Below are 55,859 nucleotides of genomic sequence, written 5' to 3' on the forward strand. Positions count from 1 at the left end.
ACGTGCCGGAAGCCTATTTGGTCATTGCCGGTGACGGCCCGGAAGAACAAGCCTTGATCACCTTGGCGACGGAGTTGGGCGTGCGTCCGCGCATTCGCTTTGTGGGGTGGCGTTCTGACGTGCCTGAATTGATGGCGGCAAGCAACCTCTACGTTTGTCCGTCCCGCCATGAGCCGCTGGGTAACGTTGTCATTGAAGGCTGGGCGCAAACCCGCCCGGTGGTGGCGGCGGCAAGCCAAGGGCCGTCTCAACTGATCCAAGACGGCGTGGACGGTCTGTTGTGCCCTGTTGACGACGCTGAGGCCATGGCGCAAGCCATCAACCGGGTCTTGAAAAACGAGACCTTGTCCGGCGATTTGGCCCAGGCCGGGCGCGGACGCTATGAGCGTGAATTCACCGAAGCCCAAGTGGTCAAGCAGTACCTCGACTTCTTCCAAAGGATTGCCAACTGATGTGCGGCATTGCGGGGATTGTCGGCAGCCCGAACGCGGGCATCATCGAACACTTCGCCGAATCTTTGGCGCACCGAGGGCCGGATGGGCAAGGGGCCTACAGCAAGGGTCCCTGTGCCTTAGTGCACACCCGCTTGGCCATCATCGATTTGCAAACGGGCGATCAGCCTTTTGTGAAGCGCTTTGACGATGGGGCCGAAGTGGCGCTCATCGCCAATGGGGAAATTTACAACAATCCCGAACTGCGCACGCACATGTCCGGTACGGACTTTCGTTCGTTGTCGGACTGCGAACCGCCGTTGCACCTGTACCTTCAACACGGTTTGGATTTTGTCGACCATCTGCGCGGTATGTACGCCATCGCCATTTGGGACAGCCGGGATGAAAGCTTGGTGCTGGCCCGCGATCCGTTTGGGATCAAGCAGCTTTATTACGCCAAAACCCCCAGCGGTTTTGCTTTAGCCTCCGAACCGCATGCGTTGATCGGTTCTGGCTTAATGGACGCGAACCTCAATCCCATGAAACGCGATGAGGTGTTGCAGCTTCAATTCACCACGGGTGACAATACGGTGTTTTTAGGCATCCAGCGTTTGGCACCAGGCGAAACCATCGTTGTCAAAGATGGCAAAGTGATTGAGCGCCGCGTGCGCACCGCTTTGCCCGAAGGCCGTATTCAGCCACGTTCCCGCCAAGCGGCACTGTCTGAGCTGGATACGGTGCTCAACGACACGGTGGGTGTTCATCAGCGCTCTGACGTGCCGTACGGCATGTTTTTGTCCGGTGGAATTGATTCGTCCGTCCTGCTGGCGATGATGAGCCGCCTCAACGCTGACCCCGTCACGGCGTTTACCGCAGGTTTTTCCGGCGCCCAAGTTCACGACGAACGCGAACACGCGCGTGAATTGGCGAAAGCAGAAAACGCCAACCACATCGAAGTGGAATTTGGCGCTGAGGACTTTTGGTCAGAGCTGCCCAAAATCGCTTTACACATGGACGACCCGGCTGCCGACTATGCCATCTTGCCCACCTGGAAGCTGGCTGAGCGGGCACGCCAAGAAGGCATCAAAGTCGTCTTGACGGGGGAGGGCGGGGATGAGCTGTTTGGCGGCTATGGACGCTATCGCACATACAGCCGTTGGTTCTTATCCAAAGACATGTACCGCAAAGGTATTTTGGACGGCACAGGCGTTTTAAGGACGGATGACTTTGCCCAATCCTGGCGCGCAGGTATGGCGCAGGCGGGTATTGAAGCGCGCAAACCCGGACGCACCAAGCTGCAAGTCGCACAGGCCCAAGACATCGCCACGTGGTTGCCCAATGATCTGTTGTTGAAAGCCGACCGCATGCTCATGGCCCATGGGGTCGAAGGGCGCGTGCCGTTTTTGGACCCCAAGATGGCGGAGTTTGCCTATCTGTTGGCCGATAAACACAAAGTCAAAGGCAACACGGGCAAACTGTTGGTGCGACACTGGTTGGAAACAGCCATGCCCGCCGCCAAGCCCTTTTCGAAAAAGCGTGGCTTCACGGTGCCCGTGGGTGAATGGATTGCAGAGCAAGGGGCACGCGCTGGTGAGCTGGTGGCGGCACAAGCCTGCATTCAAGCCCTGTGCAAGCCCGACGCTGTGAAAGCTTTGTTCAAAGACGGCTCTGGGCGCGCCGGAAAAGCAGCTTGGACCTTGTTGTTTTACGCCGTCTGGCACAAAATTCATATGGAGGGCGCAAAGCCCGAAGGCCATGTGTTCGATCTATTGTCGAGTTGAGAGAGTTTAGAGAATGACCGATACCCTCACCATCACCCGCCCCGATGATTGGCACGTGCATGTGCGCGATGGCGACATGATGAAGGCCGTGTTGCCGTATACCGCCGCCCAGTTTGGCCGCGCGATCATCATGCCGAACTTGGTTCCGCCGGTGCAGACGGCGAAAGACGGTGCGGCCTATCGCGACCGTATTCTAGCTGCGATGCCGGAAGGTTCGAACTTCCAACCCTTGATGACGGCGTATCTCAGCGACAAAACCGACCCAGCTGATTTGGAGGCTGGGTTTAAGGACGGGATCTTTACAGCGGCAAAATTATACCCGGCAGGCGCGACGACCAACTCCGACAGCGGCGTGACCGATGTGGCCAATATCGACGCGGTGTTGGACAAGATGGAAGAACTCGCCATGCCTTTGTTGGTGCACGGCGAAGTGACGGATCCGCAAATCGATATTTTTGATCGCGAACACGTTTTCATCAAACGCGTTATGGAGCCCACTTTGGTGAAGCACCAAGGGCTCAAGGTCGTGTTTGAACATATCACCACGTCTGCGGCCGTGGACTTTGTGCGGTCCCAAGGTCCGCGTATCGGCGCGACCATCACCGTCCATCACTTGATGATCAACCGCACAGACATCTTCAAAGGCGGCATTCGTCCGCACATGTATTGCCTGCCCATTGCCAAGCGCGAACAACACCGCTTGGCCTTGCGCGAAGCGGCAACGTCGGGGGAAAGTCAGTTCTTCCTCGGCACCGACACGGCACCCCATGCTATTTCTGCCAAAGAAGCCGCGTGCGGCTGTGCGGGTATTTTCAGCGCGTTGTCTGCGGTGGAATTGTATGCCCAAGTGTTCGACGAAGAAAAAGCCTTGGACAAGTTCGAAGCGTTTGCGAGCCTCAACGGTCCAGCCTTTTATGGCATGACGCCCAACGCCGAAAAAATCACCTTGAAACGCGAAGACTGGCAAGTGCCCGACAGCATTTCCGTCGAAGGCGGCATAACTGTTCAGCCGTTTTTGGCGGGTGAAACGCTGCACTGGAAAATGGCCTAATCAAAGCGGAGACCTCCCCACATGTCCGACACTGCATTCAAAGCCTTGATGTTGAACCGCGCCGACGACGGCAAAGTTTCCGGCGCGATTGAGACACTGTCCACTGATCAACTGCCCGACGCCGACACCACCATTGCCGTGAAATATTCGTCGCTGAACTACAAAGACGGCCTGATCATGAACGGGCGCACCAAATTGGTGAAGGACTACCCCCACATCCCCGGCGTGGATTACGTCGGCGTGGTCGAAGACTGCACGTCGGGACGTTTCCAACCGGGTGATGAAGTGATTTGCACGGGCTGGCGCGTCGGTGAAGTGTGGTGGGGGGGCTATGCCCAGCGCGCGCGGGCCAAGTCTGAATGGCTGGTGCCGCTGCCCAAGGGGCTCAACATGGTGCAGACCATGGGGTTGGGGACTGCTGGCTTGACGGCGATGATGGCCTTGATGGATTTGGAAGACCACGGTCTCACCCCCGACGTTGAGGGCGAAGTGTTGGTTACCGGGGCTGCTGGCGGCATGGGCACCATGTGCATCGCGTTGTTGTCGAACCTGGGCTACAAGGTTTGCGCAGAAACTGGGCGTGAAGAGACACATCAGTACCTAAAAGACTTAGGCGCACATTCCATCATTTCCCGTGAAGAGCTGGAAACCCCACCCAAGGGCCCGTTGGTGAGCGGGCGCTGGGAAGGGGCCATCGACAACGTCGGCGGTGTGATGTTGGGGAACTTGTTGTCGGCGCTGAAACCCAAAGCCAGCGTTGCGGCGGTGGGCAATGTGGCGGGCTGGACGTTTGAGGCCTCCATCATGCCGTTTTTGGTGCGTGGCGTGAACATCTTGGGCATCGACAGCGTCACCTGCCCGCCCGAGCGGCGCAAAACCGCCTGGGAGCGTTTGTCCCAGGAACTTCCCTTGGATCACTTCGACGATATGGTCGAAATCCACCCCATGGGCGATTTGTTGGAGTTGGGCGCAAAGATCCTCGACGGCAAGGTTCGTGGGCGTGCGGTGATCGACCTGAACGCTTAGTCGTCGTCGAAGTGGCCTTTGTCCGCGTCTTTGTGGCAGGCCTTGCAGTTGGCCCAGGTTTTGGCCTTTTTGAATTGGCTGGGGCTGACTTCGTCTTCTTCTTGGTGTTCGTGCACGAACCAGCGTTGCTCGGAAATGCGGATTGATCGGGCTTTGGAGCGGCGCGAGCTGTTTTCGACCAAATAGTTTTCGATGTGTGAGCGCGTGGCTTCATCCAAGCTGGCATCTTCGCCAAAGTGGTTGGGCAGATCCCCCATCAAGGTTTTCCAGGCTGTTGCGTCCAGTAGGCGTGCCGGGTAGGCGATATGGCATTCGGCGCATTCTTGCTGGGTGGTGGCGTCGGTGACGGCCATGGATTTATAGGCGCGCCAGTTGCCTTTGTCGCCATCGGCTTGCGCGGTCAAAATAGGGGCTGCAATGGCTAGGCCTAGGACTGATCCCAGAACGAGTACTGTTTTGTTCATCATATACCTCAACTCTCAAAGCCCAGAGTGGGGGGCCGTTTGTGTCTGTTGAGGCTCAAAGTAACGAAATTCTCCTGAACCGTTCCTGAACGAACAAAAAAAGGTGATTTTCTGGGCGTTTTGCTGAAATTGGGCGGATCGTTTCTTTATCCCTTGACGCGCCGTTCGTGATGAATTAATTACGGCGCACCCACTGTGGCTGGGTAGCTCAGCTGGTTAGAGCGCGGCACTCATAATGCCGAGGTCGGCAGTTCAAGTCTGCCTCCAGCTACCAATTGTAACAACGGCTTAGCGCTTATCGCGCTGGGCCGTTGTTTTAGGAAACACCATACGGATTGTTCTAAGGCATGTGCTTTATCTGGAACTGTGTTGGTGTGGTCACAAGATTATCGTTGGGTCGTCAATTGAAGAGAAGTAAGCTAAGTAGAGCTTCCTTAGGCCGTGCGCGTTTTTTTATACACACCGATTTGACAAGAGAATCGAGAGCGAGAATTTGAGACCAAGTTAAGTTGAATTGGGTGGCTTCACACCAAATATTGTGCAAATTCCATTTCTCTCGTCAAAACCCGCGATTGTTTCGAAGTTCTATGTACGGTGGAAACGTTCAAAAAACAGAGACTTGTCTGTGGTTTCACAATTAAACCAATATTTAATGCCCTGCTTTTATCGTTGCGTGGCACCAACAATTTGGTAGCATGCGTATTGACAAGTCACGAATGCTGATGATACAGGGAGGGCGTTCAGTGAACACAACCAATGAGGAGAACACCCAAATGTCGAAAACTCTCGCGGAATTACGCGACCCGACAAAGAGGGAAGAGGCTATCATTGAGGCACAAAATCAATATAAGGAAGATGGCGTCAAAACTGACGAAGGTTTGGGCCTTAATGGAGGGGTAACTAACGGTGGTGAGTGGATTGACAACGCCAACTGGTGACACCACCTCCACAAGCATACTTTTCTTTTCTGAAAACGCTCAACGTAAATTACTCGCTCAAATTATCGAATATGCCCTTGAAGCTGTCCATGTAGACGACTTCGAGGGCGTTTCGGTTGATTTTGGGCGGTTTTTTTCCGCTATGCGTGAAGCAAATTTTGATATCGAATTCGTACATCGCCGTCGCGGCCTCGAAAACGGTATTTCGGAAGGGAAGCTAGCGGGGATTGTCTTCTACAGGCTTACACGCGAACGCATTATTAACCTTAATCAATCTTTGTTGAAGCAGGGACACTTTCAGTTTCTGCAAGAAGAAGTGATGATTAAAATTATCGGCGCACTTTTACATGTTGACTTCTCAGATGAGTGGATTGCCCAAAAAATTGGCACCGAAAGAAGTGAAGGCATGCGTCAAAAGTTCCAAGATTTATACAATGAGCTGCGGTATATTTCTTGTCGTCGTCACTATAATCAAGAATCTCTTGCCCTCTTCTTTGACTCGATGGTCTATTTACAAACTGCAATTGATGAGATGCGGAGGATCAGCTCGGCACTCAAGGATGAATTGCCAGACTAATGGCACAGCTCAGCTACCATTCCAAACTCCCCGGTTTTCGCCTGAAAACCGGGGGTTTTTGTTGGAATTCATAAAAATTAATTAAAAAGTCTGATAAACCTACCGAAATATAGGTATAAATTGACTGTCTGTGGCGCTGAACTGTTGGGTTCAAATTAAGGTAGAGCTCCATGTCCGGGTTTGAAAACATCAATATTTTGCTGGCGGAACCGAATGTTCAAATTCGGCGTACCGTTTCCGATTCCTTGCGTCAACACGGCTATCACAGCATTCGTGATACGGGCCAGACCCGTGTGGTGCGCGAAGCGGTGAGCGAGGACCGGCTCGATGTCTTGATCACCGACGTGACGTTGGAAGGCGAAGACATGTGCGAGCTGCTTTACGGCATTCGTCACCACCGTGCCGGCACAAATCCGTTTTTGGTGACGATGGCCCTGACGGAAAATCCGTCGGTTGATGTTGTGCGCAAAGTCGTGAACTCCGGCGCGGACGATGTGTTGTTAAAGCCGGTTTCGGTGAAACAAATCTTGGATCGTCTGGGAGGTTTGTCGAAAAACCGCAAAGGCTTTGTGGTGACGACGGATTACATTGGGCCGGACCGGCGCAAAAATGGGGCGCGACCGGGTACGCAGGAAATCCCCGTTTTCAATGTGCCCAACCCTTTGCTCTACAAACGATCCGATAGCAAAGCTGATTTGGCCCAAGTCCAAGCCGCGATCAATGCCGCGGCGCGGATCATTAACGAGCAAAAAATGGAACGTCATGCCTTTCAAGTTCAGTACTTGGTCGACGAAATTGTGCCGCGCTATTCCATTGGGGATGTCGACGCCAATCTGAAGGGTATGGTTCGCCGTTTGGTGTTTGTGTCCGAAGACTTGGTCCGGCGCATGCGCGGAACAGATCGTGAGCATGTGCGCGAGTTGGGCGAGTCCATGATCAAGGTGGCGCAGGCCGTTCATCGCAATGTCGACGCACCGAACATACGTGACTTGCACTTGCTGCCGGAACTGAGTTCTGCGATTAAAAAGGCCTTCGACGCCGATGAAAAAACGGCGGCCTTGGCCCACGATATTTCAACGTCTGTAGGGCGTATCGCCTAAGTCGGGTGCGCGCGGCACATGTGAACAGCAGCGACACGGGGAAATGATGCCGTCCGAAACACAAACCATTTTGATTATCGAAGACGACCCCATGGTGCTCAGTGCGACGGCAAGCCTTGTGCGCGCGTGGGGCTATGATGTTTTGATGGCGGGCTCAGCCGACGAAGCTATTAAAAAAGCAACGGCGTTGGGCCAGGCGCCGGATTTGATCATCATCGATTACGGCTTAAGCGGTGAACAAACGGGTCTGGATGCATACAATGCCATTACGCAGCTCTACAGCGCATTTGTTCCCGGGATTGTCATCACCGGGGAAACCACGCCCGAACTTTTGGACAAGCTGGACAAAATCGGGCTGCCGCATTTGATGAAACCGATCAACCCCGAAGCGTTAGAGCAATCTTTGCCCATTCTGTTGACGTGAGTGTCGTGCTATGAATGGTGCGAACACCTTTCCGCTTCATGAGATGTCGATCTAAGCATGGCCGAGCAAGATCAAAATTTCCTTCCGCCCGAGCAAGAACAAGCCCAAAAGCTTGTTTTGCCCGATCATGAGGACAGCAATCCGCCTTTGGAAGAAGCCGGGCATCCGTCCCCTCAACAACGTGCCGATTTTGTCGTTAAACGCTTAGAACAATTCATTCGTGAAGGCCGCACATTGGCTGAAGGCATGTCCTTGCGCCAATGGCAAGACATGGCACGCATGGAAATTGCTTTGGCCGTTGCCGCTGCGGAAGATGCCGCCAAAGACGACGATCATGTGTCGCGCCGGGTCTTGTTCACTTTGGCTGCGGCTTTGGTCACGGTTGGCTTTTGGGGAACGGTGTTTGCGTTCGACAAAGCGCCTTATCTGGTGGTCGCATTTATCTTGACGATGACAGGTTTGATCACCCTCGCGATTGTTGGTGAATGGCGTTTGATGAAGTACTTTCGTCGCCATCAAGCTAAGAAGCGTGAAAAATCTTTGCGCCGCATCGAAGATTTGACGCGCCGGATTAAACGTATGGAAAAAGAGTTGGATAAAGAATCCGACGATTTGCGTGACAAATTGAAACAACAAATGAAAGCCAAGCGCGCAGAGTTAAACGCGTCGTTTGATACGTAACGAATAATGAACCCTTACGCCTTTTATGCAGCGCAATTGCGCTTTGCTGCATCCAAAACAGAACGTAGCGACGCAGACATTTCCCACATGATGGATCAGCTTCAAACCATCGCCGATCAAATCGACGAGGGTGCTTCGTTTAAAGTTAAGGCCGCAAGCTTGCGCGCCGCAGCCCGTGCTCTTGCTGGGGTTTCAGGGTTTTTGCAAAAACAAATCTTGCCTGAAGTTATTGCGGCTGGGAACGCCACCGGCGAAGCGCAAGTGCGTTGGACCATTGACACGTCCATGTCTTTGATGGCGACTATGATGACCCATGCGGAGATGACCAACGATCAAGAAGACCTTGAACTGACGTTGCCCGACGCACCCGACATAGAAACTGCAAAGCCCGTTCATTGATGGCACCGAATTTTGGTTTTGTACGAGATTAAACGCGCAAACTGAGTACAGTTTATCTTCACCAAACATAAATGTTTGAGGGTTACGGTAATTTTTTTACGCGTAACTGTTTCGTTGTTGGCAAGTATGTCTTAGTATGTGTCGTACACGAAATGCACTGCAAGCGTTACGTGGGGATCGATCGGAACTTAGGGGAGTACCTCGTACTATGGCTAATCCAGTTTTGACTGACGTTAAGGGCATCGGCCCTGCGGCAGCAGCAGCACTGAAGGAAAAACGTATTGGCGTTGCCCGTGTTGCAAAAATGACGGCGAAGCAGCTGGCTGAATACCCGGGCATCGGTGAAGCTTCTGCAAAGAAAATCATCGCATCTGCTAAAGCACTTTTGAAAGCAGCCGCTAAACCGGCAGCGAAGAAGAAAGCTGCTGCGAAGAAAAAAGCTCCGGCCAAGAAGAAGGCTGCTGCGAAGAAAAAAGCTGCACCTAAAAAGAAAGCCGCTGCAAAGAAAAAAGCCGCTGCAAAGAAGAAGGCTCCGGCTAAGAAAAAAGCGCCAGCTAAGAAGAAGGCCGCTGCGAAGAAGAAAGCTCCGGCTAAGAAAAAGGCTGCTGCGAAGAAAAAGGCTCCGGCTAAGAAGGCTGCTGCCAAGAAGAAGGCCGCCGTTAAAAAGAAAGCGCCTGCAAAGAAAAAAGCACCAGCTAAGAAGAAGGCTCCGGCCAAGAAAAAAGCTGCTGCAAAGAAAAAAGCCCCCGCACGTCGTAAGAAAAAATAACGTCGGGCAGACACCAAAAGGGCCGTTCAAGCGATTTGCTTGGGCGGCCTTTTTTGATGCCTATTGTTCCGTTTCAGAGACCGGTTCGCGGCTCGGTTTGGTGATGACGTATATGGCACCGAAGGTGATGAACGCGGTTGCAGCAAATTTGGCGACGGCGGGCGCTTCGCTAAACCCGATGACGTAAATCAAACTTAACGCCATACCGCCAATGGCTGCGATTTTTCCATGCAAGGGGATGACGCGGTGTTTGTCCCAGCGTTGTAGGGACGGACCGAAGCGAGGATGGTTGTAGAGCCAGTTGTGAAGCTCTTCAGATCCGTTGGCAAAGGCCCAGAGCGCCAAAATCATGAACAAGACGGTCGGCATCACCGGCAAAAATGCACCGATCACGCCCAAGGCAAAAAAAATCCAACCCAAAGCAATGAAGACATGCTTCTTGCAGGCAGCAGGGATGGATGTGTTTGTCTCTTTGGGTTCGTTCGTCATGTTTGCATGTCCACTGGCGTGAATGTGGGGGTGTCGTTTTCGAACGCCAACTCATTTTATCGAAACACGTCCCACTTCACCATTGATATTGCCCCCCGTTCGGGCCACATGGGGAGGGCATAAGTATGAAAGACCTCTTTGACGATGAAAAATTGTGACGATTGCCCTGGCTCCGTGAAATGCACAAGCACGCTGCTGCATCCCATATTGGTACAAGTGTACGATCTCTATGCAGGTGGGACACGCGATAAGTTCGACATTTTATTTTCCCTCAGTGATGACGACGAAGAAGCGTTGGAGCTCTGCGATGCCCAAGTTTCGCGCGCGTGTTGGACCAAGGCTGCTTTGCTGGCCATGGTCGATGTGGTGATGCGCCTGTCAAAGAACGATTTGTCAAACGATCCTGAACGGGCACTTTACGGTGTGATTGAAACCGCGCGCGATGCTTTTTCCAGTTTCCCGTGGCACATAGAAGAGTTGGTGGATCAAGCGCCAGAGCTGTATGCTTTGATCCTGGAGCGTTGCGAAACGCCTGAGCTCTGTAACACCATATCCAAGCGGGCCTTCATCAAAGCCTGTAAAGACATTGCCTACACGACTTGAACGACAGGACGGACCATGACCCTCAATCTTGCCCCTGGTATTGAAGCTTACGTGGACACCATGAAAGCGTGGCGGCGCGACATCCATGCGCATCCCGAAACCGCATTTGAAGAGGTTCGCACAGCTGCGCTGGTGGCTGAGCAGCTGAAAAGTTTCGGACTTGAGGTGCATACAGGCTTTGCCAAAACCGGGGTGGTTGGCGTCTTGGACCATGGTGACGGTCCGGCCATTGGTTTGCGCGCCGATATGGATGCACTGTTTATGGATGAGTTGACGGGCTTGGACTATGCCTCGATCCACGCCGGAAAAATGCATGCGTGCGGGCACGATGGACACACGGCCATGCTGTTGGGGGCGGCGAAGTATCTCAGCGAAACGAAATTCTTCAAAGGCCGTGTCGTGTTCATCTTCCAACCTGCCGAAGAAGGCGAGGGCGGGGCCAAAAATATGGTTGAAGAGGGTTTGTTCGAAAAGTTCCCCGTTGATGGCGTCTACGGCCTTCACAATTGGCCGGGGATGGACGTGGGGACATTTGCCGTGACGCCTGGCCCCATCATGGCGGCTTATACGTCGTTTGAAGCCCGCATTCAGGGACAAGGTGCACATGGTGGTATGCCGCACTTAGGCGTTGACCCGGTTGTTGTTGCGGCGCAAGTCATCACCGCATGGCAAGGCATCGTCAGCCGCACCATCGACCCGCAAGACGCCGGCGTTATTTCTGTGACGCAAATTCATGCCGGCGATGCGTATAACGTCATTCCCGACAGTGTGGAGCTCAAAGGCGCCATCCGGTCGTTCCGTGAAGCGGTGGGCGATCATCTGTGGACCCGAATGAAGGAATTGGCGTCGGGGATTTGCACAGGCTATGGCGCGGACTTTACGCTGGAACGCCACAGAAGCTATCCGGCCACCATCAATTCCGACACCGAATCCGGCCTGGCTGCCATGGCGGCGGCGGATGTGGTGGGGCACGAAAATGTTGATCACCACCCGGTGCCCAGCATGGGCGCGGAAGACTTCGCCTATATGCTTGAGGCCTGCCCCGGTAGCTACGTGTGGATGGGCAACGGCCCAGGCACAGGCGGTTGTTTGCTCCACAATCCCAAATACGACTTCAACGATGAAGCCTTGGCCGTGGGCGCGAGCTATTGGGTCAAGCTGGTGGGAAACGTCCTGGCTGATTAGGCGCGGCTTAAGCGTCCAAGCTGTTGATCACGTCGGTGACCAAAGCCAAGGTGTCGCCGTCCATATCAGCGTTGTTTGGGGCTTTGGCGATCACATCGTCCAAGTCGATGATATCTCCAACCATTGCGGGGTTGAAGGCTTGGGCCATGTCGATCATGTCTGCGGAAAAAATGGTGTTCATAATATGGTTCCTATTTTCTATAGGCTCACGTTATGTAAGCAACGTTCTGTTCGCTTTTACACAAGCAAAAGAAATGCCAACTGTGCCAAGCTGGAATTGGGCTGCATACATTTCTATTTTCTTATTTAAAATCAGTCCTGTTTATCCGGTTTTGGAAACTTCGCAAAGTTTTCCAAAATTGCGAAATTTTGAAAAATGCTGACTTTGTATTGCATTTTGCAATGCAGACTTGGGATCAACGGGACTTAGCGATAGGGCCGACGCCCAAAAATTGGGAAAGCCCCACTTCGTAGGAAGAGGGGCTTTCCGGTATGACCGGTGCAGGGGGGGACGTGAAGGCTGCTCCCGATCAATTAGGAGAAGGTGCTTTAAATTTGGCGTTTACACACAAAACCAACCAAATTACTCAAGTAATATTTCATCAAATATGGATGCAGTCAAGCCCTCTTTTGGAATAATTTCAAGTCAGTTTTGTGACGAGGCTATTCTTGCTTAATCCATTAAAATTGTTATAAAATATTTGGTTGGCGTGTGTGCTGGTGGCGGGCGTGTCAGGCCGCTTTTGCGGCGCATATGGTCAAGGCCATTACGAATCCTTTTGGTGAATAACCATAGAACTGAGTGCGATGCTAGTTGTGTGAGGGGGCACGCGGCTCAGCACCTGTACTTTAAGGGAGGGGAGACGTAGAAAGCGGGACATTGTTGGAATGGGCGCGGTGGGGCGTTGCCCATTGAAAGATGGCCTTGCTGGGGGGCGAAGAGGTTGCCATCAAAATATCCAAGCGAATGTCCCGCTTTCCCCCAAATAAAAGCAAGCAACGTGCCAAATCACAGGCCCTGTGTTAGGGGATTGAAATATATGCGAAACATACGCTTGTGTGATTCTTGCTGCATTGCGAAATGAGAATTCTTCCCGGTTTATGAAGGGGCAAAACGCGAAATGATTTGCATTTTGCTAATTTTCGGGCCGCATTCACCATGATCTGTGCATTGTGTCCGGTGCGGATTTCCCTTAGAAGGTGGCGATACGGATGTGAAAGGAACTCCCCCATGGCTGTTGCACGTACCGGTACTTACAAATTGATATGGCCTTTGGTGCGTTTGTTGGATCCTGAGCGCGCCCACGCACTGGCGCTGACGGCCTTGAAGCTTGGCATCATGCCTGCCCCCGCGCGGGTAGAAGACGACGTGCTTCAGGTGAAGCTTTGGGACTTGGTCTTTCCCAATCCGGTCGGTTTGGCGGCCGGTTTTGACAAAGACGCTGACGTGTATACCCAAATGCTGTCCCAAGGTTTCGGCTTTGTGGAAGTGGGTTCGATTACACCGCGCCCGCAACCGGGCAATCCGAAGCCGCGCTTATTCCGTCTTGAACAAGACGGCGCCGTCATCAATCGTATGGGGTTTAATTCCGCAGGTCACGACGTCTCTGTCCGTCGTTTGCAAAGCCGCGACCGGGCGCGCGGCATCGTCGGCGTAAACTTGGGCAAAAACAAAGAGACTGAAGACGCAGCTGCAGACTATGAAGTCGGTGCACAAAATTTTGGTGCGCTTGCAGACTACATGGTCATCAACGTTTCCAGCCCCAACACACCGGGCCTGCGTGCGCTTCAAGGACCCGAGCCCTTGCGCGAGCTTTTGACCCGCACCAAAACCGCGTTGGACGCCACCACCAAAGACACCCGCACGCCGCCGTTGCTGTTGAAAATTGCGCCGGACCTCACGGATGAAGACAAATCCGATATTGCCCAGGTCAGTCAAGAGGTCGGTATCGACGGTTTGATTGTCACCAACACCACCATCGAGCGCCCCGACACTTTACAAGGCCTGCACAAGGGCGAGACGGGCGGCTTGAGCGGTCGTCCGCTGTTTGAAGCCTCGACCCGCGTGTTGGGCGAGATGTATGAAGCCACCGGCGGCAAGATGGTGCTGGTCGGTGTGGGCGGGATCGAAGACGCCAAGACGGCTTATGACAAGATCCTCGCGGGGGCCTCGTTGGTGCAGCTGTATTCCGCCATGGTCTACCAAGGCCCAGCCATTGCCGCCGGCATCAACCGCGAGCTGGCCGAGATGCTCAAAGCCGACGGCTTTGCATCCGTGCTGCAGGCTGTGGGGCAGAAGGGTGCTTAAGCCCTAAACCTGGAACTGTTCGCGCAAAATGCGTTCTTCCAGATTGTGTTCCGGATCAAACAGCAACACCGGTGCGACGGAGCGGTCTTCGACCACTTCGACTTTGCGCACATTGCGCACGGCCAAGTCGTCGGCGACGGCGTTTACGGGGCGCAGCTTCGGATCGATCACTTCAAACGTCACCCGTGCATTGGCAGGCAACAACGCACCGCGCCATTGACGTGGGCGGTAGGCGCTGATGGGCGTCAAGGCCAAGATGTCGGAGCCCATGGGGATAATCGGCCCGTGGGCAGACAGGTTGTACGCTGTGCTGCCCGCAGCCGTAGACACCAAAGCCCCGTCGCAAATCATTTCGTCCAAGCGCACTTGGTCGTCGATTTTGATGCGCAGCTTTGCGGCCAGGCGGCGATAGCGCAGCAATGAAACTTCGTTGAAGGCCCAGGCTTCGTGCTTTTTGCCACGCGAATCAATGGCCGTCATGAGCAGCGGGTGAATGTTGATGGGTTCCGCCCGGCTCAAACGTTTGGTCAGGCCGGTTTCTTTGAATTCGTTCATCAAAAAGCCGATGGAGCCCCGGTTCATGCCATACAGCGGCACTTCGCGACGCAGGTATTTGTGCAGCGAGCGCAGCATATAGCCGTCACCGCCCAAAACGACGATCACGTCGGCCTTGGCGGGCTGGGTGGAGCCGTAGCGTTTTTTTAAAGCTTTCAGGGCTTCCTGAGCATGCTTTTGGCGCGCGGCAACAAAGGCGATTTTTTCAAACTTCATGGAAACGGCGGTCCTGTTTCACTCAAGGTTTGGCGGAGTATAAACCATTGGGCCCGGAAAGTTTAGCCGTGAGTTTTGAAGAGCTTATCAGCCACCCGTGACACTCATGTGGCGTTTGACGGCGGGCTCGCCGTGGCCCGGTTCGATAACGAACTCATGGCCTTTGGGCTTTAAGTGTAGCGCTTGGTCAATGGCACCGTTGAGTTTGCCCATGGGATCGCAAGACCGCATCGCTTCGCGCAAATCAACGGAACTGTCTTGGCCCAGGCACATATAGAGCGTGCCCGTGCAGGTCAGGCGCATGCGATTGCAGTTGTCGCAGAAGTGATCGGACAGCGGCGTGATGAAGCCGACCTTTTGCCCGGTTTCGCGCACGTCTAAATACTTCGACGGCCCGCCCGTCGAATGGGTGGAGGGAATGAGGCTCCAATCCGCTTCGAGCTTCTGACGCACGTCGGAAAGGGGAAGGTACTGTTGTGTTCGGTCCCCACCAATGTCGCCCAGTGGCATGGTTTCGATCAAGGTCATGTCGAAACCTTGTTCTCCACACCAGCCCACCATATCGCTCAATTCATCTTCATTGAAGTTTTTCAGCGCCACGGTGTTGATTTTGACTTTCAGATCCGCATCCTGAGCGGCTTTCAAACCGTCCAAGACCTGATTGATGTCACCGCGCCGCGTGATCTCGGCGAATTTGTCCGGATCCAACGAATCCATGGACACATTGATGCGTTTCATGCCCAGTCGTTTGAGGTCGTGCGCATACTTCGCCAACTGTGAACCATTGGTGGTCATCACCAGCTCTTCTAATAGCCCCGTGTCCAGGTGACGGCCAAGCTTTTCTATGAGGCCCAAAATGCCGCGGCGCACCAAAGGCTCACCACCCGTGAGACGCAGCTTCTTCACACCACGTTCAATAAAGGTGGAGCACACCGTGTCTAGTTCTTCCAAGCTCAACAAATCTTTGCGCGGCAAAAACGTCATGCTTTCCGCCATGCAATAAAAGCAGCGGAAATCACAACGGTCGGTGACCGAAACGCGCAGATAGGTGATGGGGCGGCCGAATGTGTCTTGCATGGTCCTCATATGCGTTGTGACTGGTCAAATACAACGCCTCAGTTTTCAAAATACCGTGTTTGCGGATACGTGTCGTCCATAAACTCACTGTGGGTTTTGGTACTTTAGTCGCAGATCAAATGCATTGACGGTGGTCAAATAGACTTCGGGCCCACACTCCCGGGAGGCTCAATTCCCAAAGTGCAGGCCCTTTGCCCGACAAAACTGTCAGCAGACTTATTGAGCGGTGGGGAAGAACAGCTGTTCGCCCTGCAGCTTGAAGGCGGCGATGGCGTGTTGACCGTCTTTGGAGACCAGCCAATCGATGAACGTTTGGCCCAATTCGGACTTCACGTGCGGGTGTTTGGCTTTGCTGACCAAGATCACGCCGTAAGGGTTGGCGAGGTTGGAACTGCCTTCGTGCACGATGTCCAATCCGTCTTTGTTTTTGAACGCGATCCAAGTGCCGCGATCCGACAGGGCGTAGGCGCCCATGCCTTGGGCCATGTTTAACGTAGCCCCCATGCCTGCACCGGCTTCGCGGTACCAGTTGCCGCCTGGGGTCAAGCCGGCGGATGTCCACAAACCGCGCTCCCGCTTGTGCGTGCCGCTATCGTCGCCGCGCGAAACGAAGTTGGCTTTTGCGGTGGAGATGACGGTCAATGCAGCGTTGACGTCTTTGGTGGATTTTACGCCTGCCGGATCGGCTTTCGGGCCGATGACGATGAAGTCGTTCATCATCACGTCATAGCGTTTTTCGCCAAAGCCTTCGGCAACAAAAGCTTCTTCGGATTTGCGGTGGTGCACGAACAAGACGTCCGCATCGCCCGCTTTGGCTTGGCGAATGGCTTGGCCCGTGCCGACGGCAATCACGCGCACTTCTATGCCGGTTTTTTTCGTGAACTGGGGCAAGATATCATCAAACAGGCCGGAGTTGGCCGTGGACGTGGTCGATGCCACAGTGATGAAGTCGCCCGCCATGGCGAGGCTGGAGCCCAGCAAAACGCTGGCGGCAATAGCGAGGGAAGCGAAAAAACGCATAAGGATGGTCCTTTTCGAATTCAAATGTCTGGCCAATAATCCCTCCAAAACAAGCGTTATGTCAATTTGGGAATAACGGGTAGATGACGCATACCGCTTTTCCATGCAATTGGGCATACGACTTTCGTCGTATATTTTTGTGCATAACGCTAAAAGGTCTGAGGATTGAGGGCTTATCGGGCGTGTTTGGGGTCGTGGCGGGGGCCTTCGCCGCGTTTCCACCACAACAGCTCGCCTTTGACAAAGGCCTGCGCCAAATCGTTGTCAGGCCGGTCAAAGAACTGTTCAGCGGGGGCTTGTTCCAACAGACGGCCGCGATGCAAAAACAGGACTTCGTCGCCCAAACGTCTGGCTTGACCCAAATCATGGGTGGTCATGACGATCTTGGTGCCCTGCGCGAAGATGGCCTGGATCAGCTCTTCGATTTGGTGGCTGGCGCTGGGGTCCAAGCTGGCGGTGGGCTCATCCAAAAACAGGATTTGCGGCTTCAAGGCCCAGGCGCGCGCAATGGCAAGACGTTGCTGTTCACCGAACGACAAGACGCGCGCAGGGGCGTCGGCTTGGCGGGTCATGCCGGTGCGTTTCAAAACGTCGTGAACGATGTCCGCGCGTTCACGCTGGGGCACATTGTGAAGGGCAAGTGCGTGTTCAATGTTGGCCCGCCCACTTCGGCGCAACATGACAGGGCGTTGGAAGACCATGGCTTGGGCGTACTTGGCGGTTTCAGGTGAAGCCCAGGTGACGGAGCCTTGGTTGGGCTGCAGCAATCCATGGCACAGGCGCAACAGCAAGCTTTTGCCGGCACCATTGGGGCCGACGATCATGGTGCGCGTTCCCGCGTCCAGTTCCAGGTTGAATTCTTTGATCAAGGGAATGTCGCCCCGCCCGTGATACCAAACGTTATCGAGCTTCAAGGGCAGAACAGGTGTGTCGTGGGCGCTCATGATCCGGCCCTTCGTTCTCGGCGGTCTTTGACCAGTTGCGCCGCGGCTCCTATGGCTAACGAAATGGACAGCAAGACGATGCCCAACGCCAACGCCAATGCCAGATCCCCTTTGCTGACTTCCAGGGCAATGGCTGTGGTCATGACGCGGGTGACGTGATCAATGTTGCCGCCCACCATCATCACCGCACCGACTTCTGCGGTGGCACGGCCAAACCCCGCTAACACCGCCGTCAGCAACGTAAAACGCCCATCCATGATGAGCGTCGGGATGGCGCGCATGCGGCTCGACCCTAAGCTGGTGAGTTGGTCTTCGTACTCAATCCACAAATCGGTGATCACTTGGCGCGACAGGGCGGCGATGATGGGCGTGACCAAAATAACTTGGGCGATGATCATGGCGGTGGGGGTATAGAGTAGCCCAAATACGCCAAACGGGCCGGAACGCGAAAGGCTGAGATAGACAATCAGGCCCACCACGACAGGCGGCAGACCCATTAAGGCATTGAGCACAATCAACACACCACGACGCCCGGGAAAACGCATCATGGACACAGCAGCGCCCAAAGGCACGCCGATGAGGGTTGAGACCAGCACAGCGGTGAGGCTGACATACAATGACAGGCTCACGATCTCGGCCAGATCGGGGTCGAGGGACACGATCAGCTGAACAGCCGTGCTCAACGCGTTGCCCATGTCATTCATCAATAACGCACCTGATTTGGAGGGTTGAAAGCGGAGCGAAAGCTTATCACGCCCGCCAAAATGCGAAACCCCTCAAGGCTCTCTCTACGACTTAAGTAGGAAATTTGATTAACCTTATCTGGCAAAAAAGCGCGGTTGAACTAGCCAGAACGGCCCTCAGATATAATAATCATAGGTGCAATTGAGCGATTCTAAGATTTTTCAGGATTTTGCAAACCTGGGTTTGCCGTTGAGCCCCATTTGGGCAAAGGAAAAGGACCATGCTAGCGATGTTTCCAACACTTACGCGGGCCCCTGCCGATATCGGCGGTGCGACACCCTCTGTGGAATTCATCCAGGCCACAGGAGGTGTGATTGAGCTGCCCAAGGGCTTCGATCCTGCCGACGGCCAGTTCGAACGCCAAGGTCCGGATTTGATGATTACCGACAGCGGCGGCAATCAGGTTTTGATCGCTGATTATTTCATGCAAGAAGACGCCCCAAACTTGGTCACCACGCGCGGCGCGATGTTGGAAGGCGACCTGGTCGAGCGCTTGGCGGGCATGGTGGCCCCGGGCCAAATCGCAGGTGAGGTCCCCGCCCCGGCAGAGCCCATTGGCAAGATTGTATCACTTGACGGTGAAGTGACCGTGATTCGCGCAGACGGTTCTCGTGTCACCTTGCAAATGGGCGATGACGTCTTGATGGGCGATATTTTGGAAACAGGCGACCCTGCCGGTGTCGGCGTGTTGTTGGCCGACGGTACGGCTTTGTCCATGGGCACGGATGCCAAGCTGGTCTTGGACGAAATGGTGTACGACCCCGGCACGCAAGAAGGCTCCATTGCGCTTTCGGTGATGAAGGGTGTGTTCACCATCGTCTCCGGTGAAGTCTCCAAAACCGATCCGGACGCCATGACGATTTCAACGCCCGTGGCGACCATCGGTATTCGCGGCACACAAATCGGCATCGACATCTCCAATGGCCGCGACATGACGTTGGTGTTGTTGGAAGAAGCCGACGGCTTTGTGGGTGAGGTCATCGTGACCAACCAAGGTGGCGTTTCCACCATCAATCAACCTTATCATGCGGTGACGGTGAGCGCCTATGACGCGCCGCCGTTTTCGACGGATGAGTTCCCCATGGATGCCGTTGTAGCCATGTTTGGTGGCGCGCTCAAGTTTCTGCCGTTGACGAACACCAACGCCAATGATTACGGCCTGCAGGCGGATGAGGGATTCAACAGTTTCGACACCTCAGCCGGAGGCGATAGCTCCGCGTCTGAAACCACAGTAGAAGATGGCCTGGCGCAATTCGAAGATGCGACAGACTTGGACAAGCCCACCATGGTGATGGATGAGCTTTCCTCCACCATTGACGTGCCCGACGCTGAAGAGCTTGGGCTGGTTTCAGAAGACGAAATACCATTAGACGGTTTAGCTGGTTTTGAAGAGGGTGCGTCTGAGACTGTGGCCTTTGCGTCAGGCGTGGTCGCGGATGACACCACCCCGCTTGACACCTTTGAAACGAATGCAGGCGAAGGCTTGAGCGCCGACGCTTTGGCCGCTGAAGCGGATGTAATCTTTGGCGATGAAGAAACGCCGATGGACACGGTTGAGATGGTTCCAGCTGGCGGGTCAGAAGAGCAAGACATTCCAACAGACACCAGCGCGACTGTATCTGAAGACACAACAGACGAAACCACAACAGAAACCACAACAGAGGCCCCGACTGAGGTTGTGTTCGAAGCAACGGAGCCGAAGCCCGAACCAGAGCCCGCCCCCACGCCGGAACCTGTGCCCACGCCAGAACCCGAGCCTGAGCCCGAGCCTGAGCCCGCGCCGGAACCCGAGCCAGAACCGGAGCCAGAGCCAGAACCGGAGCCAGAGCCAGAACCGGAGCCGGAGCCAGAGCCAGAACCCGAGCCAGAACCCGAGCCAGAACCAGAACCGGAACCGGAACCTGTGCCTGTGCCGGAACCCGAGCCCGCGCCGGAACCCGAGCCAGAACCGGAACCGGAGCCAGAACCCGAGCCTGAGCCAGAACCCGAGCCTGAGCCAGAACCGGAACCGGAGCCAGAACCGGAACCGGAGCCAGAACCGGAACCCGAACCAGAACCCGAACCCGAGCCCGAGCCCGAGCCCGAACCGGAGCCAGAACCGGAACCTGTCAACACAGCTCCGACGGCAGAAGCTGGGTCGGTCATGATAGCAGAAGACAACGTGTTCTCTGGCCAGTTGACGGCTTCTGACCTTGAAGGGGACACGTTAACATTTAGCTTGTCTGAGGATGCCGGACCCGAGCACGGCCACGTTTCCATCAGCGCTAATGGTTCGTTTATCTACACGCCGGACCCTGATTACGGCGGTGCCGACAGCTTCACCTATTTTGTCGAAGACGAAGCGGGTGCCATGGGCATCGCCACCGTGAACGTCAATGTTACACCTGTTGCTGATCTGCCGCAGCTGGCGTCGGCCAATGTCGAAGGCTATGAAGACAATGCCATTGCCTTGGCCGTCAATGCAGTTATGCCCTCAAGCACGACCGAAACCGTGCAATCGCTGGTGATCGCTGGGCTTGTTAGCGGGGCTGTGTTGTCTGCTGGCTCTGACAATGGCGACGGCACTTGGACGGTGAGCCCGCAAGAGCTGTCCGGCTTGACCGTCACGCCGCCGCAAGACTTCAGCGGCACCATGAACTTAAACGTCACAGCCACGTCCAGTGATGGCGGTACGGCGTCATCTCAATTTTCCTTGAACGTTTCGCCTGTGGGCGATGCGCCGCAAATTGCTGTATCCGATGTCATGGGGCAAGAAGACGCAAGTATTGCCCTTAACATTGCCGCAGCCATGGCGGGCGGGACTTCTGAAACCATTTCTGAGGTCGTGATTTCCGGTGTGCCCATCGATGTGGAGCTTTCTGCCGGGCTGGACAACGGCGACGGCACCTGGACGTTGACGCCGGGTCAATTGCCCGGTCTCACTTTGACCCCTGGGGCGGACTATAACGGCACGCTGCAATTGGGCGTCAGTGCCGTGTCTTCGGATGGCACGGTCAGTTCGAACAGTTTCGCGGTCTCCGTCGCACCCATTGCCGACACCCCTGTGATCGCAGCTGCGGACGTGACGGGTATGGAAGATAGCGCGGTCGTGTTGACACTGGGCACATCCATGCCGGCTGGAACGCTAGAAACCGTAGACCACATCGTGGTCACCAATGTGCCGAACGGTGCTGTGTTGTCGGCAGGGACCGATAACGGCGATGGCACCTGGACATTGGGCACGGATCAACTGGATTATCTGACCTTCACGCCCCCAACGGACTACTCCGGAACGTTGGCGTTAAGCGTTCAAGCGGTCTCAACAGACGGCGGTGTGGCGACGGCCGACTTTAATGTCACTGTTCAGCCTTTGGCCGACCAGCCGCAGTTGGCTGTTGCCGATGCGGTGGGGCATGAAGACGGCGCCATTGCTTTGGCTTTGGCCGCAAGCATGGCGGCAGAGACCACCGAAGCCCTTTATACCATCACCGTTGAAAACGTGCCTCAGGGCGCGCTTTTGAACGCCGGGATCGACAATGGTGACGGCTCTTGGACTTTGACGCCGGATCAGTTGGACGGCCTGACACTGACGCCGCCGCACGATTATAACGGTGCGTTTGATTTGAGCGTCACGGCGACGTCGACCGATGGCGGGGTGGCGACGGATATGCTGTCCGTCACGGTCAATCCGGTTGCTGATGCACCGGTTGTAGCTGTGGCCGATGCTGTTGGACACGAAGACGGCGCGATTGAACTGGCCGTTGCAGCCAGCATGCCTGCAAACACGACAGAGAGCGTCGAACGTGTGATTGTCACAGGTGTGCCCGAAGGCGCAACCTTGAGCGCCGGTACGGACAATGGCAACACCACGTGGACCTTGACGGCCGATGAGTTGGCAGGTCTCACCATCACGCCACCCACAGATTTTAACGGCGCGTTTGAAATGGGCTTTAGCGCCATTTCCACCGATGGCACCGTGACGTCGGATGCCATGAGCGTGCATGTGGGTGCGGTTTCAGATAATCCCGTGATCGCAGCGGCCAACGTCAGCGGCACAGAAGACGACGGGGTGGCTTTGTCCATCGCGGCTTCCATGCCTGCGGGTACGGGAGAAACGCTGGACAGCGTTATCATCTCGGGCGTTCCGGATGGTGCAACCTTGTCTGCGGGCACAAACAATGGCGATGGGTCTTGGACAGTGTCGACGGACGAGCTGTCTCAATTGACGCTCAATCCGCCTGAAAACTATAGCGGCACCATAGACCTCAGCGTCACGGCTGTTTCCAGCGACGGCGGGAGTACGACGTCTCACTTCGCCGTTGGTGTGGCACCCGTCGCCGATGTGCCAGTGTTGCAAGTCTCGGATGTGGTTGTCACCATTGAGCCTGCTCCGGGCTTGGACATCGAAGGCGGTAAGGAGGATGACGCACTGTTCGGTTCGACAGGTTCCGACGAAATCGAAGGCGGCTCCGGCGACGATGTGATCTATGGCGACAGCGAAACGCCCACCTCATCTGAAGATGATGAAGACGACGACGATAATGAAGGCCGGGGACGAGGTCACGACGAAGATCATCAAGGACATCATGGACGGGGACATGATGAACATGGCCGGGGACATGGCTATGGTCACGATGATGGCAAAGATGACCATGACTTTGGCGGTGATGACGACCAGCCGCTTCAACCCATCGTGACAACTGAACCCATTGAAGTTGCCCTGGAAGTCGATACCGCTTTGGTGGACGTGGATGGGTCTGAGGCCTTGAGCGTTGGTATAGCAGGGGTTCCAGACGGTGCCAGCCTGAGCGTTGGCACAGACAATGGCGACGGCACCTGGACGTTGTTGGGTGCGGACTTGGAGCAGCTGGACAATCTCACTTTGACGCTTCCGGTGGGCAGCTCAACAGATAACTTCGATCTGGATGTGACGGCGTTCTCCAATGAAATTGAAACCGGCGAAGCGGCTGTCAACACGGCGACCATCAACGTGAACTTCGAAGCCGCGCCGGGCGGAGATGACATCATTGATGCAGGCCAAGGTAACGACGAAGTTTATGGCGGCTATGGCGCGGATCAAATCGACGGCGGAAAAGGTTCCGATGAGCTTTACGGCGAAGCGGGAGACGACGTCATTGATGGCGGCAAAGGAAATGATGTCATCGTTGGGGGTGAAGGTGACGATGTCTTGACAGGTGGCGAGGGGCGCGACGAATTCGTCTTCCGCGCAGGCGACGGCGACGACATCATCATGGACTTGGGCCACAAAGACGTTCTGCGCTTCGAAGGTCAAGAGTTCAATATGGATGACTTCATTTTGCAAAACGATGAAAGCAGCGACGGCACAACCATCACCTTTGGCGGGGATGCAGGTGTGTCCGTCACGCTCAACGATGTCCAGGCCGAACCGGGTGCCGGCTACACGGTTACCCAAGATGGCGACAGCGTGCTCGTGACGTTCGATAAGGATACGCTGACGTAAATCAATCTTTGGCGAACGGGTTATGGCCCTTGCGCACGACAATGCGCAGAGGAACGCCCCACAGGTCAAAATCTTCCCGCAATGCATTGGCCAAATAGCGTGAGTACGCTTCCGGCAAACCTTTGGCATGGCTGCAAAATAGGGCAAAGGTTGGCGGACGGGTCTTGGGCTGGGTCATATAGCGCACTTTGATGCGTCGCCCACCGACCAGAGGCGGTTGGTGATATTCCAAAATATCTTCGAGCCAGCGGTTCAGGCGTGCGGTGGAAACGCGGCGGTTCCAGACGTCAAACACGTCCAAGACGTTGTCCAAAATTTTCGACAAGCCTTTGCCGGTCTTGGCTGAGACCGTGACAATGGGAATGCCGCGCACTTGCGGCAGGGACGTTTGCATACGGTCGTGTAGACGCTGCAATGCTTCTTTGTTGTCTTTGATCAAATCCCACTTATTGACCACGACCACCAGCGCGCGGCCTTCTTCAATGACGTTGCGGGCAATGGTGAGGTCTTGCTTTTCCAGCATGTCGCGGGCATCCAAGACCAAGGCAACCACTTGAGCAAAATCGATGGCGCGACGCGTTTCGGCACCGGACAAAGCCTCGACCTTTTCAGTGACTTTGGCGCGACGGCGCAGGCCTGCCGTGTCCACCAGCTTGAATTCACGGCCTTGATAGGTCCACGGTACGGTGATGGAATCGCGTGTGATACCGGCTTCTGGGCCCGTGAGCAGGCGCTCTTCCCCCAGCAACTTGTTGATCAGTGTGGACTTGCCCACATTGGGGCGGCCCACCACCGCCAATTGCAGCGGGGTTTCCAGGATCTTGGCGTCATCTTTTTCGTCGCCGCTGTCTTGGAGAGGGGCGTCTTCTTCGGCCAAATACGCGCCGTCTTCGGCGGCTTCGGCGTAAGGGCGCAGTGCGTCGTACAGGTCGGCCAGCCCTTCACCATGTTCAGCGGACAGCGGCACCGGATCGCCCAAGCCCAACGCGTAGGCTTCCAACAATCCAGGCTGTCCCGCAGCCCCTTCGCATTTGTTGGCGACCAAAATGACCGGCGTGTCGTGGCGGCGCAGCCAATTGGCGAAGTGTTCGTCCAAGGGCGTGAGGCCCGTGCGGGCATCGATCATCATCAGCCCGACATCGGCTTCAAAAAACGCAGCTTCGGTCTGTTCGCGCATGCGTGATTCCAGGCTTTCGTCGTGGGCGTCTTCCAAACCCGCGGTGTCGATGATGCGGAACGTCATGTCGGAAATGCTTGCATCGCCTTCGCGCCGGTCACGGGTGACGCCGGGCATATCGTCGACAATGGCGACACGCTTGCCCACCAAACGGTTGAACAGCGTCGACTTGCCCACATTGGGGCGGCCGATGATAGCGACTGTGAAGCTCATGTTTTTTTCCGATTAACGGTATGCAGCCAAAGTGGCGTCGTCTGCTAAGAAATAGACCGTCTGTCCTGCGACGACAGGCGGGACAGAGACACCGTCGGGCATGTCTTCGCTGCCCAAGATATTGCCGGAGTAGGGCGAGATCGCCACGGCCACACCGTTGGAGCTGGCGACGATCAAGCGGTTGGAGACCAACAACGGTCCGGTCCATGTGATCACACCTTCGCGGTCTTCCGGGTCTTCCCAGCGCGGCAATGTGGTGACCCACATGATGCGTCCGGTTTTGCGTTCCAAGGCCACCAGTTCTTCGTTGCCCGTCAACGTGAACAGATAGTCGCCTGCGACCCAGAACGATTCATGTCCGCCGATGCCTTTTTCCCAAAGACGGCGCCCGCTGCGCAGATCGATGGCGACCATGAGGCCAGAGTGGCTCAGCGCAAAGACCATGCCCCGGTCAATCACCGGGTTGGCACGAATGTGCGCCAATGCAGCCGTCGCATCCGTGCGCCGACGCGCGGTCAAACTGTCCAACCACAGTTGGCGTCCGTTATCAACTTTCAGCGCAACCAATTCGCCGGAGGTATAGGGCACAATGACAACGCCTTGGTCCACAGCCGGGCTGGCCGATCCCAGCAGCATGGCTTGCTCGCTCGATCCCGTATGGGTCCACAGTTGCGTGCCGTCTTTTGCCGCCAAGGCGTGGACTTTGTTGTCGAGAGAAACGACAAAGACCCGTCCGCCACGCACGGTCGGGGCCGAGCGGATCGGACCGCTGACGTTTTCTTTCCAAATCACTTTCCCGGTTTGGGCGTCGAGAGCAAACACTTCGGCAAAGCCGGTGCCGATAAACACTAAGCCACTGTCGTAAGCAATGCCGCCTGTGATGTGGCCGTCGTCTTCGTCGTCCGGGGTCAGATAGTTCGACCAAAGCCGATCGCCGGAAGCCACGTCAAAGGCGCGAACTTCGGTATCGCTGTCGATGGTGAAGATGCGCCCGTCCGCAATGACCGGCGTTGCCGTCAAGCGTTCACCGGAGCTGCGCCCTGAACCAATGTCCGAGGACCAAGATTCGACCAAACGCGGGGCCGCTTCGATATGGTGCATGGCGTGATTGGCGTATCCGCCGTTTTGCGGCCAGTCGGGCGTGGGTGAGGGAGCGGGCAGGCGAATGCCTTCGTCTTCGATGCCCGTTTCCGGGATCAGCGCACTTTCGTGCTTCAAGATCGAGATACGCTCGCCGGGCAACGGCGGCGCTTCGCTACCGCCCATCCATGATTCGCAAGCCGTAAGGCTTACCGCCAATAGCGCGGCACTCATCAAACGGATCGGGTTGAATGTATCAGTCACGGAAGCGGTATCCTTCATCTTCGGGGGGCTTAAGAGCCCAGTCCTTGCAGCATGCTTTGTGCGCGCAGACGCAAATTTTGCGGCGTGGCTTGATCGTCAATCAAGGCGTTCAACACCGCCTTGGCTTTTTCGCTGTCGCCGTGTTCCATGGCGATGAGGGCCAAAAGCTCACGCGCACTGAAGCGGTAAGGGTGCGTGTTTTCGGACATGGCGCCCAGACGGAATTCCAAAGCCGCACGATCATAGCCGCCTGCGTTGACCTCAACCATGGCCGACATGACGTTGGCTAATCCCGACAGGGCGACATCGCCAAGCGTGTCGCGCGCGATGTGTTGGTACAGTTGCGATGCACCGCTATGGTCGCCGCTTTCAGCCATCAGTGCGGCTTCTTGGAATTGAGCCAGAACCCCATATCCGGTGGAGGCGGAGCCCGCCAGAGTCTGCATGGCTTTGAGAGCCTCTTGGGTGTTGCCAGACGCCGCCAGCAGTTGGGCGTCGAAGTATTTTGCGCTGTCTTCGGACCGGGCGGACAACTGCTGGCTTTGCCAGATCTGGTTGCCGGCCACAATGGCGACGATCAACACAGCGGTGCCCACGACAAATTTGCCGTAGCGCTGCCACAGTCGTTTCATTTGCTCCTCGCGAAGTTCTTCATCAACTTCGCGGATCAGTCCGTCATCGGTTTGGTCGGCCACAGGGGTCTCCAGTCACTAGGTTTTAGTCAGCACATTCACCCCATGGCGAGCCACCACAGGGGGTTTGCAAACATAGCTAAGCCAAGGCGCGAACGCAAACGTTTCGCGGATATGATTAGGTCTTTATTTTCAATAGACTAATTGGCAGTGGAGGTTCTCACTCAGACCCGCCACTTGATCGAACAGCCCATGGACGGGATTTGGTCGGCCGGCCCTTGACCGGTTTTTGCGACTTGGGCCATGGCGTCGAACAGTTCGCGTTTGGCGTCTGCGGGGGCGGTTTCTTTGCGCGAGGCGTCCAAACGGCCGCGGTATTGCAGGCCTAAGCCCTTGTCAAACCCAAAGAAATCCGGGGTGCAAACAGCGTCATAGCTGCGTGCGACTTCTTGGCTTTCGTCGAACAGATAGGGGAACGGGAAGCTGTTTTGCTCTGCCATTTTGACCATGTTGTCGAAAGAATCGTCGGCATATTGGCTGGGATCGTTGGAATTGATCGCAACCACGCCAATGCCCTTGGCCTGCAGATCACGCACATCACGGATCAGACGTTCCAATACGGCCAGGACGTAGGGGCAGTGGTTGCACATAAACACCACCAGCGTGCCGTTCTCGCCTTGTACGTCGGACAGGCGATAGGTCTTGCCGTCCACCCCCGGCAAGCTGAAATCCGGGGCTTTCCAGCCAAAATCGCAAATCGGCGTTTCCACGGCCATGGTCTCATCTCCTCCTGTTTTCATTGACTCTAGATAAGCGAGATATGCGGTGTGCGCAACGCCCAAAAAGTTAATGCCTGCTTAAACTTTTTGCTCCACAATAAAAATTGGACGTGTGTGCAATAGAGAGAAAGTCTGTTTCCAAGAATTGGAGCCCAAAACTATGCGTACGCTTCGAATTTCAACGCTTTTGGCTTGTGCGGCCTTGCTGTCAGCCTGTTCCGGCTTAGGCAACGGTTCATCTGACGTTTATGGTTACGCGTCACGTGATGCGATCAACCACATTGGCACGTACAATGTTCTTGCGACTGCGGTGACCGTGGGTACGGACAAGACCGTCCTTGACCACATTGTGTCGTATAGTTCAGGCAAGGATTGCTCGACCGTTCGATCTGAGCAAGGACGAACCTATTGCCGCGAAGACGAGCCCAATCCCACACCTCAGGTGCATTGCTATCGCTCCCTTGCCGATGTGACGTGTTACGCTGCGCCCAGCGAGACGCGGCCCATTGATGAACGTGTCGGCACTTCCAACTGACCAAGTCCTTCATAACGCAGCTGTATTGTCTGTTTCACCAAGCTCCGTGAGTTGACCAAACGCTCAAGTTGGCGTTTACTCGAACTCGCCAGACCTGTTGTTGTGCGAGAAACCCTGAATGAAGCGATTGCTGTTTGCCACTGTTGCCTTGATGATCCTTGCGGGCGTGACTTATGTCACGCTTGGCTCAAAGCCGGAAATGAGCCCTGAAGTCTTGAAAAAGATGAAGCTGGTTTCGCGCTTTAAAGATATTTTGCCCAAAGCCGAGGCCGGCAGCGCCGCCGACCAATACAAAATCGCGATTATGTATGAAACTGGGGACGGCACCAAAAAGGATCCGCGTGAAGCGGTCAAATGGCTGATGAAGGCGGCCGAACAAGGCTATCCCGACGCGCGCGTAAAACTGGGGATATCTTATGCCAACGGTGAAATGGTGCGCCAAGATTACTTCTTGGCGGCGAAGTACTACCGTTTGGCGGCAACGTTTAACAACAATCCAGAAGCCCAGTTCCGTTTAGGCGAATTGCATTTCAATGGGCGCGGTGTTGATCACGATTACAACAAAGCCACTAAATATTATGAACAGGCCGCTGCCCAAGGGCATGGGGCGGCGCAGTACATCCTCAGCTCCATGTATGAAGAAGGCTGGGGGCTCAAACGCGATTTGATCAAGGCCTACATCTGGATGAAGTTGGCGGTGAACAGACGCGATCAAGTGATTGCGGTGAACAAAAAGTACGACCCGGCCAAAAAGATCAAAATCTTGGTCAAAAAAATGAACCGTTTTCAAATTGAAACAGCGGAAAAACAGCTCAAGAAAATGGCTGCCAGCGCGAAGTGATCTTTAGGATTTTGGCAAGCGGATGCGCACGATCCCTTTGAAATCGTTGGGGTCGGCCACTTGGCCTTTGCGCACAATCTCGACCCGGCCTTGGCGCGCCAAAAATACGGCTTGTTGTTTCACAGCCTGAAGATATTTGCGCCACAGTTGCGGCCCGTCCTTGGGACGGCGACGCGCTTCGGCGATTTGCTTGGCGACTTTTTCAAAGCTCCACACCCCTCCATCGCTTAACGCGCTCAAAATAGCGGTGGCAACGGGATCGTCCTTGGCGGGCTTTTTGTCAGTATCGGTGTCTGTATCAGTCATGCGCGGGGGTTTAGCATGCTTTTGAGAGGCTGGAAACTCAAAACGCCGATTGCAACACGTGCAATCGGCGTTTGAAAAAGCGGCTGTGAGGCCGCAAGCGTCTATGCGGCGCGGTCGTGTCCGCGTGCGAGTGGATAAAGCTGCTCGCTTTCGGCTTGGATACGAGACCAAACCAGTTCAAACATTTCATCCGTCTCTTTGACAAATTCGGCGTGGTCACCGATGCGCAAGCCGTTCTTACACCACTTGTTGGCGTATTTTTTGAACAGGCGCTTGATTTCTTTTTCGCCTTCCATGAAACGCTCAACCGTGGAACGCACGGAGCCGTCATTGTTGCTCAACAACGAAGAATAGATTTCTTTGTTGTTGTTCATGTGCATATCGAATTTGTCGCGATAGCGTTCGAACAGTTCACAAGCAATGGCACCGTCACATAGTTCCCGGTCTTGGAACAGATAGGACAACGTTTTCGCCAATTCGGCGATTTGGTGGTTTTGCTCGTGAAGATCGTCAAATGAGACCATTTATGTTTTCTCCTCCCCCATCCACAAAGTCACGCGGTTGTTGTAGGCGAATCTACAGCTACTGGGTGACGTTCTTGTGAATTTCTCTATGGTTCTATTGTAAGCACTCTATAAATTAAATTGAATGAATAATGCATCTTATGAATCAAAGTGTTGCAGCATTAACTAATTAAGGAAAAAACGAATATCAGCTCAAAAGGGGGCTTGCGGCGAGGCCGTCGAACATAAATTGCACTGCCAAAGCGGCCAGAAGGACACCTGTTACCCGCGCAATCACATTCAGCCCCGTCACGCCGAGCACACGCTGGACTTGCCCGGCCATCATTAGCAGCACTAGGGTGAGGAGCAAGTTCGCCAACAATGCGCCCACGGCAAGGCCCCAATGGAGCCAATCACCACCACTTTCCGCCGTCAACAGGACCACCGCACCCATGGTGCCCGGCCCGGCAATCAAAGGCGTGGCGAGGGGGAAGACGGAAATGTCCTGTTTCGATTTGGCTTCGTTGTATTCGTCGTCGGTGGTGGAGCTGTCACCGGATGGGCGGGCAAAAACCATGTTGATGGCGATTAAAAGCAACAAGATACCACCCGCCATGCGCATGGCGCTCAAGGTAATGCCCAAGCGTGACAACACCGCATCGCCGAACAGGGCGAAGGCCAACAGGATGGCTGCTGCTATGGCAACGCCGCGAAAGGCAAGTTTTCGCCGTTCCGGTGCTGGGGTGCCCTTGGTCAGCACAGCAAACAACGCCGCCACATCCACAGGCCCCATGGTAGCGAAGATGGTGGTGAACGCCACCAAGCCGATTTCAATCATTTGTGCGTGGTCCATAGGTGAGCTTAACATGGATTGGAGACAGGGGAACATCGCCCTCGCATCCCGGCGCATGATCTGATAAGCAAGTGCTTATGAACGAATTGGACATCATCAAACTGGGCCAAAAGCCCGTCCTGCACGGTGGCGATCCCAAAGCCGCCGAGGCACGTTTTGGCGTTCCCAAACAGGGCTGGGTGGATTTATCGACAGGCATCAATCCCAAGCCTTATCCCCTTGGCGATATCCCCGCAGAAGTTTTCGCGCGGTTGCCGTTCAAATCTGAACTGGACGATTTGCTGGCGGCAGCGCGCAAGGCCTACGGCGTGCCGGATGAAGCCGGAATTGTGGCGTCTGCAGGCACCCAGGCGTTGATCCAGTTGGCACCGACGTTGTTTGATCCCGGTGACGTCACCATTATGGGGCCAACGTATGGTGAACACGCACCGGCTTGGCGTGGTGCAGGGCACAACGTGGTCGAAGTCGGTAGCATTTGTGCCCAAGCGGCGGAACCGTCACCTTTTGGTGTCTCCGTCCATCCCAACAATCCCACAGGCCGCTTGCAGGCCGTCGACGGCCTCGTCGCCATGGCGGGCGAGCTGTTTGATCGGGGTGGGGCGTTGGTGGTTGATGAAGCCTTCATCGACGTTGTGCCGGATTTATCCATCACACCGCATGCCGGGTGCGACGGCTTGATCGTTTTGCGCTCGTTTGGGAAGTTTTATGGTCTTGCAGGCCTGCGCCTGGGCTTCGCCATCACCACACCGGATTTGGCGGAACGATTAAACGAAAAGATCGGTCCTTGGGCGGTGTCGGGCCCGGCTTTATATGCTGGAACGAAAGCCTTGAGCGACCCGTCCTGGGCGGACCAAACGCGCAAAGATCTTTCGGTCGCGATGACGCAGTTGAACAAGATGCTGACCCACGCAGGCTTGCGATATGTGGGGGGCACCGATCTGTTCACCCTGGTCGAGCACGAAGATGCTCAAGCGATTTACGAAAAGCTGGGCCGTGCGGGCATTTTGGTGCGTCCGTTCGACTACAATACCCATTGGCTACGTTTCGGCTTGCCGGGGACGCAAGAGCATTGGCAGCGCCTAGAAGCTGCTCTCAAAAGCTAAACTTCATTTCAATGAATGAGATTAGAAACATACCCACTATTGTGTTGATTTATGAATCTGTATCATGAATGCTTGAACAGGTAGAGGGGCTGTATTTAGAGGCAGCAAGCTGGTGGTGACAGAACGTAGTTCATTTCGGTTAACGGTACCAAAGGGCAGAACGCTTGGTCGGGTTTTAAAACGGCCTGCGTTGGTTTTGGTTTTCTTCACATGCATTTTGGTGTGGCCTTTGTACGGAGGTGCTCAGACGGAGCGTACTTCTGCGAAGGCGAACGTTCTGTTTTTGGATTCCTTTCAGCCTAGCATGCCCTGGAACCGTATATTCCATAAGGCAATGAATGAGCATTTGGCGCAAGCCCCTCTACAGCCGGTAGTTTTCACGGAATATCTGGATGCGGTTCGGTTCCCCCACCAGTTGAAATCGGGGCTGTATGCGGCGAACTTGCAAGACAAGTACGCCACAAAAGAGCTGAAGTTGGTGGTCACGCAATCGGGGCCTGCGGCGAACTTTCTCAAACACAACCCGGACCTTTTTCCCGGTGTGCCCAGGTTGTTCGTTAACCCCCCTCCAGTTATTGCGGGGCAATCCCAAAATAATTCTGCAAACGCTGTCATTACCGCCAAAGCCGATATCGTTGCGGCATTTTCCGAGATGCTGAAACTGATGGAGCCTAAGCGCATCGTGGTGGTCGGCGATTCCGTAACCCCTCTGGTTCAGGGGTATGTGAAAGAATTAAAGGGTGCGTTTGGCACGAACACAGGCGGAACCACGGTGGATTACATTTTCGACACCCCTTTAGAGGATGTCTTGTCGCAAGTGGTTTCCTATAAATCTGGGACGGTCATTTTTTATGTTCTTGTCTTCAGTGACCGTGAGGGCAACGCCTATGTTCCTTTCCATGTGGTCAAGCGTCTTTCCGAAGTCGCTCCTGTACCCGTCTTCAGTCATTGGGACAGTTTGATGGGCAGTGGAATTGTCGGCGGGTATATGTTGAGCGCAGAGAGTGTTGGCACCCTTGCTGCAGAACACATTTTGTCCATCACTCAAAATGGAGCACCTCCTGCACGCACCAAAGATGGAAAGCTGGGGCTGAAGCACATCTATGATTGGCGCGCTTTGCAAAAGTTTGGTATCGCGGAAAAACGGTTGCCGGATGGCGCGAAAGTTGTTCAAAAGGCACCACCGTTTTGGGTGGAGTACCGCGTTCATCTGAGCTTAGCCGTGGTCGGTGTGTTTCTTTTGGCTTTAGCTGCGGCTGTTTGGATTCTAGCCCTCAGAAGGGCGGTCGCCAAGCGTCGCTCAGAGCTATTGATCAATGACGAAACATTGAAATTCATCTCTCAAAAAGGCTGGGAAGAGAGCGGTGAAAACTTTTTCGACAGCTTGGCGAAGTACCTTGGAAAAATCTTAAGCGTGGATTACGTCCTGATTGACAAGTTACTTCGCGATGGCGTTACGGCGGAAACAGTTTCGTTCTATGTGAAGGGGGAAATTGCACAAAGTGTCGATTATCCTTTAGGCGGGACACCTTGCGAAAACGTCATGGGTAAAAACTATTGTTGTTATCCCGATCGTATCCAAGAGCGTTTTCCCGATGATTATTTGTTAGGGGACATGGAGGCCGAAAGCTACGCCGGGATACCGCTTTGGGATTCGAAAAAGAACCCGATCGGACTTATTGCGGTCTTAGACACGGCTCCCTTGGACAATATTGAGCGCGTGAAGACGGTCTTGCGCTTGGTTGCGATGCGCGCTTCGCAGGAGCTGGAACACAGGGTTTATGAAGAACACTTGATTACGGCCCGCGCCGAAGCTGAAGCTGCGAACCAGGCCAAGTCGGAATTCTTGGCAGCTATGAGTCACGATTTGCGCACGCCGCTCAATGCGATTATGGGATTTTCGCAGATCATGGAAACCCAAACATTCGGCCCATTGGGGGATCCGCATTATGAAGATTATGCACAGTCCATCAATCAAAGCGGCGCGCTATTGGTGAGCTTGATCGACGATATTCTCGACATTTCCAAAGTCGAGGCTGGGAAGTATAAACTCGACCCCCAGACATTGGAGGTCGACAAGCTGATCTGTAATTCTGTGGATATGGTTACCTCCATTGCGACAAGTTCGAAAATTGAAATTATCACGGACTTCGATCACGGTGCGGTAAAACTCTCTGCGGATGAGCGCTCTCTGATTCAAATTTTCAACAACGTGTTGTCGAATGCCGTGAAGTTTTCCAAACCACACGACACAATTCTCATCAAGACAGGGTTGGATGACAACAATGGCCTTATCTTGACGGTTCAAGATAATGGCATCGGTATGTCGCAAGAAGATATCGAACGGGCTACACGTCCGTTTGAACAGGCCGATAGTGCCCGTGCACGCCGCCATAAGGGCACGGGGCTTGGTTTATATCTGTGTCAAAATTTGATGATCTTGCATGGCGGCAAACTTGAAATCAAAAGCCAAGTTGAACACGGCACGACGGTCAAGCTGACGTTCCCGCCTAACCGCACGATCATATTAAATCCGCTCTAGAGCTCGTATTCAGTATGTCCGGATTTGAGCTCGTCTTCCGCCGTCACCAATGTTCCGTTGGCGGTGCAGGCCGGTGAGGCCAGTTCCAAGAACAAATGATTGATGGCTTCAGGTGATTTAACCGTTTCGGGGTCTTCGCCCGGCATAGCTTCGGCGCGCATGGCGGTGCGGGTTCCGCCGGGGTTGATCATGTTGACGCGCACGTTGGTTTTTTCGCATTCTTCGGCATAAATGCCTGCGACCATTTCCACACCAGCTTTGGACACCGCATAGCTGCCCCAGAACGCACGCGGCTGGTGGCCGACGCTGGACGTGACCAAGATGGCGCGCCCCGCGTCCGATCCCTTCAACAGCGGATCCAAAGACCGGATCAAACGCCAGTTGGCGGTGAGGTTGATGTCTAAGACGTGTTGCCATTCTTTGGGATCAATGTGGGAAATCGGGGCCAAGGTGCCCAAAGTGCCCGCGTTACCGACAAACACATCGAGCTTGCCAAAGCGTTCGTAGATTGCGCCGCCGATTTTGTCGATCACGCCAAAATCCGTCAGGTCGCACGGCACCAGAGTGGGGGCTTCATAGCCAGCGGAGCGCAGTTCGTCGTCCAGCTCTTCCAGAGCGCCTTGGGTGCGTGCGGTCAAGATCAGGTGTGCACCTTGCTCGGCAAAACACTTGGCGAGGGATCGGCCAATGCCGCGAGACGCTCCGGTGATCAGGGCTACGCGGCCTTCGAGGATTTTATCTGGCATTTTTTGCTCTCTTATTCTTCGGACAGCAATGTGAGTTGTGCACCGTTCGCACCGCCTTCGTGGTCAACCAACGCGATGGGGTATTCGCCGGTGAAACAGGCATCACAGTATTGAGGCATGTCATCATTGCGGCCATTTTGACCGACAGCGCGGTACAGGCCGTCGTAGGAAATGAAGGCCAAGCTGTCGACGCCGATGTGCGCAGCCATTTCGTCTACCGTCATGCGGGACGCCATCAGCTTGTCTTTGTCGGGCGTGTCGATGCCGTAAAAACACGGGTGCGTGGTGGGCGGGCTGGAAATGCGCATGTGGACTTCGGCAGCTCCTGCGTTGCGCATCATTTCAACGATCTTCACCGACGTGGTGCCGCGCACAATGGAATCGTCCACCAGCACCAAGCGCTTGCCTTTGATCCAATCGCGGTTGGCGTTGTGCTTCAGCTTCACGCCTAGGTGACGGATGTTGTCGGACGGCTGAATAAACGTGCGGCCCATGTAGTGGCTGCGGATGATGCCCAGATCGAACGGGATGCCGCTTTCTTCTGCAAAGCCGATGGCCGACGGCACGCCGCTGTCGGGTACGGGCACGATCATGTCGGCTTCGACCAAGCTTTCGCGGGCGAGCTCTTTGCCGATGTTTTTGCGCACCTCATAGACGTTGTGGCCGTTGATGACACTGTCGGGCCGGGCGAAGTAGATGTATTCGAAAATGCAAAACCGTGACGGCTGTTCGGGGAACGGCTTCAGGCTTTGCATGCCTTTTTCGGAAAACACCACGATCTCGCCGGGTTCGACGTCTCGCACGTATTCGGCACCAATGATGTCCAGCGCACAGGTTTCCGACGCCAACACGTGGCCGTCATCACCGATTTTGCCGATCACCAGCGGGCGCACGCCCGACGGGTCGCGCACGCCGATGAGTTTTTGACGGGTGAGCGCGACCAAAGAATATGCCCCTTCGACGCCGCCCAGGGCATCGGTAAGTTTGTCCAACACCTTGCGGTATTCGCTGGTGGCGACGCGGTGCAGGATGGTTTCCGTATCGGATGTGGACTGAAAGATGCTGCCGCGCTCAACCAAGTCGTTGCGGCACTTGCGGGCGTTGGTCAGGTTGCCGTTGTGGGCAATGGCAAAACCGCCGAACACCAAATCGGCGAACAGCGGTTGAACGTTGCGCATGACGGTGCCACCCGATGTGGAATAGCGCACATGACCGATGGCCATGGGGCCTTCGAGGCGGTCGATGACGTCTTCGGAATTGAAGTTGTCGCCGACACTGCCCAGGGCGCGGTGGCTGTGAAAGCGCTTTCCGCCAAACGAGACGACGCCCGCAGCTTCTTGTCCGCGGTGCTGTAGGGCATGAAGCCCCAAGGCGGTGAGCGCCGATGCGTCTGGGTGGTTATAGACACCAAAGACGCCGCATTCGTCGTGGAAGTGATCGTCTTCGGGCATGGTCTCGGTCAAAGTGCGCGTGGTCATGGTCTTGTGCAATCCACTACTTGTTGAGTTCGAAAAGCCGATCCATTTCGGAGCGTTCCTTATTCCCGTATCCACCGGACTTGTCTTTTTCGGGGGCTTTGGGAACGGGCGTGATGGCTTTGTCGAAAAGTGATTTGGTTCCTTGTTTCGAGCCGGACTTCGGCTCTTTTGCATTCGGGTCTTGGGCCTGGGCCGGGGCCAAGGCGCTGAGCATATCCGCACCTTGTTGGACGAACGGCATGGTGCGGGTTTCGTAAATCCATTCGGGCTGTTCGTCTTCGGGGGTCATCCACTGATAACCGATCCACACGAGGCACACGATGATGGCTCCACGCAATACCCCAAATAAAAAGCCCAAGGCCCGGTCTAAGGGGCCAAGGGCACTGGCTTTGACGTCGCTGGAGATGCGTTTGATGACCAGGTTCAAGATCACCAAGGTGCCGATGAAGACCACGGCTCCGGTCGCAAGCGTGGCGAAAAAGGGGTCTTGGATGAATTGAAGGGTAAAGTGTTCGACGGCAGGGGTTAAGTACATGGTGGCGAACACGGCGCCGACCCATGACGCGATGGACAGGACTTCGTGGACAAAACCGCGCCCGTATGCAAACGCGCCGGAAATGACCAATACGCCGATGACAAGGATGTCGAGCCAATGCATAACTTCTGGTTCGTCCCTTTAACCTTCGTTGTCGAACTGTTGTGCCAAGTCTTGAATATGGCTCAGCTCGTTTAACGTTATACCCTTTGCGCCGATTTTGGTCTTGCCCCGGTTCTTCGGGATCACGGCGCGTTTGAAGCCCAGCTTTGCAGCTTCTTTCAGTCGGCCTTCGGCGTGCGCCACGGCGCGGGTCTCGCCCGAAAGGCCAATTTCGCCGAAATACACGCTGCCATCGGGCACTGCAATGCCGCTCAGCGATGATAAAAGTGCTGCGGCGACGGCCAAATCTGCGGCAGGTTCCGTGACCCGAAGCCCGCCTGCGACGTTCAAGTACACGTCGTTGGCCCCAATGGCAACCCCGCATCGGTTTTCAATCACCGCCATAATCATGGAAAGACGCGACGAATCCCAGCCCACAACGGCTCTGCGCGGGGTGGCGAGGGTGGACGGAGACACCAAAGCCTGCACTTCCAACAACATAGGGCGCGTGCCCTCCATCCCCGCAAAAACGGCGGAACCGCTGACTTGGGTTTCGCGTTCCGACAAAAAAAGTGCCGACGGATTGCTGACTTCGGTGAGGCCAGCGTCCGACATCTCAAACACACCGATCTCGTCCGTCGCGCCAAAGCGATTTTTGACACCCCGCAGGATGCGAAATTGGTGGCTGCGATCGCCTTCGAAATAGAGCACAGTGTCGACCATGTGTTCCAACACCCGCGGGCCAGCGATCTGGCCTTCTTTGGTGACGTGCCCAACCAGCAAAACGGGGAAGCCCTTGCGTTTGGCCAGGCGGATCAGCTCCATGGCCGAGGTGCGCACTTGGGAAACCGATCCCGGTGCACTTTCTAAATTGTCCAAAAACATGGTTTGGATGGAATCGATAATCGCCACGTCCGGCGGGGTTTCGTCCAAGGTCGTGACGATGTCGCGCACGTTGGTGGCGGCAGCGAGTTCCACCGGGGCTTTTTCCAGGTTCAGACGGCTGGCGCGCAGACGCAGTTGGTCGACGGCTTCCTCACCGCTGATGTAGGCCACGCGTCCGCCCTTGGCCAAATTTGCGGCCGCTTGCAGTAAAATGGTGGATTTGCCGATGCCGGGCTCACCGCCCACCAAGATGGCGGAGCCAGGCACCATGCCGCCGCCCAAGACGCGGTCGAGCTCTTCGATGTTGGTTTTGCGCCGCGGGGCTTGTTTTTCTTCGCCTTCAAGCCCAACGAAAGAGATTTTGCGCCCCTTGGACGCGCCGAGACCTTTGGGCGTGTCGCTGCCCACGGCTTCTTCGCTTAAGCTGTTCCAGGCCCCGCACGCATCGCATTTGCCGCTCCATTTGGGGAACGTTGCGCCGCAATCGGAGCAGACAAACTGTGATTTCGCTTTGGCCAACGGATGCCCTTTGCACCACGAAATTTCGAACAGCGGAGAGGTCGGGAATTCTCTTCTCAAATTCTGGGCTTGGTTTAGCGTGATTCGGGGGTGCGAAACAAGTGTTCAGCCTGGGGAAATCTTAATTCATCACACTTATCAGGCGAATTTAATTTATTGAAGTTGTTGAGGAAAAAAGTTGCCAGCGTGCTACACTTAATAAAAGTGGGCTCCTTTCAAAAAAGCGGGGTGCGGGATGGACTGCAAATCGGTTATGGCTCCCATTAAGGTGAGCATCTACGCCGACGAAAAAGCCAAAGACGTCATCGATTTTATGGTCGAAAAGCACATGGGGCTGGTCCCCGTGACGGAACGTGACGGCACGTTTGCAGGGCTTATCAGCGGCGATAGCTTGATGACGCACATGCTGCCCAAGGCGCTCAGCACCATGGGCAACCTGTTTGGCCGCGGCGGCTTGCAAAAAGCGAGTTTCCTCAACGAAACCGCAGAAGATATGAAGCACCGCCTGGACGGCTTGGGCGAGCGCACCATCGGGGAGCTGTTGGATCGCAAAGTCAAATCCATCACCCCCGACACGCCTTTGATCGACGCGCTGATGATGATCAAAGACAAGCAATACGTCGTCCCGGTGGTGGACGAAAACAAAAAGCTATTGGGCGCGATTTCGTTCTTCTCGGTGCTTTATGGGCTCAAAGAAGAATACGACCGCGAGGCGGTGGCGAAGCTCAAAGCCGAAGAGCGCGCCAAGCGCCAAGCCCAAAAAGAAGAGGCCAATGCGGCTGAGGAGGGCAAACAATGACCCCCCATGGAGGAGCTGTTGAAGCCGCGCATAACGCCGTTATTTTTGGTCTGGACCCGCTGTGGCTGTCCACGGCGCTGTTGATCGTATCCTACGCCGTTCTGTTATCTGAAAAATTCAACCGAACGGTTGTGGCGCTGTTGGGTGGGGGCTTGGTGATCATCACTGGGCTGGTGTCTCAATCCCAAGCCATTGCCGCCATCGATTTCAACACCATCGCGTTGTTGACGGGCATGATGATCATCGTCGCCATCACGCGCACATCGGGCGTGTTCGAATTCGTCGCCATTTGGTCGGCCAAAAAGGTCAAGGCCGACCCCATGGGCATCTTGATCGTGCTGTCCATTGTCACGGCGGTGTTCTCAGCCTTTTTGGATAACTTGACCACCGTGTTGTTGGTGGTTCCGGTGGCGTTGTTGATCGTCGAAAAGTTGAAGGTCAATCCGTATCCGTTTTTGATTTCTCAAATCTTGGCGTCCAACATTGGTGGTACGGCGACATTGATCGGCGATCCGCCCAACATCTTGATCGGCTCGGCCACGGGCCTCAGCTTTATGCAGTTCATCACCAATTTGGGCCCGGTGTCTTTGATGGTGCTGATCATCATGGTGCCGATCTTCAAAATGATCTGGGGCAAGGACCTGGTCGCCACGGACGAGGCCAAAGAAAGCATCATGCGGTTTCGCGAAGTCGAAAGCATCACCGACATGCGCATGCTGGTGATGTCGTTGAGCGTTTTGGTCTTGGTCATCGCAGGCTTCATCATTGGCGAGCACTACCACATCCCGCCCGGCACGACGGCTATGTTCGGCGCGGCGGTGTTGTTGTTGGTGACGTCCATTGGGCTCGATAACGAAGAACAGTCCGAACGGTTGCATCATGCCTTGGTCGAGGTCGAATGGGCCGCGTTGTTGTTCTTCATCGGCTTGTTCATCATCGTCGCGGGCGTTGAGCACGCCGGGCTGTTGAACATCTTGGGCGAATACATGATGGCGTTCACGGGTGGTGATCCCATGTTGGCGGCGTTCTCGACCATGTGGCTGTCGGCCATTGTTTCCGCCGCTGTCGACAACATCCCGTTTGTGGCAACCATGATCCCGTTGGTTGAAAGCATGGAAGCGGGTCTCGGCGGTGCAGATGCGCTGGAACCGGTGTGGTGGTCCTTGGCCCTGGGCGCGTGCTTAGGCGGTAACGGATCACTGGTCGGTGCGGCGGCGAATGTGATGGTGTCGGGCATTTCAGAACGGGCGGGCTATCCCATCAGCTTTGTGCGGTTTTTAAAAATCGGCCTGCCGTTGATGTTGCTCACCATCGTGATTGCGAACATTTATGTTTGGTTGCGGTATTTTTTCTAAAGCCGACAAACCTCACATCCCCACCACCGTCACCCCGGACTTGATCCGGGGTCCATGGGCGTATGCTAAGTGGTGATCGTTAGAGACTTTAAGCCGTAAAGCCCACAGACTCCGGCCTGCGCAGGAGCGACGGTGTGTGGTGTTAGGCTTTTGGCTTCTCTTTCACCGGCCAAAACTTCATCGTCAAAAACAATCCCACAGCCGCCCCAACACCCGCCAACGCGGCCCAATCGCCGAGCCAGTTGTAGGTGAGGGCGGCAATGGCGGCGCCAAACAAGATACAGATCATTTATGCTGTCCCTTTTGTTTAGTGCGTTTGGTTGGGCCGTGCGCCGACCCCTTTGGGTTTGGCGGTTGTGATGCCCGCTTGGTGGTGGGTCATTTTCCACTGATCGTCTTCTTTGACAAAGATGTTGGTGGTCGCCGCGACCGCTTCGCCGACTTGTTCCAGGCACGTAACCCAACCCGTATTTCCCACGACCATAGGGGTGGCGTCATAGGGCACGACTTGGGGCGCTTCGTCGCCCTTAAAGATCGCGCGCCAGCTTTCCATGATGACCGTGCGGTTGATGAGGATCGGTGCGCCTGGGTGGATGCACGACACCGGGTTCTTTTTTGCCCACAGCGCGTCCATGGCGTCCATATCCGCGCTGGTAAACGCGGCGTAAAACGCGTCGTTGGCAAACAGCAAGGTGGCTTCGTCTTGGGTCATGGTTCAGCTTTTGGTGTACGCTTGCGGTAAGTCGTTGACCTCGACACTGACTTTGACGTCTCCGGCGAAGTATTTCACCGCGGCGAAGACCTTTTCGCTCAGCATCTTTTTTTGAACGTCGGTACGGCCCGGCTGCAGTTTTACGTTTACGTGGATGAAGGCGCGGCGCTCGCCACCGATGCAATAAGACCGCACGGGGGTACAGCGGGCTTTGACGTTTTGAGGGGTGAACAACTCGCTTTCCACCGCGCCGTCATAAACAGCTTCGGCCAAGGCTTGAATGTCCAAGTCGGCTTCGAGTTCTTTAGCGTATTCGACAATCAAGTGCGGCATGGAATGGCCTCTGTTTGGGCTATGCCCTCCCGGGGTGTGGGGCTTATCCCCACAAATAAAAAAAAGCAATGCGCGCGATCAAGCGCGCATTGCCATTTTGATAGGGCCTTCGGCTTTGCCGTTGATGAACTGTTCGACATACTCATTGGCGGATGTGTCGATGTCTTCCACCGGGCCTTGCCAGATGATTTTGCCTTCGTAAAGCATGGCAATGCGGTTGGCGATTTTGCGGGCCGATGCCATATCGTGGGTGATGGACAGCGCCGTGGCTCCCACTTCGCGCGTCACTTTGACGATTAAGTCATTGATGACGTCGGCCATGATGGGATCCAGCCCCGTGGTGGGTTCGTCAAAGAAAATGACTTCCGGGTCGGACGCGATGGCGCGTGCTAGGCCGACGCGTTTTTGCATGCCGCCGGACAGCTCGGACGGCATCAAGTCCGCCACCGGGGCGTCCATGCCGACCATGGCGAGCTTTTGAACGGCAATGCCATGGGCTTCGGACCGCGTGCAGCGTTTTTCCGCGAGCAAGCCGAACGCCACGTTTTCCCATACGGGCAAGCTGTCGAATAGGGCAGCACCTTGGAACAGCATGCCGAACTTGTGGTTCACACGTTCGCGGTTGGCGGCGTTCATGCCGATGACCTCTTCGCCGTCGACTTTGATGGAGCCCTCGTCGGGCGTCAAAAGGCCCAAGATGGATTTCAGCGTCACGGATTTACCCGTGCCCGATCCACCGATGATAACCACGCTTTCGCCGACACCGACGTCCAAATCTACGCCGTCCAAAACAACTTTGGAACCAAAGGCTTTTTTCACGTTGCGCATCGAGATTTTGGGTTGATCGCTCATGGTGTCGTCCTCTTAACCATGTATCGTGAAGAACATTGCGGTGAGGATGTAGTCAAAGCACAAGATCATGATCGAGGCCGAGACCACGGCGTTGGTTGTCGCGCGGCCCACGCCTTGTGCGCCGCCTTTAGAATTGTAGCCATGATAGCACCCCATCAATGACACGATGAAGCCAAAGACGCCAGCCTTAACCAAGCCGGAATTCACGTCTTCGGCCCGAACAAAATTCCAGGTGTTTTGCAGATAGTTGGACGCATTGAAACCTAACTCGTGGACAGCCACCAAATACCCGCCAAACACGCCGATGATGTCAGCCACGATCACCAAAAGTGGGAACATGGTGATGCCTGCGATCAAGCGTGGTGCAACCAGATACTTCATGGGGTTGGTGGACAAGGTGGTCAGCGCGTCGATTTGTTCGGTTACACGCATGGTGCCGATTTCAGCCGCCAAGCTGGCGCCGATGCGGCCCGCAACCATCAAGCCTGCCAGCACCGGGCCCAGTTCGCGGGTGATGGACAACACCACCACGTTGGCGATGGCACCTTCGGCGGAAAAACGTGAAAAACCCGTATGGCTTTGCAGCGCCAAGACCATGCCCGCAAAGACAGCCGTGAGCCCCACGACCGGCAGCGAGTAGTACCCGATGTCGATCATCTGGCGCAGGATCATGCGCGGGTAGTAAGGCGGGCGGAACGCGTGAGAGACGCCTAAAAAGGTGAACGTCATCATGCGCCCAATGGTCGCCAAAAACTTTAAAAAGACGCGCCCGATGGGCTGCAACGGATTCATGGTCTTCGATCTTCTCTTCGGTCTTCTTTTGTTCAACCGCCCAGGTAAATGCGGTGATAGCGCGCGCCCAGGCTGGTCAAAATTTCATAGCCGATCGTGCCTGCACGTTCGGCCACATGGTCCACCGGATTGTGGGGACCGATGAGGTCCACCAACATGCCCGGACGGCATAATTCTTCAGGTACGGCGCTGACGTCCAAGCCGATCAAGTCCATGGACACCCGTCCAACGACGGGCACGGCCTGATCGCCGATATAGGCGACGCCAGAGCTGGAGAGAGAGCGGAGATACCCGTCTGCATAACCCACGGATACCGTGGCGATGCGTTCTTCCCCCAGTGCCTGATGTGTCGCACCGTAGCCCACGGTTTGGGGGGTGTCAATTGTACGAACTTGCAGGATTTTGCCTTGCAAACGAACAACTTGGGCCATGGGGTTGGGCTTGTTCGGCGTTGGGTTGGCGCCATAGAGCGACACGCCCGGGCGGGTCACGTCGAAGTGATAGTCTGCGCCTAAAAAGATACCGGATGAATTGGCGAACGCGCCGCGCGCGCTGGGGAACTGTGACGTGAGCCCTTGAAAACGCGAAAGTTGTTCTGCATTCAAGGGATTGTCAGCGTCTTCGGCACTCACCAAGTGGCTCAAAATCATGTCGAGTTTGATGTGTGACAGGTGCTCAGGGTTGGACAGAAGCTTAGCGGCTTCGTCTTGGGGTAAGCCCAACCGCGCCATGCCGGTGTCGAAGTGAATGTCGCACGATTGTGGTTCACCAAGTCCCGTGCCGTATGCGCCCCAGGCTTCGACTTCGCCCAAGGAATTGAGCACTGGGGTGAGGTTAAATTCAGTATAGTCGCGCTCCGCCCCGTTCATCAGACCGTTGAAAATGTGAACGGCGGGCGCGGGTCCTAAGACCGCGCGCAGGTCGATGCCTTCTTGGACGGAGGCAACGAAAAACGTCTTGCAGCCGGCCTTTTGCAAAGCTTTGGCGCTTTTGGAAGCATCGGTACCATACGCCGCGGCCTTGACCACGGCGGCGGTTTCGGCGTTTGGGGCTTGGGCTGCGCAGGTTTTCCAGTTGGACACCAGCGCGTCCAAGTCGATGGTCAAAATCGCGCCGGCTCGCCGGGCCTCGGGAGTGTTGAGGGGAGGCGTGGAAAGGGGATCGCTCAACCGCCGGGTCCTTCGTATGCGGGATGGTGCGTGTCCAAATCGCAAAAGCGGGTAAACTCGCCGATAAAGGCCAGCTTGATATCACCGATGGGACCGTGACGTTGCTTGGCAATGATGACGTCGCCTGTGTTTTTCACAGAATCCAAACTGTCTTGCCACTTGGCTTCGCGGTCGAAGAACTTGCTTTCGTCTTCGTCCATGCGCCGGGACGGCTTTTTGCGCTCCATGTAATACTCTTCGCGGTAAATAAACATGACCACGTCGGCGTCTTGCTCAATGGAGCCTGATTCACGCAAATCAGCCAATTGCGGCCGTGGCGGATCGCGGCTTTCCACAGTACGCGACAACTGGGAAAGCGCGATCACCGGAACGTTGAGTTCCTTCGCCAAGGTTTTGAGACCACGGGTGATCTCAGACACTTCGTTCACGCGCCCGTCGCTTTTGCCGGGCGGTGGAGAAATCAGCTGCAAATAGTCCACCACAATCATGCCCAGATTGTGCTGACGCTTCAAACGCCGCGCGCGGGTGCGCAGGGCGGACACGGTCAGCGCAGGCGTGTCGTCGATGAACAGGGGAATGCGGTGAAGTTCTTGGGACGCGACAACCAAACGGGTGAACTCGTCGTTGGCCAATTCGCCTTTGCGCATTTTTGACGACGAGACTTCAACCTGTTCGGACAAAATACGTGCGGCCAATTGTTCGGACGACATCTCCAACGAATAAAAGCCCACGACGGCACCTTCTTCGCCGCCGGACTTCAGATACGAGTACGCAGCGTTATACGCAATGTTGGTGACCAAGGCGGTTTTACCCATGGATGGACGTCCAGCCAGGATAATCAAATCCGAGTTGTGCAAACCGCCCAGCATTTTATCCAGGTCGGTCATGCCCGAGGTGACACCCGCCAACGCGCCGTCACGTTTGTGGGCGGCTTCGGCCATGTGCACGGCTTCCAAAACGGCTTGGCGGAAATCGACAAAGCCGCCTTCGGCATCGCCTTGGGTGGCCAGGTCGTAAAGTTGTTGTTCGGAGCGTTCGATCTGGTTGGTGGCAGTTTCCTGCACGCCTTGGTCATAGGCGTTGTTGACCATGTCGGTGCCCAGGTGAATGAGCTCGCGCTTCATGTGCAGGTCGTAAATGATGCGCCCGTATTCGCCCGCGTTGATAATGGTGACTGCGCTCATGGCCAGTTCGGCCAGATACTGCTTGCCGCCCATGGTCGCCAGTTCGTCATTGCCTTCGAAGAAACCCGCCAGCGTCACCGGATCGGCGATTTGGCCGTTTTCCATCAAGCGGCACTGCGCGTCGTAAATCTTGCCGTGCTCAGGAACAGAGAAATGGTCCGGAAGCAGAAATTCCGACACGCGCTCGTAAGCGCGATTGTCGGTGAAGATAGCCCCCAGCAGGGCCTTTTCGGCCTCGATATTGTGGGGCAGGGTGCGAAAGCTTGGCAGCTCTTCGGCTTCGGTTTTGCTTAGGGTGTTGTCGACCACCACCTTCGGCGCGGCGTTGGAGCCGTCGATATCCCCATGTGCAGGGTGGGGGGGCGCAAAGGCCTCGTCCGGATTGATCGGCTCATAATCGCCCATGTCTTGCACGGGCGGCGCTTCAGGCATATCCGGTTGGTCGGGTGTGTTGTCGTTTTCGTTGCTCATGGGGCAAGACCATACGTTACGAACTTGTAATTCCCAGGCTGTGAAAGTTGGGGAAAACCTCAAAAAAGTAGCGTTTAGGTGGTCAAATATGGCTTGCGTGCCGGCTTGCTACCATATCTTGTGAATGGTACCATATATTCACCATTTGCGAAAGTGTGCTACTGTATTTTGTAGCTTAGAGGTGTTTGGATGGCGAACAAACATATAGAGCCCACATTTGATATGCTTGAACTTATTCGATATCTAGAAAGCAGATATCGTGTTCAGTTTGAGCAGGCTTACGAATATAGCTGGGATTATGCTAGCAAAGTCCTCGATTGCTTTGCATTTGATCCAGAAACCAATAGCGGCGGTTGGGCATGGATCCGACAAGTACATATCGAATGTATTGTGTATGGAAACGATGACTATGAACACGTGGCGCGTAAACGCGGACGTGAAGCTTGGGAAGTAGAATTTATTGTTGGTGTGCTCTTAAAGAGCCCTAATTGGGCATCATCTTATGAAGAGTTTTATAGCATTTCATCTAGACAAGAGCATATTGATCAGGGTTGGTGACGGTCTTATACAGCCGACTGGATTCCCGCTTTCGCGGGAATGACGGTGGGGGGTGGGAATGACGGTGGGTCTAAATAAAACACCGTCGCACCCGCGAAAGCGGGTGCCCAGATGCGATGTATGCGACATACTCAGACCATGAAGCAACCTTGCGTTTATATCCTTACCAACAAACGAAACGGTACGCTGTATGTTGGTGTGACCAGCAACCTCGCAAAACGGATCAGCGAGCACAAATCAGATGCCGTGGATGGGTTTTCTAAGGAGCACAGCTTACATACGCTTGTTCATGCGGAATTCCTCGAAACCATGGAAGACGCCATTGTCCGCGAAAAGCGGATTAAAAAATGGCGGCGGGCTTGGAAGTTGGAGCTGATCGAAAAAGACAATCCAGATTGGCGCGACTTATCCGAAGACGTCTAGATGGGTAAGCCAAACTGGATTCCCGCTTAGGCGTTCCGCCAGCTTCGCAAACGCGGGAGCGACGGTATTTTGAGCACCACTAGCCCTTCAATTCCTTATAACGCTCCAACAGCATCCGGTATTCTTCCGGGACATCGTCGGCGAAAATCAAGCCGATGAAATCGTTGTCTTTGATCACGGGCAGATGGTGAAAGCCGCTGCCGACCATTTTGTCGATGGCTTCAACGACCGAAGCCCCGGCGTCAATTGTCACCGGTTTCGGCGTCATGATGGATGCGGCCTGTGTTTGAGCGGCGTCACCACCCGTGGCGACGCATTTTTGCACGATGTCTTTTTCCGACAAGATGCCGACCACCTTTTGATCCTCAACCACAGCAACGGCGCGCTCATCGGTGAGGGCCATTTTTTCGGCGATGTCTTGGACCGTATCGTTTAAGGCAACCGAAATCGGTTTGCGCACGGCCAGCAGCTGTTCGACGTTTTTAAAGATCATCCCATTCCCCCTGGTGTGTTGTTTCGGACATTCACAATAACGTCATATGAATGAAATGGGTACGCATAAAAAAACGGCGCGATCCGTCAGGACCGCGCCGTTTTGGTGTGCGAGAAGAGGTCGCTTATTCAGCGGTTTCTTCTTCAGCCGCTTCAGCGATGAGCGCGTCTTGTGCGTCTTCGCCGTCTTCAGCAGCCAGCTCTTCCGCAGCCGCTTCCGCAGCGCCTTCTTCGAAGATGGCTTCCAGTTCAGCAGCCGCTTCTTGATCGGCTTCTTCATCACCACCGGTGACGGCTTTGCCGGTTTCGGCTTGGATGGTGGCTTCGTCTTCGGAACGCGCAACGTTGGCGGTCACGGAGACGGAAACTTCCGGGTGCAGAGAAACACTGACTTCGTAAAGACCTAAGTACTTGATCGGGTCTGCCAATTTCACTTGGTTACGGGTCACGGTGAAGCCGGCTTCGGTCACGCTGTTGGCGATGTCGCGGGCGTTGACGGAACCGTACAATTGACCAGCTTCGCCAGCTTGACGGATCAAGGTGACAGACAGGCCGTTCAGTTTGGTGGCAACCGCGTCGGCTTCTTCGCGAAGCTTTAAGTTGTTGGCTTCCAACTGAGCGCGTTGCGCTTCGAAGTGAGCTTTATTGGCTTCCGTGGCGCGCAGCGCTTTGTGGCGCGGCAGCAAGAAGTTACGGGCATAACCGGGTTTGACTTTGACGATGTCGCCCATTTGGCCGAGCTTTTCGATGCGTTCAAGCAGAATGACTTCCATAGTGTTCCTCCAGCTCCCTCTGGGAGCGGTCTAAAGGTTTAGTGTTCGTCGGGGCGGTCCATGCGTTTGCGTAAACCGACCCATTGTTCCAAAATTCCAATACCAGCGATGAGAAAGGCCAACCAGCCCGTAAAGATCATCACCAGATACGTGAGCGCCAAAATAGCGCCCGGCAGCGGGGTCATCCCCGCCAATTTGTGCACCACCGAAAGCCCCAGCATGAAAAACGGTATCGTCAGGGCAATGGTAGCATTGCGCGCGACGTAGCCGATTTCGCCCGGGCTCACCAACGCCAGTAAGGCGCAGACAACCAGGGCCCAGCTGAGCACATCGGGAAGGGTGAGTTCCCGAAATCTCGGTGTCGGGCGGATGTTTCGTCCGCCCTTGGCCAACAGCGCTTGGGCCATGACCATATTCAAAACCAGTCCCAACAACATCCACATCCCGACAAACAAGCCGGGGAAGTACGGGACCATACGCGTGATGGCGTCTTGGAGCACGTCCGCCCCTTGAGCGCCTGCGACGGTGCTGGCAAAAGCGTTCAGCACTTCCGTCACGTTGTGTTCCAAATGCCCGCCGGTCAGCATCGATGTGCCCAAAAGATAAGCGGCACCGATGGCGGCCTGTGCGGCCAAAACATGCCCTACGGGGAACCAACCCAAATCGCGGGGCGCGCCTTGTATCTCGCCGTTCCAATCGTCCACGCGACCGATGATGCGGTCTTGGAAGGTCGAAGACGTCTCCGGTCCTTCCGTTGAGCGTGGCGACTGGTCTTCCGGGATCGAACGGACAGCACCGCTTGGTCCCGTCAGCAAAAGCCGGATTGTCACCCACACGGGCACGGCAAATATGAGCCCAAAGACAGCCCCCAAATGTGGGTGGACCACCGACAACACAAGCACGGACGAAGCCGCAGCAACAAGTGCCGGTCGGGTCCCCAGCGCAAGCCCTGCATAAAACAAAGGCAGAGGATGCACCCAGGACAGGAAAAGGACGGCGAACGATGAGCCTGACATACTCGCCAGAGCCAAAGCGCCGCTCAAAATCCCGGCCATAACAGCAAGAAGCGTATGTTTCATGCCGAAACGCCGGGGCCAGTCGAAGTGATCAGCCCCGGCATAGCTCCCACCTTACTTAATGACGTAAGGCAGCAAGCCGAGGTAACGGGCGCGCTTGATCGCTTGAGCCAGTTCACGTTGTTTCTTTGCAGAAACGGCGGTGATACGGCTCGGCACGATTTTGCCACGCTCAGATACATAGCGGCTCAGCAACTTGGTGTCGCGGAAATCGATTTTCGGCGCATTCGGACCCGTGAACGGGCAGGATTTGCGACCACGAAAGAAAGGACGACGGGCCATTACTCTTCTCCTTTGCTTTCTTCAGCGGTGTCACGCTTCGGACGATCATCACGGCGCGGACGGTCGTCACGGCGCGGACGATCATCACGGTCGCCACGGCGCGGGCGTTCGTCACGGCTGGCTTTAGCCGTCAAAATCGCGCTGGGCTCTTGATCGATTTCTTCCACGCGCAAAGTCAGGGAGCGCAACACGTCTTCGTTCAGACGCAGTTGGCGTTCCAGCTCGGAAACGGCAGCCGCGGGGGCGTCCATGCTCAGCTGGGTGTAGTGACCTTTGCGGTTTTTCTTGATTTTGTAAGCGATGGAACGCAGGCCCCATTGCTCGGTTTTTTCGACTTTACCACCGTTTTCGGTGACTACGCCGGTCATGGCTTCGGTCAAGCTTTCGACCTGTTGGGTCGACAAATCTTGACGAGCGATGATAACGCTCTCGTAAAAAGGCATATTGCCCTCCTCTTGGATTGTCTCAGCCCCCCCTTGTCCCAATGACAGGTGAGGCATAGCCGAGGGACGTCCCCCGGCAAGGAGCTATGAAGCGGCGCAATATACAGGGTTTGCGGGGGAGTTCAAGGAGAAAGCAATAGGGGGATTTATAGAAAAAGGTTGCGGCACAAAGGGCAATTTAAGAGAACGTAAACTCAACAGGTGTTGAAATAGACCTAGACGACGTTGCTTTGGCAGTGATAAAGTTCAGTATTATGGCTCGAAAAACAGACTCAACTACAATGAGGTTTTTCATGGGACAGGGTACGCCCCGTCCTGAGTACGATTATGTGCGTTCGCGCAACGATCAGAAAAAAATAAACAATATTAATAAGATGCTGCGGGAAAGTCGTAGCTCTGCAGTTCTAGATGGCGAGGAAGCCTTCGACGAATTACGCGAAAAATATGCGGCCCTAACGAGTGTGCCCAGTTTGAAATAACCTTTTTGTCGCCTTATTATATTCAGCCATATGCCAAATTTTTCTATTTCTGAATTCGCTCAGGATCAAATTGACGCCATTGCTCTGAATATTTTCTCAAACAATCCCGGCGCAGTAGATCCCTTTCTTATCGAATTTAAAGCAGCTTTTGCCTTGCGAGCGGGGATGCCGCGTATGGGGCCGGTGCGCCCCGAGCTGGATGGTGCCCCACGCGCCTTGTTGTATGAAACTTATGTCGCGCTGTATGATATTTATACAGATCCTGACGACGGTGGTGAAGGCATCGAGATCGTCGCAGTGTTCGATCAAAGAGAAGATATTGAAGGCAAATTTAGCCGCTGAGATTGCTCTGGTTGTGTGTACCCTTACCGCCGCAAAGCTTTAAAAAAAACTAATGTGTTAAGCCCACGCGCGACGGTGGAATATACCCACGTGAATTTCGGTTCAGACATGCAGTTGAAACTGAAAGAACTGTGTGATCGCCTGGACAAGCGCGGTGTTCGCTTTATGGTTTCCAATACGGCTTGTCTACCTTTTCGAAAATGCACAGCACCGCTATCCGGAATCGCACGTGGTTCTTGTCGTCGATGGAACGGGCTGGCGTGACGGAGCCATCGCGTGGTTGCGCCAAAAGGCAGCTTACCATGCCCAAAGCAAAAGCATGACGGACAGCAAAGTGATTGAGGTCATGAATTATCAAGACTTTAAAACGTGGGCCCTGCGCTTTGCAGACTAAAGGTCAGCGCCCCGACCCCGTATTCGCCGGAACGTCCGACAGCAACACTTCATCGTCGCAAATGATCGTCCGCGCGCGGCCGGATTTTTTGGCTTGATACATGCGTCCGTCGGCTTTTTCAAGCCCATAGAAGGCTTTAGCTCACCCATTTATCGCGCAGCCACGCCCTTTATAGAGGAAAGAATATTTTCTTGATTGAGGGCTCAAAATAGGTATATATTCTATAATCTGTACAAAATTAGGATTTATCAATGATGGCAAACTCACTCAACACTTCGTTCCAGCCGATCCTCCCCCAGCCATTCCTCAAATGGCCGGGCGGAAAACGGCGGTTGGTCAGCCAAATCCGTGCCGCAATGCCCGACGAATTTGGCACGTACTTCGAACCCTTTATCGGCGGTGGGGCGGTTTTTTTCGACCATGTGCCGCCGGGTGCCTTTATTTCGGACTTTAATCCAGAGGTTGCCAACGTCTACAACGTCGTCAAGCACAAGGTGTGGGAGTTGATGTCGGACTTGCGCCGTCATCCTATTGATAAAAAATATTACTACCGTCTGCGCAATGCAGACCGAAGTCCTGACTTTCAGCAGTGGGACGCTGTCAAACGGGCCAGCCGTTTTATTTACCTCAACAAAACCACGTTCAATGGGCATGTGCGGGTGAACAGCCGGGGATTTGCCAACAATGCTTTTGGCCATCCTCAACCGAAATCATTATTCGACGCAGACAACCTGTTGGCGTGCCACCACGCTTTACGTCAAACGCGGATTTGGCAGGGGTGTTTCACGATGGTCGAAAACTTGCCCAAAGGCGGCGACTTCGTCTATTTCGACCCGCCATATGTGCCCAAAACCAACGCGTTAAGCCCTCGCGCGGCGGTGGAATATACCCACGTGAATTTCGGCTCAGACATGCAATTGAAACTGAAAGAACTGTGTGACCGCCTGGACAAGCGCGGTGTTCGTTTTATGGTTTCCAATACGGCTTGTCCCTTTATCGACGAGTTGTATGGTAACTATCGCGTGCAACGGGTTAATATTCGTCACGTGTTCAGCGCTAAGGGCTCTCAGCGCAACATGACGCAAGAAGCCCTCGTGACCAATTATTAAGGCTTGAGCATTGAAATACCGTTTTTCCGTTTGGGTTGGCTTGCTGGTTTGCGCACTGGTTTGTTTTGTCGAGCCGGTCCTGGGCAAAGATGTCAAACCGCATGCGGACGCGAACACGACGGGGGCGGTCTTTGAACAACGCATCGAAGATTTGCTTGTCTCTTATGATTTTCACGTTGTGCCCTATGTGTCTTGGCGCGACACCAATGACAAAAGCCAGTTTGGCAAACGGCTTTTGTTGACAAACGCGCCCTACACCAACATTTACGGCGGGCAGGGACGTTCGGAATTTCTCGTGTTGGCGGACGGTAAGCTGACAGGGGCCATCCGCATCGAAGCCAAATGGAAACAAAGCCCCGGGTCTACGGATGAACGGCTTGTCTACCTTTTCGAAAATGCACAGCACCGCTATCCGGAATCACATGTGGTTCTTGTCGTTGATGGAACGGGCTGGCGTGACGGAGCCATCGCGTGGCTGCGCCAAAAGGCCGCTTATCATGCCCAAAGCAAAAGCATGACGGACAGCAAAGTGATTGAGGTCATGAATTTTCAAGAATTCAAAACGTGGGCCCGGCACTTTGCAGACTAAAGGTCAGCGCCCCGACCCCGTATTCGCCGGAACGTCGGACAGCAACACTTCATCGTCACAAATAATCGCCCGCGCGCGGCCGGATTTTTTGGCTTGATACATGCGCCCGTCGGCTTTTTCGACCAGTTCGGGCCAGTCGTCGATGTCGTCGGAGATGCGCTCTGCCACGCCGATGCTGGCCGTCAGCGGTTTGCCGTCGGGGCGGGGGCCGAACCAGTCTTTGAGGACCCGTTCCAAGATCAACTTGATGCCGTCCATGTCCGTGTTGGGCAGGACGGCGACCATTTCTTCGCCACCCCAGCGCACAATAACGTCGGATCGTCGTAGGTAGTCGTGGAGCATATGGGCGGTGTGTTTCAACGCCGCGTCGCCGGCTTCGTGGCCGTAGTTGTCGTTGATGGATTTGAAGTGATCCAGATCGATAAAAACGACCGAAAATGGTGTGTTGTGCAGGGTTGAGATGCGGAAGTAGAGATCGATGATCTCCGCGCCTGTGCGTCGTGTAAGCAGGTCGGTGAGCGGGTCTTTGGACGCCCGGTGTACCAACGAGATCATGGAATGCAGCTGGCTCATGCCCGCCATCAGATAGATGCCCAAGATTAGCACCAAAATCCACACGGTGGCCAAGCTTTCCGTCACCGTGCCCGTTCCCGCCCATTGCGGCGTGATGACGGTCATCAAAATAACCGGCAGCGCAAACAGCACGGCTTCCAGTGCGGTCAGCGGAAAAATCGAAAGACCGGCGATGATGATGTAGGGCAGCATGGTGTAGACGGTGGTGATCAGCGTGCCCAACGTGCTCAGTTCTTCGCCTTGGAACAGGACGTGCGACGCCACGTAAAAGATCGGCGGGTTGAACATCAACAGCACCAACATGACAAAGCCGATGGACAGGTGTTTTTCAAAATTCCACGGCAAGATCAAGCCGATAAACACCAAGGTCGAAATCACCCGCATGATGGCCAGCGTCACCCAGGTGTCGTGCTCAAAGGCAATGTAATCGAGCCCGATCCAGGCAAAGGTCAGCAAAGAGAATGCGGCCGCGACGACGCGCACGCGCTCGATCATGATTCCGGCGCGGTGGCGATCGACGTAGTGAGAATGGTTGCCCGCGTGGATCAACTGATCCAAATCTTCGCGCGACAGGCTAAAGACCTTTAAAGGATTTTTCAAAAAGCGCACAAAGTCTTCGATCACAGTTTACATCCCTCTGCCCACATCGCTCATTGCGGCGTCTCTGGTCGATCATCTTATTGTATGACAACAGTGCCACTATCAGACATATTGAGGCCCAGGTCTAGCTCTGTCCGTGGGGATAAGTGTTTCTAAAATGGTTCTAAAGTCGGCCAGCCGCCGAGATCGGCCCAAAGCCTTGGGGTTGGGCGAGCAGGGCGAAACCTGGGTTTTGGGCTTCGCCTTCTGGCAATTCAAAACGCAATTCCACGGCCGTTCCGTCCCAGGTGTCCACCTGGTCCAAGGTTTCGATGGAGTTGGTGTAGGTGATGGTACGGCCCCGGTTTTCGCCCGACGGGATGTCTTGGGTGTGGCTGTCGTGATAGCGGATCAGCCATAGGGTCTGCGCCTCTGCACTTTTGCCCAAATCGGGCATACGGGCAACCAAAACGCCGTCTTGGGCTTGCAATTCGATCCCAACCACCGCGGAAGAGGACATATATTTTAGCGCGTCGGAGCGGTTCGAGCCGACAAACCCATGCTCGCCGTTCACCACCATCTGGGGGGTGTAGATTTGGCGCGACTTCATGAAGGCGGCGTAGGCGCGTTGGCGCTCGGTACAGAACTTACGGCTCAGCGTGTCGCGCCAGTTCAAATGATCCCAATAGGTCACGTGACAGCTGAACGCGATCACGTTGGGGTTTTGCGCAAGCTTGCCCAACA

The 55,859-nt window shown here is 55.1% G+C and carries 61 protein-coding genes and 1 tRNA gene (2 of these 62 only partly in view); 29 read left to right on the forward strand and 33 right to left on the reverse strand.

Annotation, left to right across the window (positions count from 1 at the left end; all coding sequences use genetic code 11):
* The 4 genes in view from V5T82_RS10410 to V5T82_RS10425 are tightly spaced (at most 21 nt apart) and all read left to right on the forward strand, a layout consistent with a single transcriptional unit that may run on beyond the window.
* Positions 1–452 carry the 3' end of a glycosyltransferase gene (locus tag V5T82_RS10410; protein ID WP_332895569.1) on the forward strand. The gene continues 586 nt to the left of window position 1, outside the view, so only the last 452 of its 1,038 coding nucleotides appear in the window; its start codon lies beyond the left edge, outside the window; the stop codon is at positions 450–452.
* On the forward strand, positions 452–2,212 hold the full coding sequence (gene asnB / locus V5T82_RS10415; RefSeq protein WP_332895570.1) for an asparagine synthase (glutamine-hydrolyzing): 1,761 nt from the start codon (positions 452–454) through the stop codon (positions 2,210–2,212). Before V5T82_RS10410 ends, asnB begins: the two co-directional genes overlap by 1 nt.
* Positions 2,213–2,225: 13 nt before the next feature.
* The gene (gene pyrC, locus V5T82_RS10420) at positions 2,226–3,263 is read left to right on the forward strand and encodes a dihydroorotase (protein ID WP_332895571.1); all 1,038 of its coding nucleotides are present in this window, start codon (positions 2,226–2,228) and stop codon (positions 3,261–3,263) included.
* A gap of 21 nt (positions 3,264–3,284) precedes the next feature.
* The gene (locus tag V5T82_RS10425) at positions 3,285–4,289 is read left to right on the forward strand and encodes an MDR family oxidoreductase (protein WP_332895572.1); all 1,005 of its coding nucleotides are present in this window, start codon (positions 3,285–3,287) and stop codon (positions 4,287–4,289) included.
* Here the strand turns inward: V5T82_RS10425 and V5T82_RS10430 are convergent.
* The gene (locus V5T82_RS10430; RefSeq protein ID WP_332895573.1) at positions 4,286–4,756 is read right to left on the reverse strand and encodes a cytochrome C; all 471 of its coding nucleotides are present in this window, start codon (positions 4,754–4,756) and stop codon (positions 4,286–4,288) included. The genes V5T82_RS10425 and V5T82_RS10430 overlap by 4 nt on opposite strands.
* A gap of 194 nt (positions 4,757–4,950) precedes the next feature.
* On the opposite strand from V5T82_RS10430, the gene V5T82_RS10435 reads away from it, so the two are divergent.
* The 8 genes from V5T82_RS10435 to V5T82_RS10470 all read left to right on the forward strand — a co-directional run bounded on the left by V5T82_RS10435 (position 4,951) and on the right by V5T82_RS10470 (position 9,641).
* A tRNA-Met gene (locus V5T82_RS10435) sits at positions 4,951–5,027 on the forward strand.
* Between the two features lie 469 nt (positions 5,028–5,496).
* A complete protein-coding gene (locus tag V5T82_RS10440; RefSeq protein WP_332895574.1) occupies positions 5,497–5,691 on the forward strand; it encodes a hypothetical protein in 195 nt (64 codons plus the stop codon).
* Complete coding sequence (locus V5T82_RS10445; protein WP_332895575.1) at positions 5,663–6,268, forward strand: hypothetical protein; 606 nt, start codon at positions 5,663–5,665, stop codon at positions 6,266–6,268. The genes V5T82_RS10440 and V5T82_RS10445 overlap by 29 nt, the downstream gene beginning before the upstream one ends.
* 170 nt (positions 6,269–6,438) lie before the next feature.
* Entirely contained in the window at positions 6,439–7,368 is a 930-nt protein-coding gene (locus V5T82_RS10450) for a response regulator transcription factor (protein WP_332895576.1), read from the forward strand.
* A 43-nt stretch (positions 7,369–7,411) separates the two neighbouring features.
* Positions 7,412–7,792, forward strand: a complete 381-nt coding sequence (locus tag V5T82_RS10455; RefSeq protein ID WP_332895577.1) for a response regulator — start codon at positions 7,412–7,414, stop codon at positions 7,790–7,792.
* Positions 7,793–7,849: 57 nt separating this feature from the next.
* Positions 7,850–8,473, forward strand: a complete 624-nt coding sequence (locus V5T82_RS10460; RefSeq protein ID WP_332895578.1) for a hypothetical protein — start codon at positions 7,850–7,852, stop codon at positions 8,471–8,473.
* Positions 8,474–8,479: 6 nt separating this feature from the next.
* Positions 8,480–8,872, forward strand: coding sequence for a hypothetical protein (locus V5T82_RS10465; RefSeq protein ID WP_332895579.1), 393 nt, complete (start codon positions 8,480–8,482; stop codon positions 8,870–8,872).
* Between the two features lie 136 nt (positions 8,873–9,008).
* Complete coding sequence (locus V5T82_RS10470; protein ID WP_332895580.1) at positions 9,009–9,641, forward strand: helix-hairpin-helix domain-containing protein; 633 nt, start codon at positions 9,009–9,011, stop codon at positions 9,639–9,641.
* Between the two features lie 60 nt (positions 9,642–9,701).
* Here V5T82_RS10470 and V5T82_RS10475 read toward each other — a convergent pair whose 3' ends face one another.
* Positions 9,702–10,130: a YbaN family protein gene (locus tag V5T82_RS10475; RefSeq protein ID WP_332895581.1), complete on the reverse strand. Its 429-nt coding sequence runs from the start codon at positions 10,128–10,130 to the stop codon at positions 9,702–9,704.
* A gap of 144 nt (positions 10,131–10,274) precedes the next feature.
* On the opposite strand from V5T82_RS10475, the gene V5T82_RS10480 reads away from it, so the two are divergent.
* Both V5T82_RS10480 and V5T82_RS10485 read left to right on the forward strand, forming a co-directional pair.
* Positions 10,275–10,733 (forward strand): hypothetical protein, encoded by a 459-nt coding sequence (locus V5T82_RS10480; RefSeq protein WP_332895582.1) that lies wholly within the window; start codon positions 10,275–10,277, stop codon positions 10,731–10,733.
* 15 nt (positions 10,734–10,748) lie between these two features.
* Positions 10,749–11,918 carry a M20 aminoacylase family protein gene (locus V5T82_RS10485; protein WP_332895583.1) on the forward strand — a complete coding sequence of 390 codons (1,170 nt, stop codon included), beginning with the start codon at positions 10,749–10,751 and terminating at the stop codon, positions 11,916–11,918.
* Positions 11,919–11,925: 7 nt separating this feature from the next.
* Here V5T82_RS10485 and V5T82_RS10490 read toward each other — a convergent pair whose 3' ends face one another.
* A complete protein-coding gene (locus V5T82_RS10490) occupies positions 11,926–12,099 on the reverse strand; it encodes a hypothetical protein (protein WP_332895584.1) in 174 nt (57 codons plus the stop codon).
* A 1,050-nt stretch (positions 12,100–13,149) separates the two neighbouring features.
* On the opposite strand from V5T82_RS10490, the gene V5T82_RS10495 reads away from it, so the two are divergent.
* Complete coding sequence (locus V5T82_RS10495) at positions 13,150–14,226, forward strand: quinone-dependent dihydroorotate dehydrogenase (RefSeq protein ID WP_332895585.1); 1,077 nt, start codon at positions 13,150–13,152, stop codon at positions 14,224–14,226.
* Positions 14,227–14,229: 3 nt separating this feature from the next.
* Here V5T82_RS10495 and V5T82_RS10500 read toward each other — a convergent pair whose 3' ends face one another.
* The 5 genes from V5T82_RS10500 to V5T82_RS10520 all read right to left on the reverse strand — a co-directional run bounded on the left by V5T82_RS10500 (position 14,230) and on the right by V5T82_RS10520 (position 18,742).
* Complete coding sequence (locus V5T82_RS10500; protein WP_332895586.1) at positions 14,230–14,997, reverse strand: NAD kinase; 768 nt, start codon at positions 14,995–14,997, stop codon at positions 14,230–14,232.
* A gap of 87 nt (positions 14,998–15,084) precedes the next feature.
* Positions 15,085–16,074: a GTP 3',8-cyclase MoaA gene (moaA, locus tag V5T82_RS10505; RefSeq protein ID WP_332895587.1), complete on the reverse strand. Its 990-nt coding sequence runs from the start codon at positions 16,072–16,074 to the stop codon at positions 15,085–15,087.
* A 216-nt stretch (positions 16,075–16,290) separates the two neighbouring features.
* Positions 16,291–17,094: an ABC transporter substrate-binding protein gene (locus V5T82_RS10510; RefSeq protein WP_332895588.1), complete on the reverse strand. Its 804-nt coding sequence runs from the start codon at positions 17,092–17,094 to the stop codon at positions 16,291–16,293.
* A gap of 173 nt (positions 17,095–17,267) precedes the next feature.
* Positions 17,268–18,038, reverse strand: coding sequence for an ATP-binding cassette domain-containing protein (locus V5T82_RS10515; protein WP_332895589.1), 771 nt, complete (start codon positions 18,036–18,038; stop codon positions 17,268–17,270).
* Positions 18,035–18,742, reverse strand: a complete 708-nt coding sequence (locus V5T82_RS10520) for an ABC transporter permease (protein WP_332895590.1) — start codon at positions 18,740–18,742, stop codon at positions 18,035–18,037. Before V5T82_RS10520 ends, V5T82_RS10515 begins: the two co-directional genes overlap by 4 nt.
* A gap of 269 nt (positions 18,743–19,011) precedes the next feature.
* Here V5T82_RS10520 and V5T82_RS10525 point away from each other — a divergent pair, with 269 nt between their 5' ends.
* Entirely contained in the window at positions 19,012–24,243 is a 5,232-nt protein-coding gene (locus tag V5T82_RS10525; protein ID WP_332895591.1) for a tandem-95 repeat protein, read from the forward strand.
* A gap of 1 nt (position 24,244) precedes the next feature.
* On the opposite strand, the gene der is transcribed toward V5T82_RS10525, so the two are convergent.
* From der to V5T82_RS10545, 4 genes are all read right to left on the reverse strand, one after another.
* Positions 24,245–25,633 carry a ribosome biogenesis GTPase Der gene (gene der, locus V5T82_RS10530; protein ID WP_332895592.1) on the reverse strand — a complete coding sequence of 463 codons (1,389 nt, stop codon included), beginning with the start codon at positions 25,631–25,633 and terminating at the stop codon, positions 24,245–24,247.
* Between the two features lie 12 nt (positions 25,634–25,645).
* Positions 25,646–26,977 (reverse strand): outer membrane protein assembly factor BamB family protein, encoded by a 1,332-nt coding sequence (locus V5T82_RS10535; protein ID WP_332895593.1) that lies wholly within the window; start codon positions 26,975–26,977, stop codon positions 25,646–25,648.
* Between the two features lie 29 nt (positions 26,978–27,006).
* On the reverse strand, positions 27,007–27,672 hold the full coding sequence (locus V5T82_RS10540) for a tetratricopeptide repeat protein (protein WP_332895594.1): 666 nt from the start codon (positions 27,670–27,672) through the stop codon (positions 27,007–27,009).
* Positions 27,673–27,833: 161 nt separating this feature from the next.
* Complete coding sequence (locus tag V5T82_RS10545; protein WP_332895595.1) at positions 27,834–28,385, reverse strand: thioredoxin family protein; 552 nt, start codon at positions 28,383–28,385, stop codon at positions 27,834–27,836.
* 163 nt (positions 28,386–28,548) lie between these two features.
* Between V5T82_RS10545 and V5T82_RS10550 the strand changes: the two genes are divergently transcribed.
* Entirely contained in the window at positions 28,549–28,923 is a 375-nt protein-coding gene (locus V5T82_RS10550) for a hypothetical protein (RefSeq protein ID WP_332895596.1), read from the forward strand.
* A gap of 118 nt (positions 28,924–29,041) precedes the next feature.
* Positions 29,042–29,764 (forward strand): tetratricopeptide repeat protein, encoded by a 723-nt coding sequence (locus V5T82_RS10555; protein WP_332895597.1) that lies wholly within the window; start codon positions 29,042–29,044, stop codon positions 29,762–29,764.
* A 3-nt stretch (positions 29,765–29,767) separates the two neighbouring features.
* Here V5T82_RS10555 and V5T82_RS10560 read toward each other — a convergent pair whose 3' ends face one another.
* The 3 genes from V5T82_RS10560 to V5T82_RS10570 all read right to left on the reverse strand — a co-directional run bounded on the left by V5T82_RS10560 (position 29,768) and on the right by V5T82_RS10570 (position 31,426).
* Positions 29,768–30,070, reverse strand: a complete 303-nt coding sequence (locus V5T82_RS10560; RefSeq protein WP_332895598.1) for a DUF3253 domain-containing protein — start codon at positions 30,068–30,070, stop codon at positions 29,768–29,770.
* Positions 30,071–30,171: 101 nt separating this feature from the next.
* Positions 30,172–30,594: a hypothetical protein gene (locus V5T82_RS10565; protein ID WP_332895599.1), complete on the reverse strand. Its 423-nt coding sequence runs from the start codon at positions 30,592–30,594 to the stop codon at positions 30,172–30,174.
* Between the two features lie 187 nt (positions 30,595–30,781).
* Positions 30,782–31,426, reverse strand: coding sequence for a MarC family protein (locus tag V5T82_RS10570; protein ID WP_332895600.1), 645 nt, complete (start codon positions 31,424–31,426; stop codon positions 30,782–30,784).
* Between the two features lie 77 nt (positions 31,427–31,503).
* Between V5T82_RS10570 and cobD the strand changes: the two genes are divergently transcribed.
* Positions 31,504–32,529 carry a threonine-phosphate decarboxylase CobD gene (gene cobD, locus V5T82_RS10575; RefSeq protein WP_332895601.1) on the forward strand — a complete coding sequence of 342 codons (1,026 nt, stop codon included), beginning with the start codon at positions 31,504–31,506 and terminating at the stop codon, positions 32,527–32,529.
* 346 nt (positions 32,530–32,875) lie between these two features.
* Complete coding sequence (locus V5T82_RS10580; RefSeq protein ID WP_332895602.1) at positions 32,876–35,071, forward strand: ATP-binding protein; 2,196 nt, start codon at positions 32,876–32,878, stop codon at positions 35,069–35,071.
* Here V5T82_RS10580 and V5T82_RS10585 read toward each other — a convergent pair.
* Genes V5T82_RS10585 through radA form a run of 4 tightly spaced genes read right to left on the reverse strand, consistent with a single transcriptional unit; the run spans position 35,068 to position 39,336 of the window.
* On the reverse strand, positions 35,068–35,817 hold the full coding sequence (locus V5T82_RS10585; RefSeq protein ID WP_332895603.1) for an SDR family NAD(P)-dependent oxidoreductase: 750 nt from the start codon (positions 35,815–35,817) through the stop codon (positions 35,068–35,070). The two genes, V5T82_RS10580 and V5T82_RS10585, sit on opposite strands and share 4 nt — an antisense overlap.
* 11 nt (positions 35,818–35,828) lie before the next feature.
* On the reverse strand, positions 35,829–37,295 hold the full coding sequence (gene purF / locus V5T82_RS10590; RefSeq protein ID WP_332895604.1) for an amidophosphoribosyltransferase: 1,467 nt from the start codon (positions 37,293–37,295) through the stop codon (positions 35,829–35,831).
* Between the two features lie 16 nt (positions 37,296–37,311).
* Entirely contained in the window at positions 37,312–37,953 is a 642-nt protein-coding gene (locus V5T82_RS10595; RefSeq protein ID WP_332895605.1) for a CvpA family protein, read from the reverse strand.
* 18 nt (positions 37,954–37,971) lie between these two features.
* Entirely contained in the window at positions 37,972–39,336 is a 1,365-nt protein-coding gene (radA, locus tag V5T82_RS10600; protein WP_332895606.1) for a DNA repair protein RadA, read from the reverse strand.
* 253 nt (positions 39,337–39,589) lie between these two features.
* Between radA and V5T82_RS10605 the strand changes: the two genes are divergently transcribed.
* Both V5T82_RS10605 and V5T82_RS10610 read left to right on the forward strand, forming a co-directional pair.
* Positions 39,590–40,135 carry a CBS domain-containing protein gene (locus V5T82_RS10605; RefSeq protein WP_332895607.1) on the forward strand — a complete coding sequence of 182 codons (546 nt, stop codon included), beginning with the start codon at positions 39,590–39,592 and terminating at the stop codon, positions 40,133–40,135.
* Positions 40,132–41,490, forward strand: coding sequence for an ArsB/NhaD family transporter (locus V5T82_RS10610; protein WP_332895608.1), 1,359 nt, complete (start codon positions 40,132–40,134; stop codon positions 41,488–41,490). Before V5T82_RS10605 ends, V5T82_RS10610 begins: the two co-directional genes overlap by 4 nt.
* Positions 41,491–41,632: 142 nt before the next feature.
* On the opposite strand, the gene V5T82_RS10615 is transcribed toward V5T82_RS10610, so the two are convergent.
* The 7 genes from V5T82_RS10615 to V5T82_RS10645 form a co-directional block, all read right to left on the reverse strand.
* Positions 41,633–41,779, reverse strand: a complete 147-nt coding sequence (locus V5T82_RS10615; protein ID WP_332895609.1) for a hypothetical protein — start codon at positions 41,777–41,779, stop codon at positions 41,633–41,635.
* Positions 41,780–41,797: 18 nt separating this feature from the next.
* Positions 41,798–42,202 carry a nuclear transport factor 2 family protein gene (locus V5T82_RS10620; protein ID WP_332895610.1) on the reverse strand — a complete coding sequence of 135 codons (405 nt, stop codon included), beginning with the start codon at positions 42,200–42,202 and terminating at the stop codon, positions 41,798–41,800.
* 3 nt (positions 42,203–42,205) lie between these two features.
* On the reverse strand, positions 42,206–42,535 hold the full coding sequence (locus tag V5T82_RS10625; protein WP_332895611.1) for a 5-carboxymethyl-2-hydroxymuconate Delta-isomerase: 330 nt from the start codon (positions 42,533–42,535) through the stop codon (positions 42,206–42,208).
* Positions 42,536–42,613: 78 nt separating this feature from the next.
* The gene (locus tag V5T82_RS10630) at positions 42,614–43,387 is read right to left on the reverse strand and encodes an ABC transporter ATP-binding protein (protein WP_332895612.1); all 774 of its coding nucleotides are present in this window, start codon (positions 43,385–43,387) and stop codon (positions 42,614–42,616) included.
* Positions 43,388–43,399: 12 nt separating this feature from the next.
* Positions 43,400–44,179 (reverse strand): MlaE family ABC transporter permease, encoded by a 780-nt coding sequence (locus V5T82_RS10635; protein WP_332895613.1) that lies wholly within the window; start codon positions 44,177–44,179, stop codon positions 43,400–43,402.
* Between the two features lie 32 nt (positions 44,180–44,211).
* Positions 44,212–45,348, reverse strand: a complete 1,137-nt coding sequence (alr, locus tag V5T82_RS10640; RefSeq protein WP_332895614.1) for an alanine racemase — start codon at positions 45,346–45,348, stop codon at positions 44,212–44,214.
* The gene (locus tag V5T82_RS10645) at positions 45,345–47,003 is read right to left on the reverse strand and encodes a replicative DNA helicase (RefSeq protein ID WP_332895615.1); all 1,659 of its coding nucleotides are present in this window, start codon (positions 47,001–47,003) and stop codon (positions 45,345–45,347) included. Before V5T82_RS10645 ends, alr begins: the two co-directional genes overlap by 4 nt.
* Positions 47,004–47,192: 189 nt before the next feature.
* On the opposite strand from V5T82_RS10645, the gene V5T82_RS10650 reads away from it, so the two are divergent.
* Together V5T82_RS10650 and V5T82_RS10655 are read left to right on the forward strand one after the other, a co-directional pair.
* Positions 47,193–47,561: a hypothetical protein gene (locus V5T82_RS10650; RefSeq protein WP_332895616.1), complete on the forward strand. Its 369-nt coding sequence runs from the start codon at positions 47,193–47,195 to the stop codon at positions 47,559–47,561.
* A gap of 138 nt (positions 47,562–47,699) precedes the next feature.
* The gene (locus V5T82_RS10655; RefSeq protein ID WP_332895617.1) at positions 47,700–47,984 is read left to right on the forward strand and encodes a GIY-YIG nuclease family protein; all 285 of its coding nucleotides are present in this window, start codon (positions 47,700–47,702) and stop codon (positions 47,982–47,984) included.
* Between the two features lie 79 nt (positions 47,985–48,063).
* Here the strand turns inward: V5T82_RS10655 and V5T82_RS10660 are convergent, their stop codons facing one another.
* The 5 genes from V5T82_RS10660 to rpsF form a co-directional block, all read right to left on the reverse strand.
* Positions 48,064–48,477: a CBS domain-containing protein gene (locus V5T82_RS10660; protein WP_332895618.1), complete on the reverse strand. Its 414-nt coding sequence runs from the start codon at positions 48,475–48,477 to the stop codon at positions 48,064–48,066.
* 124 nt (positions 48,478–48,601) lie between these two features.
* On the reverse strand, positions 48,602–49,249 hold the full coding sequence (gene rplI / locus V5T82_RS10665; protein WP_332895619.1) for a 50S ribosomal protein L9: 648 nt from the start codon (positions 49,247–49,249) through the stop codon (positions 48,602–48,604).
* Between the two features lie 38 nt (positions 49,250–49,287).
* Positions 49,288–50,328, reverse strand: a complete 1,041-nt coding sequence (locus V5T82_RS10670; RefSeq protein WP_332895620.1) for a DUF2232 domain-containing protein — start codon at positions 50,326–50,328, stop codon at positions 49,288–49,290.
* Between the two features lie 51 nt (positions 50,329–50,379).
* Positions 50,380–50,607 (reverse strand): 30S ribosomal protein S18, encoded by a 228-nt coding sequence (gene rpsR / locus V5T82_RS10675; protein WP_332895621.1) that lies wholly within the window; start codon positions 50,605–50,607, stop codon positions 50,380–50,382.
* Positions 50,607–51,050: a 30S ribosomal protein S6 gene (gene rpsF / locus V5T82_RS10680; RefSeq protein WP_332895622.1), complete on the reverse strand. Its 444-nt coding sequence runs from the start codon at positions 51,048–51,050 to the stop codon at positions 50,607–50,609. Before rpsF ends, rpsR begins: the two co-directional genes overlap by 1 nt.
* A 293-nt stretch (positions 51,051–51,343) precedes the next feature.
* On the opposite strand from rpsF, the gene V5T82_RS10685 reads away from it, so the two are divergent.
* The 5 genes from V5T82_RS10685 (at position 51,344) to V5T82_RS10705 (ending at position 53,963) form a co-directional block, all read left to right on the forward strand.
* Positions 51,344–51,529, forward strand: coding sequence for a hypothetical protein (locus V5T82_RS10685; protein ID WP_332895623.1), 186 nt, complete (start codon positions 51,344–51,346; stop codon positions 51,527–51,529).
* Between the two features lie 30 nt (positions 51,530–51,559).
* Positions 51,560–51,871: a type II toxin-antitoxin system RelE/ParE family toxin gene (locus tag V5T82_RS10690; RefSeq protein WP_332895624.1), complete on the forward strand. Its 312-nt coding sequence runs from the start codon at positions 51,560–51,562 to the stop codon at positions 51,869–51,871.
* A gap of 154 nt (positions 51,872–52,025) precedes the next feature.
* Positions 52,026–52,265, forward strand: coding sequence for a PD-(D/E)XK nuclease superfamily protein (locus V5T82_RS10695; protein WP_332895625.1), 240 nt, complete (start codon positions 52,026–52,028; stop codon positions 52,263–52,265).
* A 251-nt stretch (positions 52,266–52,516) separates the two neighbouring features.
* Positions 52,517–53,374: a DNA adenine methylase gene (locus tag V5T82_RS10700; RefSeq protein ID WP_332895626.1), complete on the forward strand. Its 858-nt coding sequence runs from the start codon at positions 52,517–52,519 to the stop codon at positions 53,372–53,374.
* A gap of 10 nt (positions 53,375–53,384) precedes the next feature.
* The gene (locus tag V5T82_RS10705) at positions 53,385–53,963 is read left to right on the forward strand and encodes a PD-(D/E)XK nuclease superfamily protein (protein WP_332895627.1); all 579 of its coding nucleotides are present in this window, start codon (positions 53,385–53,387) and stop codon (positions 53,961–53,963) included.
* Between the two features lie 3 nt (positions 53,964–53,966).
* On the opposite strand, the gene V5T82_RS10710 is transcribed toward V5T82_RS10705, so the two are convergent.
* Together V5T82_RS10710 and V5T82_RS10715 are read right to left on the reverse strand one after the other, a co-directional pair.
* Positions 53,967–55,160 (reverse strand): GGDEF domain-containing protein, encoded by a 1,194-nt coding sequence (locus V5T82_RS10710; RefSeq protein WP_332895628.1) that lies wholly within the window; start codon positions 55,158–55,160, stop codon positions 53,967–53,969.
* A 139-nt stretch (positions 55,161–55,299) separates the two neighbouring features.
* A protein-coding gene (locus V5T82_RS10715) for a DUF1223 domain-containing protein (RefSeq protein ID WP_332895629.1) crosses the window boundary here: on the reverse strand, positions 55,300–55,859 show its 3' portion. 157 nt of this gene lie beyond the right edge of the window; only the last 560 of its 717 coding nucleotides appear in the window; its start codon lies beyond the right edge, outside the window — the gene reads right to left on this strand; the stop codon is at positions 55,300–55,302.

The sequence above is a fragment of the Magnetovibrio sp. PR-2 genome, assembly GCF_036689815.1.
Taxonomy (GTDB): domain Bacteria; phylum Pseudomonadota; class Alphaproteobacteria; order Rhodospirillales; family Magnetovibrionaceae; genus Magnetovibrio.

Coding starts and splice junctions, on each gene's coding strand:
- asnB (WP_332895570.1), top strand. CDS start 452: ATGTGCGGCATTGCGGGGATTGTCGGCAGCCCGAACGCGGGCATCATC.
- pyrC (WP_332895571.1), top strand. CDS start 2,226: ATGACCGATACCCTCACCATCACCCGCCCCGATGATTGGCACGTGCAT.
- V5T82_RS10425 (WP_332895572.1), top strand. CDS start 3,285: ATGTCCGACACTGCATTCAAAGCCTTGATGTTGAACCGCGCCGACGAC.
- V5T82_RS10430 (WP_332895573.1), bottom strand. CDS start 4,756: ATGATGAACAAAACAGTACTCGTTCTGGGATCAGTCCTAGGCCTAGCC.
- V5T82_RS10450 (WP_332895576.1), top strand. CDS start 6,439: ATGTCCGGGTTTGAAAACATCAATATTTTGCTGGCGGAACCGAATGTT.
- V5T82_RS10455 (WP_332895577.1), top strand. CDS start 7,412: ATGATGCCGTCCGAAACACAAACCATTTTGATTATCGAAGACGACCCC.
- V5T82_RS10460 (WP_332895578.1), top strand. CDS start 7,850: ATGGCCGAGCAAGATCAAAATTTCCTTCCGCCCGAGCAAGAACAAGCC.
- V5T82_RS10465 (WP_332895579.1), top strand. CDS start 8,480: ATGAACCCTTACGCCTTTTATGCAGCGCAATTGCGCTTTGCTGCATCC.
- V5T82_RS10470 (WP_332895580.1), top strand. CDS start 9,009: ATGTGTCGTACACGAAATGCACTGCAAGCGTTACGTGGGGATCGATCG.
- V5T82_RS10475 (WP_332895581.1), bottom strand. CDS start 10,130: ATGACGAACGAACCCAAAGAGACAAACACATCCATCCCTGCTGCCTGC.
- V5T82_RS10480 (WP_332895582.1), top strand. CDS start 10,275: ATGAAAAATTGTGACGATTGCCCTGGCTCCGTGAAATGCACAAGCACG.
- V5T82_RS10485 (WP_332895583.1), top strand. CDS start 10,749: ATGACCCTCAATCTTGCCCCTGGTATTGAAGCTTACGTGGACACCATG.
- V5T82_RS10490 (WP_332895584.1), bottom strand. CDS start 12,099: ATGAACACCATTTTTTCCGCAGACATGATCGACATGGCCCAAGCCTTC.
- V5T82_RS10495 (WP_332895585.1), top strand. CDS start 13,150: ATGGCTGTTGCACGTACCGGTACTTACAAATTGATATGGCCTTTGGTG.
- V5T82_RS10500 (WP_332895586.1), bottom strand. CDS start 14,997: ATGAAGTTTGAAAAAATCGCCTTTGTTGCCGCGCGCCAAAAGCATGCT.
- moaA (WP_332895587.1), bottom strand. CDS start 16,074: ATGCAAGACACATTCGGCCGCCCCATCACCTATCTGCGCGTTTCGGTC.
- V5T82_RS10510 (WP_332895588.1), bottom strand. CDS start 17,094: ATGCGTTTTTTCGCTTCCCTCGCTATTGCCGCCAGCGTTTTGCTGGGC.
- V5T82_RS10515 (WP_332895589.1), bottom strand. CDS start 18,038: ATGAGCGCCCACGACACACCTGTTCTGCCCTTGAAGCTCGATAACGTT.
- V5T82_RS10520 (WP_332895590.1), bottom strand. CDS start 18,742: ATGAATGACATGGGCAACGCGTTGAGCACGGCTGTTCAGCTGATCGTG.
- V5T82_RS10525 (WP_332895591.1), top strand. CDS start 19,012: ATGTTTCCAACACTTACGCGGGCCCCTGCCGATATCGGCGGTGCGACA.
- der (WP_332895592.1), bottom strand. CDS start 25,633: ATGAGCTTCACAGTCGCTATCATCGGCCGCCCCAATGTGGGCAAGTCG.
- V5T82_RS10545 (WP_332895595.1), bottom strand. CDS start 28,385: ATGGCCGTGGAAACGCCGATTTGCGATTTTGGCTGGAAAGCCCCGGAT.
- V5T82_RS10550 (WP_332895596.1), top strand. CDS start 28,549: ATGCGTACGCTTCGAATTTCAACGCTTTTGGCTTGTGCGGCCTTGCTG.
- V5T82_RS10555 (WP_332895597.1), top strand. CDS start 29,042: ATGAAGCGATTGCTGTTTGCCACTGTTGCCTTGATGATCCTTGCGGGC.
- V5T82_RS10560 (WP_332895598.1), bottom strand. CDS start 30,070: ATGACTGATACAGACACCGATACTGACAAAAAGCCCGCCAAGGACGAT.
- V5T82_RS10565 (WP_332895599.1), bottom strand. CDS start 30,594: ATGGTCTCATTTGACGATCTTCACGAGCAAAACCACCAAATCGCCGAA.
- V5T82_RS10570 (WP_332895600.1), bottom strand. CDS start 31,426: ATGGACCACGCACAAATGATTGAAATCGGCTTGGTGGCGTTCACCACC.
- cobD (WP_332895601.1), top strand. CDS start 31,504: ATGAACGAATTGGACATCATCAAACTGGGCCAAAAGCCCGTCCTGCAC.
- V5T82_RS10585 (WP_332895603.1), bottom strand. CDS start 35,817: ATGCCAGATAAAATCCTCGAAGGCCGCGTAGCCCTGATCACCGGAGCG.
- purF (WP_332895604.1), bottom strand. CDS start 37,295: ATGACCACGCGCACTTTGACCGAGACCATGCCCGAAGACGATCACTTC.
- V5T82_RS10595 (WP_332895605.1), bottom strand. CDS start 37,953: ATGCATTGGCTCGACATCCTTGTCATCGGCGTATTGGTCATTTCCGGC.
- V5T82_RS10605 (WP_332895607.1), top strand. CDS start 39,590: ATGGCTCCCATTAAGGTGAGCATCTACGCCGACGAAAAAGCCAAAGAC.
- V5T82_RS10610 (WP_332895608.1), top strand. CDS start 40,132: ATGACCCCCCATGGAGGAGCTGTTGAAGCCGCGCATAACGCCGTTATT.
- V5T82_RS10615 (WP_332895609.1), bottom strand. CDS start 41,779: ATGATCTGTATCTTGTTTGGCGCCGCCATTGCCGCCCTCACCTACAAC.
- V5T82_RS10620 (WP_332895610.1), bottom strand. CDS start 42,202: ATGACCCAAGACGAAGCCACCTTGCTGTTTGCCAACGACGCGTTTTAC.
- V5T82_RS10625 (WP_332895611.1), bottom strand. CDS start 42,535: ATGCCGCACTTGATTGTCGAATACGCTAAAGAACTCGAAGCCGACTTG.
- V5T82_RS10630 (WP_332895612.1), bottom strand. CDS start 43,387: ATGAGCGATCAACCCAAAATCTCGATGCGCAACGTGAAAAAAGCCTTT.
- V5T82_RS10635 (WP_332895613.1), bottom strand. CDS start 44,179: ATGAATCCGTTGCAGCCCATCGGGCGCGTCTTTTTAAAGTTTTTGGCG.
- V5T82_RS10645 (WP_332895615.1), bottom strand. CDS start 47,003: ATGAGCAACGAAAACGACAACACACCCGACCAACCGGATATGCCTGAA.
- V5T82_RS10650 (WP_332895616.1), top strand. CDS start 47,193: ATGGCGAACAAACATATAGAGCCCACATTTGATATGCTTGAACTTATT.
- V5T82_RS10655 (WP_332895617.1), top strand. CDS start 47,700: ATGAAGCAACCTTGCGTTTATATCCTTACCAACAAACGAAACGGTACG.
- V5T82_RS10660 (WP_332895618.1), bottom strand. CDS start 48,477: ATGATCTTTAAAAACGTCGAACAGCTGCTGGCCGTGCGCAAACCGATT.
- rplI (WP_332895619.1), bottom strand. CDS start 49,249: ATGGAAGTCATTCTGCTTGAACGCATCGAAAAGCTCGGCCAAATGGGC.
- V5T82_RS10670 (WP_332895620.1), bottom strand. CDS start 50,328: ATGAAACATACGCTTCTTGCTGTTATGGCCGGGATTTTGAGCGGCGCT.
- rpsR (WP_332895621.1), bottom strand. CDS start 50,607: ATGGCCCGTCGTCCTTTCTTTCGTGGTCGCAAATCCTGCCCGTTCACG.
- rpsF (WP_332895622.1), bottom strand. CDS start 51,050: ATGCCTTTTTACGAGAGCGTTATCATCGCTCGTCAAGATTTGTCGACC.
- V5T82_RS10685 (WP_332895623.1), top strand. CDS start 51,344: ATGGGACAGGGTACGCCCCGTCCTGAGTACGATTATGTGCGTTCGCGC.
- V5T82_RS10690 (WP_332895624.1), top strand. CDS start 51,560: ATGCCAAATTTTTCTATTTCTGAATTCGCTCAGGATCAAATTGACGCC.
- V5T82_RS10700 (WP_332895626.1), top strand. CDS start 52,517: ATGATGGCAAACTCACTCAACACTTCGTTCCAGCCGATCCTCCCCCAG.